The organism is Streptomyces puniciscabiei (assembly GCF_006715785.1).
Lineage (GTDB): Bacteria > Actinomycetota > Actinomycetes > Streptomycetales > Streptomycetaceae > Streptomyces > Streptomyces puniciscabiei.
The window spans coordinates 115344-173014 of sequence record NZ_VFNX01000001.1; the positions used below are offsets into that span (position 1 = coordinate 115344).

Below are 57671 nucleotides of genomic sequence, written 5' to 3' on the forward strand. Positions count from 1 at the left end.
CGGGGTGAGGGGTGGTTCGGCCCAGATCGTCTTGCCGGCGCGGGTGTGACGGCTGCCCCACCGCTGTGCGAGCTGAGCGACGACGAGGAGGCCCCGACCGCCTTCGTCGAAGAGGCGGGGCGTATCCCGGCGAGGGTGCGCAGCGTGCTCAACGGGGAGAGCGGCTACAACGACGGCATCGTGTCGCGTCCGTTACCGGCCCGGGCTGCCGTACATCCACCAGCGGGTGGACTTCGCGGTGCCGGGCGGTGGGACGACGGCCTTCGTCGGCCCCTCGGGCGCGGGCGCCGGAACAACGCCGTTGTTGCATAAGGGGTTTCAGGACCTGTCCAGTGGTCGCGGCGCAGCTGTACGGAGCGGACGGGTGCCGACCCCGGAGGATCCAGGTGGCTGGTGAGGCGGAGATGCAGGGCCGGTCTTTCGCTTCGCCACCGACGAGGTGCGAGAGGTCGGCGTCCACCTGTGGGGGCGACGGCTGTACGAGACCGTCCGATGCCTCGTCAGGCGGTGACACGTCGACCGTGCGCGAGTAGGCGACGGGACCGCGTGCATCAAATATTCACAACCGTAGGCACGCACGCCGGTCTGTGATTGGATGCGCGGGTTGTGGCCCGTGTGGCGCAGGCTCCCGCGATCGCGGAGGCCGCCGTGGCGCGCGGGGAGGGCGTGGGGGCCTTCAGGGATGGGGACTCAGGGGGGTTTCCTTGGCGATGTCACTAAGCGATGCGGTGGTGGGTGCCACCAGACATGCACACGGACGCAGACACACCCGGTGGTGCGGCCTGGCGCTCGCCCTGACCGCCGCGGTGACCGCAGGCCTGGTCGGGCTGGGCATCTCTCAGGCGCAGGCGAGTGAGACGACCGGCTCGGTGGACACCCTCCGGACCGGCTGGGACAGGAGTGAACCGGATCTCGGGCCGTCCGACGTGCGCTCCTCTTCCTTCGGGCAACTCTGGAAGGCTCCCACGCAGCTCGACGGGCAGATATACGCTCAGCCGATCGTCGTCGGCGGCACCGTGGTGGCGGTCACTGAGAACAACGAGGCCTACGGCCTCGACCGCGCCACGGGAGCCGTGCTGTGGCAGCGCAGCTTCGGGCCCGCATGGCCCGCGTCCACCCTCAACTGCGGCGATCTGGTGCCGACCATCGGCAGCACCGCCACCCCGGTGTACGACCCCGCCAGCGGCGCGGTCTATCTGACCACCAAGGTCGACGACGGTCCCACCCACCTGAGCCCGCACTGGTACATGCACGCGCTCGACCCGGTCACCGGGGCGGAGAAGTCCGGCTTCCCCGTGACGATCCAGGGCACCCCGTCCAACGACCCCACGCAGTCCTTCCTGCCCGCGTACCAGATGCAGCGTCCGGGCCTGCTGCTGCTCGACGGGGTGGTGTACGCGGCGTTCGGCGGACACTGCGACGCCAAGCCCTATCGCGGCTATGTGGTCGGTGTCAGCACCACCAGCCCCTCTGTGACCTCGATGTGGGCGACGGAGACCGGCGCCAGCAACAGCGGGGCCGGCATCTGGCAGTCCGGTGGGGGACTCGTCTCGGACGGTCCCGGCAGGATCTTCCTCGCCACCGGCAACGGCGTCAGCCCTGCACCCGGCCCCGGCAGCGCCCCGCCCGGCACTCTCGCGGAGTCCGTGGTCCGGCTGCAGGTGCAGGCCGACCGGAACCTGAAGGCCGCCGACTTCTTCAGCCCGTCCAACGCGCCGACCCTGGACCAGCAGGACAAGGACCTGGCCTCGGGCGGGCCCGTCGGCCTGCCGGACAGCTTCGGCACCGCCTCCCACCCGCACCTGATGGTGCAGCAGGGCAAGGACGGCCGGGTCTTCCTGCTGGACCGCGACAACCTCGGCGGAAGTTCGCAGGGCACCGGCGGGACCGACGACGTGGTGGGGATCACCGGGCCGCTCAAGGGCCAGTGGGGCCACCCCGGGGTCTGGGGCGGTGACGGTGGTTATGTCTACGTCGTCGGCAACGGTGGCTCACTGACGGCGCTGCACCGCGGCGTGACGGGCTCGGGCGACCCCGCGCTGACCGTCGCCGGGTCCAGCCAGGACTCCTTCCCCTACACCAGCGGATCGCCCGTGGTGACCTCCGACGGAACGCGCTCGGGCAGCGCCCTGGTGTGGGTGGTCTGGTCGGGCGGGTCCAGCGGCGCCAACGCCCAGCTGCGCGCGTACAACCCGGTTCCCGACGCGAACGGCGTCCTGTCGCTGGTCTGGTCCGCGCCGATCGGCACCGCGTCGAAGTTCGCCACCCCGGCCACCGACGGCGGGCAGGTCTTCGTCGGCACTCGGGAGGGGAAGATCTACGCCTTCGGCAATCCGGTGGGCAGCCCGCTCAAGGGCGGACCGGTCGAGTTCGGGCTCGTGCCGGTGGGCGGCTCCGCGAGCACCGACGTCGTCCTGACGGAGAACCAGAGCCCGTCCCAGTCCCTCGGCATCAGGGGCGTCACGGTCGACGGTCCGTTCACCGCGGACACCTCGTCGCTGCCGCCGACGATCCCGGCGGGCGGGCAGCTGTCGATACCCGTCTCCTTCACACCGACCGCGGTGCTGGGCGCGAGCGGAACGCTCACCGTGGCCACCGACGCCGGCAGTTTCGCACTGAGCCTGCACGGCGTCGGTACCAAGCCCGGTCTGGCCGCGTTTCCGGGCACGGTGTCCTTCGACAACCAGCCGACGGGGACCACGGCCACCGCGAACGTCCAGCTGACGAACACGGGCACCGACCCTGAGACCATCACCTCCGTCACCCCGCCCGACGGACCGTTCACGGCCGCCGACCTGCCGAGCGCGGACCCGGCGAACCCGACGGTGATACCGGCCCAGAGCTCGATCGTCATGCAGGTGGGGTACGCGCCCACGGCCACCGGCCAGAACTCGTCGTCGATCACGCTGAACAGCACCAGTGGTGCGCTCACCATCCCGGTCGAGGGCGACGCGATCAGCGGCCAGGGTCACCTTATGTTCAATCCGACGACTCTCTCGTTCGGGGCGGTGGTCCGCGGCACGTCGAGCACACGGACCTTCACGATCACGAACACGGGGAACATCCCGGTCACCGTCACCAAGGCGAAGGCCCCGGCGGGCGCGTTCAGCAGCACCGACCAGCTTGCCGAGGGCCTGGTCATCGGTCCCGAGCAGAGTGTCCGCCAGACGGTCACCTTCGCCCCGACCGTGAACGGCAGCCAGTCGGCCACGTACGAGGTCACCGGTGACGCCGGGCAGGGAGCGCAACTGGAGCCGCTCACCGGCATCGGTGTGCCCCCGGCGTCGCATCTGGGCACCGTGCTCGCACGGGACAACTCCGGCACTCTGTGGCAGTACCGCGGTACCGGTGTGCCCTCCGGGGCACTGACCGCCCGGGCCGCCATCGGAACCGGCTGGAACACCTACAACATCGTCACGAGTGTCAGCGGTGAGATGGCGGACGGCACCGGAAACGCCGTCGGCCGTGACAGCAAGGGCACGCTGTGGTTCTACCAGGGCACCGGCAACCCGAAGGCACCCTTCGCGCCCCGGAAGCAGGTCGGCCCCGGCTGGAACATCTACAACTCCATCGTCGGCGCCCGTGACGTGACCCGGGACGGCAAGGCAGACCTCGTCGCCCGCGACAGCAAGGGCGGCCTGTGGCTGTACCGGGGCACCGGCAACGCCACAGCACCCTTCCTGGCCCGCACCTCCATCGGCTCCGGCTGGAACACCTACAACTCCATCGTCGGCACCGCCGACCTGACCGGGGACGGCAAGGCAGACCTCGTCGCCCGCGACAGCAAGGGCGGCCTGTGGCTGTACCGGGGCACCGGCAACGCCACAGCACCCTTCCTGGCCCGCACCTCCATCGGCTCCGGCTGGAACACCTACAACTCCATCGTCGGCACCGCCGACCTGACCGGGGACGGCAAGGCAGACCTCGTCGCCCGCGACAGCAAGGGCGGCCTGTGGCTGTACCGGGGCACCGGCAACGCCTCAGCGCCCTTCCTGGCCCGCACCTCCATCGGCTCCGGCTGGAACATCTACAACTGGCTCGTCTGACCGAGGACGGAGGCACGGCCCCGCGTGAGGGACTGCGCCTCTTATGGTGGCGACAGCTGGTAGGACTCCGTTAGGTCTGTGTGTCGACCTTGTTCAGGGGCGCGGTGAGTGTGTGGATGCACATGAAGTGAGCTGTGCCCGGGCGAAGTCGGCGTCACTCGTGGCGGACGTGTTCGCCTCGGTGCCGTGCAAGGACCAGCGGGCCGAGGGCGACTGCTACCTGCGGGGACTGATGATGGACGGTGTCAACTTCTTCGTCGGCGCCGACCGCCAGCACTTCGCAGGGCGTACAACGTCGCACAGGACACCACGGCCCACGTGGGACCGCCGTTGCTGGAGGACCCGGTGCCCGGCGCCCTCGGCAGGACAGTCAACTGGTACTGGCCACATTGCGGTTGAGGCCCGTCGGCCGGAGGCCCTGGTCAGCGGGTGAGGAGATCTCCGGGTATTTCCTGTCGCGGCCGTCGAGCAGGGTGCTGTGCCGGTGGCGCAGTTCCTTGTCGAAGAAGGCGGCGAGGTAGACGCGCTGGATCTCGATCGCGCGGTCGGGGTCGATGGTGCCGTACACCTGCTGGAGCTGGGCCGGCGTGAGTCTGAGCAGGCTCGCCTCCTGCGGCGCCAACGCCTCGTCGTCGACGAACGACACGTGCGCCGCGCCGTGGAGCTGGATGTCGACCCGGTATCCCTTCAGATGGGACCACAGTGTGCGCCACGAACCGTCGTCGTTGCGGTTGTGGGTGCCGGAGCTGAACAGCATGAAGGGGCGGTCCAGGTTCTTGCTCGGTGCCGGGCCGAAGAACTGGCCGTCCAGATTGGCGCCGGCGGCGATGCGGTGGTCGAGCTGCATGGCGGTGCGACCGCCGCGCCGCCCAGCGAAGCGCCGAGCATCCCGATGCGGGACATGTCCACAGCGTGCGACAGCCCGGTGGGGAGCCTGGCGTGGTCGACGTCTGGGTTGTGGCCCTTGCTGATCGCGCCGAGCCGGTTGATGACGAAGCGGATGTCGGCCGCACGCACGTTGAGCGTGTCGGAGGAGTGCGCGCCGGCCGACATGGTGTTGACCTCGACCCGTCCGTCGGGGAACTCCACCTCGTTGGCGTCGTGGGGGTGTGGTCGACGGTGACGACGAGGTAGCCGCGGCTGGCGAGGTCCTCGGCAAGCACGGTGCCCCTCGCGGGGTCCGAGTGCAGCCCGCTGGAGTACAGCAGACGGGCAGCTTGCCGAGCTCGGCGTCGACCGGAGCGAGCACATGGCCCGCGGTCTTCGGCAGCGTCACCTGCCCGTTCGCGTCTTCTTCCCCCGTGTGACGACCACCGCCTGACCTGAGTACCTGTCATCGCTCGCGCACCCGTCGCCCTGTCGCGTCTGATCCTGCGTCTCACGCGGAAGCACCCGCTGTGAGGACACCGCCACGTGCCGGCACGCAGTGATCTCCGAGGCGGGCCTCGCCGGATACACGAAGTTAACTTCTCGGACTCGGGTGTGAGACCGGTCCGGCCGACGATCGCAATACCTATCAAGCGACAGGTATCTGTCGACCGATCGGAGGTGCGGCGATGAGCCGGCCCGAACTCCCCCTTGCGCAGGACCCTGGCGACGGTGCCACGACCGGCCACCCCCTCTTCGGCTACCAGCAGGAACTCCACCGCGGCGTAGGCAGCTTCGCGTCGTTCGCCGCGGGGTTCTCCTTCGTGTCGATCCTCACCACCGTCTTCCAGCTGTTCGGGCTGGGCTTCGGTCTCGGCGGCGCGGCGTTCTTCTGGACCTGGCCGCTGGTCTTCGCGGGCCAACTGCTCGTCGCACTCTGTTTCGCCGAACTGGCCGCGCGTTGGCCCATATCCGGGGCGATCTACCAGTGGTCGAGCCGGCTGGCCGGCACCACGACGGGCTGGTTCGTCGGCTGGATCATGATCATCGGGCAGATACTCACGGTCGCGGCGGCCGCGATCGCGGCACAGGCGGTGCTGCCGGGCATGTGGTCCGGGTTCCAGATCGTCGGCGGTCCGGGCGCCGATCCGTCGGTGGGCTCCCCGACCGGCGCGCAGAACGCGGTCCTGCTGGGATGCGTCCTGCTGGTCATCACCACGGTGGTGAACATCCTGGGCATCCGCCAGATGGCCGCCGCCACCAGCTTCGGCGTCACGGTCGAGATCATGGGCGTGCTCGCGCTGGTGCTGATCCTGTTCTTCCTGCCCGAGCGGGGTCCGCGGGTGGTGGCCCACCCCACCGGCTGGGCCGGTCACGGCGGCTACTTCGGGGCCTTCCTCGCGTCCTCGCTGATGGCGGCGTACGTGATGGTCGGCTTCGACTCGGCGGGCGAGCTGGCGGAGGAGACCCACAGCCCGCGCCGGACCACTCCCCGGACCATCCTGCGGGCCCTGATCACCTCGGGTGTCGGCGGCGCGCTGCTGATCCTTTCGGGGCTGATGGCGGCGCGCAGCCTGACCGACGGAAAACTGGCGGCCGGTGGTCTGTCCTGGGTGCTCACCGACCGGCTCGGCGGGGTTCTGGGCCGCCTGCTGCTGTGCTGCGTGGCGGTCGCGGTGTTCGCCTGCACCCTGGCCGTGCAGACCTCCGGGGCGCGGATGATGTACTCCATGGCGCGCGAAGGCGCCCTGCCCTTCCACCGGCGCCTCGGCAAGGTCTCGGCCCGCACCGGTACGCCGATCACCACGTCGGTGGTGGTGGGCGTCGGCGCGGCGCTCGCGCTCGTCGTCAACATCCGCCAGTCGGCGGTCTTCACCGCCCTGTCCAGCCTCTGCATCGCCCTGCTGTACCTGGCCTACCTGGGCGTGACGGTGCCCCTGCTGGTCACCCGGATCCGGCGAAGGGGCAGCGGCGGGCTGCCGGCGGGCGTCGACGAGACCGGCCGGCCCCTGTTCTCGCTGGGCCGGTGGGGAGTGACGGTCAACACGCTCGCCGTGCTCTACCAGGCCGGCATGACGGTCAATCTGATCTGGCCCCGTGCGGAGATCTACGACCTCACCGGCGGCACATGGTGGCTGCGGTGGAGCGCCCCGCTGTTCATCGGGCTCAGCCTCGCCGCCGGTGCCGGTTACTTCCTCGCCCGCCGGCTGCACCGCCGTATCGAGCTGAGGCACGTACCGCACACGCACACCGAGCCGCCCCTGGACGCGCAGGCCGTCGCCGAGCCCGCCTGAGGGCCCGTGTGACGCGAGGGGACGCATCGATGACGTACCGACGAAGGGACGACGGGACATCCATGACCACCGAGAGCTCGACGGCCGTACCGCAACACGGCCGCTACCCGACCGGGCAGGCTCCCGCCCGCGCCCGTGATCTGCACCTGACCGACAGCGTCCGAAGCGCCCGCGACGACGCCCGCGCCCAGGGCGGGCAGGCCGGCGCGTGGATGCCGTACCTTCCGGCGTCGGACAGCCCGTACTGCCCGCCGGGTGTGGACGCGGCCGCCCTGGTGTGGGCGGAGACGGTGGCGCCGGGCGGCTACACGCACAAGGTCCTCGCCCGCGGTACGCGGCTGCGCTTCGACGACCCGAGCGGTGACGCCTGCGCCCACCTGCTGCTCTTCAACGCCCTGGAGCCGGTGGAGCGGCTGAACGTCGCCGACACCCAGAAGGTGCCGTGGCAGGCGTATCCGGGCCTGGACCATCCGCTGCTCTCCGGCGACGGCCGGGTCCTGGCCGTGGTCAGCGGTGACTCCTCCGGGCGGCACGACGCCTTCTGCGGCACCACCACCGACGCCTGGAACGAGCGCAAGTACGGTGACGCCCGCCCCGAGGGGCCGTCGCCGTCCGGCCGCGGGCTCTTCCTCAGGGCGGCCGCCAAGCACGGTCTGAGCCGCCGCGACCTGCCACCCAGTCTCTCCTTCTTCCAGGGCGTGCGCGTCGAGGCGGACGGCACCCTGGCCTGGCAGGGAAGCGCGGGGGCGGGCACGCATGTCGAACTCGTCGCGGAGATGCCCCTGCTGGTGCTGGTCGCGAATGCCGCCCATCCGCTGGACCCTCGTCCCGGCTATGTGGTCGGCCCACTGCGGGTCCACGCCTGGCGCGGTGCCCCGACCGGCCCTGGCGAGCCACGGTTCACCGCCACTCCGGAACTGCACCGGGCCTACCTCAACACCGTCGACTACTGCGAAGCCCGGGGGGTGTGACATGGCGACCACACGGACCGAGACCAGGCCCGTCAACTACCCGACCGCCGCCGGCGGCACAGTCGCCTCCAGCGTCCCCGTGGGCGCCGTGTACGCGGAGGGCTCCCCCCTGGACTGGGGTGCGAGCCTGGTCGAAGGCGAAGTCGTCCTGGACGAGACGGTGGCCCCCAACGCGCCCTGGTCGGCGGTGGTGCGGACGGGGCACGTCCTGACGATCGTCGACGTCGGCGGCAACCAGTCGGCCGACTGTCTGCTCTACAACGCCGACGACCCCGAGGAGCGCTACAGCGTCCCCGACACCCTGGCCTGGCAGGGCAACGCCTATGTGCGCACCGGCACCGTGCTGCGCAGCAGCGAGGGCCGCCCGTTGATGACCGTCGTCGCCAACGAGGTCGACCGCCAGGACACCATCGGCGGCGCGTGCGGCAAGGAGTCCAACACCCTGCGCTACGGCCATCATGTGATGTTCCAGCACGGCTGCCGTGAGAACTTCCTCGCCGAGGCCGGGCGGCGGGGCCTCGGGGTGCGGGACATCGTCTCCAACCTCAACTGGTTCATGAACGTGCCCGTCGAGGCGGACGGCGCGCTGGGCATCGTGGACGGCATGTCGGCGCCGGGCCGTCGGGTCGCGGTGCGCGCCGAGACGGACGTGCTGGTGATGGTGTCCAACTGCCCGCAGATGAACAACCCGTGCAACGACTTCAACCCCACTCCGCTGCGGATGATCGTCGTGGAGCCGGCACCGGCCGACGTCGACGCCGGGTCCGCGCACGCCGCCCGCACCTCGAAGGAGGGCGCGTGATCCGCCCCACCGCCGTTCTCGTCGCCAACCGCGGTGAGATAGCCCGCCGTGTGATCCGCACCGCCAGGAGGATGGGCCTGGGCACCGTCGCCGTCTTCTCCGACGCCGACCGGGCCGCCCCGCACGTCCGCGAGGCCGATCACGCGGTCCGCATCGGTCCGGCGCCCGCCCGCGCGTCGTATCTGCGCGGGGAGGCGATCATCGAGGCCGCGCTCGCCCATGGCGCGGGCATCGTCCATCCCGGCTACGGCTTCCTCTCCGAGAACACCGTCTTCGCCCGTGCCGTGGAGGAGGCCGGTCTGCGTTTCGCGGGACCGACCGCCGACCAGATCACGGCCTTCGGTGAGAAGCACAGCGCGCGCGCCCTGGCCAAGGCCGCCGGAGTGCCGCTGCTGGCCGGGACGGAGTTGCTCGCAAGCGCCGAGGAGGCCGTCGCCGCGGCCTCCTCGATCGGGCTGCCCGTGATGGTCAAGGCCACCGGCGGTGGCGGCGGCATCGGCATGCAGGCCTGCGCCACCGCCGACGAGGTGCGCGGGGCCTTCGCCCGCGTCGCGGCACTCGCGGAGTCCAACTTCGGATCCGCAGGGGTGTTCCTGGAGCGCCTCGTGCGCCCCGCCCGCCATGTCGAGGTGCAGGTCTTCGGCGACGGCACCGGCCGGATCGCCGTCCTCGGTGACCGGGACTGCTCCTTGCAGCGCCGCAACCAGAAGGTGATCGAGGAGGCCCCGGCCCCTGCCCTGCCTCCTCATGTGCGGGCGCTGCTGCACGACTCCTCCCGCCGGCTGCTCGCCTCGGTCGGCTACCGGAGCGCGGGGACCGTGGAGTTCGTCTACGACCCCGCGCGCGAGGAGGCCGCCTTCCTGGAGGTCAACACCCGCCTCCAGGTCGAACACCCGGTGACCGAGGAGGCGTACGGCGTCGACCTCGTCGAACTCATGCTCGTCCTGGCCCGCGACGGGAGGGTCGAGCACGCGGTGTTCGAGCGGGAGTGGACGGCCGCCGGGCATGCCGTGGAGGCCCGCGTCTACGCCGAGGACCCCGGCAAGGACTCGCTGCCGTCCTCGGGCCTGATCACCCGGGCGCTCTTCCCCGGCCAGGGCGCCGACAACATGCCCGGCGTGCGCGTCGACGGCTTTGCCGAAACCGGTCTGGAGGTCTCCCCCTACTACGACCCCATGCTCGCCAAGGTGATCGCGAAGGGCCCCACCCGGGAGGCCGCGTTCGACGTGCTCGGCCAGGCCCTGACCGCGAGCCGGGTCGACGGCATCGTCACCAACCTGGGCCTGCTGCGCGAGCTGACCTCGCGGGGCGAGGTGCGCGAGGCCGTGCACAGTACCAGCACGCTCGCCACCACGGCCGACCCCGATCCGCGCATCGACGTCCTGGTGCCGGGCGCGATGACCACCGTCCAGGACCTCCCGGGCCGGCTCGGCTACTGGCATGTGGGCGTGCCGCCGAGCGGCCCCTTCGACGCCGTCTCCTTCGCCGAGGCCAACCTGGCCGTCGGCAACCCGGCCCAGGCCCCTGGCCTGGAGGTCACCGCGGGCGGGCTGAGCCTGCGCTTCTCGGCCGCCACCGTCGCCGCCGTCACCGGCGCTCCCGTCCCGGTCACGGTGGAGGGCAGCGCGGCAGCCCTGTGGGAGCCGGTCACGGTCCCGGCCGGCGGCACCCTGGTGCTGGGCGCCTGCCAGGGGCCGGGTCTGCGCACCTACGTGGCCGTCCGGGGCGGCATCGACGTACCCGAATACCTGGGCAGCGCCTCCACGTTCACCCTCGGCGGCTTCGGCGGGCACTCCGGGCGGGCGCTGCGCGCCGGAGACGTACTGCGGCCCGGAGCTTCGCCGACCGACGGCGGCGGCCCCACCCCGCCCGAGCGCCGGCCGGCGATCACCTCGCACTGGCAGATCGGTGTCACCGAAGGGCCGCACGCGGCGCCCGAGTTCTTCACCCGCGAGGACATCGACACCCTCTACGCCACGGACTACAAGGTCCACCACAACTCGGCCCGCACCGGCGTCCGCCTGATCGGGCCCAAGCCGCGGTGGGCCCGCCAGGACGGCGGTGAGGCCGGGCTGCACCCCTCCAACATCCACGACACGCCGTACGCGGTGGGTGCCCTCGACTTCACCGGCGACACACCGATCATCCTGGGCCCCGACGGGCCGTCCCTCGGCGGGTTCGTCTGCCCCGCGGTGGTCGCCAGCGGCGAACTGTGGAAGCTCGGCCAGCTCCGCCCCGGCGACACCGTCCGCTTCGTACCGGTCAGGGAAGCCGAGGCGGCCGCCCTCGACGCCCGCCGCTCCTCCCCCACGCTGATCAGCACCGGCGGAGACGGCGACGACGGCGTTCTCGGCCGCCTGGAGGCCACCGATGCCCGCCCCGCCGTCACCTACCGCCGGGACGGCGACGACAACGTCCTGGTCGAGTACGGCCCCATGGTCCTCGACCTCGGCCTGAGGATGCGGGTCCACGCCCTGCAGGAGACCCTCGCCGCGCACGCGCCCGACGGCGTCCTCGACGTCACCCCGGGCATCCGCTCCCTCCAGATCCACACCGACGCCCGCCGGCTCAAGGCCCGTGACCTCACCGCCCTGCTGCGCGAACTGGAGGACGAAGTCCCGCCCAGCGACGAACTGGTGGTCCCCTCCCGCACGGTGCGGCTGCCGCTCAGCTGGGACGACCCGGCCACCCGGCTCGCCATCGAGCGGTACATGGCCGGGGTGCGCGACGACGCCCCGTGGTGCCCGTGGAACATCGAGTTCATCCGCCGGGTCAACGGCCTTCGGACCGCAGACGACGTCTACCGCACCGTTTTCGACGCCTCATACCTGGTGCTCGGCCTCGGCGATGTCTATCTCGGCGCCCCCGTCGCCACCCCGCTCGACCCCCGGCACCGCCTGGTGACCACCAAGTACAACCCGGCCCGCACCTGGACCGCGGAGAACTCCGTCGGCATCGGCGGCGCCTACCTGTGCATCTACGGCATGGAAGGCCCCGGCGGCTACCAGTTCGTCGGCCGCACCGTGCAGATCTGGAACCGGTTCCGCACGGGCGGCCTGTTCCAGGACTCGCCGTGGGCGCTGCGCTTCTTCGACCGCATCGAGTGGTATCCCGTCACGCCGGATGAACTGCTCGAACTGCGGGCCGAGACCGACGCCGGGCGCGGTGACTTCCCGACCGAGGAGGGCACCTTCTCGATCGCCGAGTACAACGCCTTCCTGGCCGCGGAGGCCGACTCGATCGCCGCGTTCCGCCGGCGGCAGAGCACCGCCTTCGAGGCCGAGAAGCAACGCTGGCGAGCCGCGGGAGAGTTCGACCGCACCGACGATCCCGAACCCGTGACCGCCACTGCTGCCGTCACCCTGCCGGACGGGGCGGTCCCGGTCACCGCGCCGTACACCGCCACCGTCTGGCAGATCGCCGCCGAGCCGGGCGCCACCATCGCGAGCGGCGAGGCGATCCTCTCCCTGGAGGCGATGAAAATGGAGTCCGAGGTGAACGCCCCCACCGCCGGGACACTGCTGGAGATCTACGTCAAGCCCGGTGAGCAGGTCGCCCCCGGCCAGATCCTCGCGGCGGTGCGGGCATGAACGCCATGACACCGGCCGCCCGCGTCCAGGCCGCCTACGACCGGATCGAGGGCGTCGGCCGGCCCGAGATCTGGATCCACCTCAGGCCACGCGAAGAGGTGCTCGCCGAGGCGGCCGGCATCGACCCGGCGCTGCCGCTGGCCGGCCTGGTGGTGGCCGTCAAGGACAACATCGACGTCGCCGGGCTCCCCACCACCGCGGGCGCCCCGTCGTACGCCTACGCACCGCGGGCCGACGCGTCCGCGGTGGCGCGGCTGCGCGCGGCCGGCGCGGTGGTGCTCGGCAAGACCAACCTGGACCAGTTCGCCACCGGCCTGGTCGGCACCCGCAGCCCCTACGGCGCGGTGCGCAACGCCTGGGACGCGGACCGCATCTCCGGCGGGTCGTCCTCCGGATCCGCCGTCGCGGTGGCACTGGGCATCGCCGACATCGCGCTCGGCACCGACACGGCCGGCTCCGGGCGGGTGCCCGCCGCCCTCAACGGCATCGTCGGCGTCAAGCCCACGAAGGGCCTGGTGCCCGTGACCGGGGTGGTCCCCGCCTGCTACACCCTCGACTGCGTCACCGTCTTCGCCCGCGACGTGCAACTCGCCCGCGCCGCCGCGGAGTTCGCCGAAGGCCCCGATCCGGCCGACCCGCTCTCCCGCACCGGTACCCAGCTTCCGCCGCCCCCCGCGCGCCCGCGGATCGCCGTACCGGCCGGGGAGCATCTGAACGGCATGGCCGACGGCTGGCGCGCAGCCTTCGACGCCGCCGTCGCCCGCATGGCGAGCACCGGAGCGGAGATCGTCGAAACCGACATCACCCCGCTGCTTCAGGCAGCGGACCTGCTGTACGGCGGCGCGTTCGTCGCCGAGCGGTACGCCGCCGTTGGCGCGCATCTGGAGAAGCACCGCGATCTGATCGGGGCGGACCTCGATCCGACCGTCGCCTCCATCGTGCTGGCAGGCCGGGAGAAGACCGCCGCCGACTGGGCCGCCGACGCCGCCAGACTCGCCGCGCTCGGCGCCGCCGGACGCGCGGTGCTCGACGGCTGTACGGCTCTCCTGACGCCGACCACCACATGGCATCCCACCCTCGACGAGGTGGCGGCCGACCCGGTCGGCGCCAATGCCCGGTTGGGACGGTTCACCAACTTCGCCAACCTGCTGGACTGCGCCTCGCTCGCCGTTCCCGCCGGGTTCGTGGACGGCCTGCCGTTCGGCGTGATGTTCACCGGACCGGCCTTCTCCGACCGCGCCCTGGCCGTGCTGGCCGAGCGGTTCGCCAACCCCGGGGTCGACCTGTTCGTGGTCGGCGCCCACCTCACCGGTCAGCCGCTCAATGCCCAGTTGGTGCAGGCAGGCGGCACCCTGACCGGCGGGGCCCGCACCGCCGGCGGCTACCGGCTGTACGCCCTGGCCACCGAGCCGCCCAAGCCCGGCCTGCTCCGGGTCACCGAGGGCGGGCGGGACGCCGGAGCCGGGGCGGGTCACGCCACGGCGTCAGGAGGCGACGTGGGCATGGGAATCGAAGGCGAGATCTGGCGGCTGCCGGCTTCCGGGTTCGGGGCGTTGACCGCCGACCTGCCCGCGCCGATGACCATCGGCACCGTCGAACTGGCCGAGGGGCGGCAGGTCTGCGGCTTCCTCGTCGAGCCGTACGCCGTCGAGGGCGCGCCCGACATCACCCGCTTCGGTGGCTGGCGGGCGTACAGGGCGTCCGCGTGACCAGAGGCCGCAGGGCGGACACCTGGTGGCAGGATGGGACCATGACGACGACGCGTCCCCGTCAAGGCAGGCCCCGGCACACGCCGCCGTCCGACCCCGGCACCTCCGCCCGCGAACAGATCCTCGACGCCGCCGGGGCGCTCTTCGTCGACCATGGGATCACCAGTACCAGCACCCGGATGATCGCCGAGCGGGTCGGCATCAGGCAGGCCTCGCTCTACTACCATTTCGCCACCAAGGAGGAGATCCTCGCCGAGCTGCTGGCGACGTCCGTCCGGCCCAGTCTGCAGATGGTGGACCGGATCCGGGCCCTGGTGCCCGAGCGGGCGAATCCGGCCGCCGCGCTGTACGCCGTTGCCGCGATGGACGTACGCACCCTCTCCCGCACTCCGTACAACATCGGCACGCTCTATCTGCTGCCGGAGGTGCGGGCCGAGCGGTTCGACGCCTTCCGGGCCGAGCGGGGCCGTCTGCAGTCGAGCTACGGCACGCTGGGCGCCCTGGCGGCGACCGAGGACGTCGCGCGCGGCCTGCCCGCCGAGCGGCTCGGTGAACTGCTGATCCAGCTGGTGGAGGTCGTCATCCAGATACGGCGCTCCCGTGAGCCGGATGCGGCGGACACCGAGGCCATCGCGTCGTCGTGCCTGCGCCTGTGCGGGCTCGGAGAGCCGGCGGTTGCCGCCGCCCGGGAGGAAGGCCGAACGCTGCTGAGCAGCCTGGACTGACCGCCGGCCCACCGCACGCCCTCCAGTGCCGCTATGCAGCAGTTCAGCCTTCACCAGGCCCTCGGTGGACGCCCAGTGCCTCGTCCCGCTCGAGCGGCTGCCGAAAGAGCGTTCCCGGGGCGGCACATGTTGCCCGGTCCTGCCCCGTGTGGAGTGCCGGTGGGGTCAGCCGCCCTTCTTGCTCGCCTACGACCCCGCGACCAGGACCCCGACCGCGGACACCCCAGACAGAGAGGACCACCATCTGCTGACCGAACCGACCGAACCGCCGATCGAAGGGAGAAGCCAGGCCGAGACACCGAAACAACGAACACCCGCCCCGGCCGGGAGCCGGAAGCGGGTGCCAATGTTCCCTGCCCAGAAAAGGGGACGCCGTGGGGCAACTCTGTGTCCGAGGGGGGAGTCGACCGCTGACGATACGGTCGTGGTGGCTCAAGGGCGGTTCCCACTGTGAATTTGTAATTGACGCACGATCCGTTCCATAGTCCAACTGGTCCAAGGGTCGACGTACGGCTCCCGCCGAGGAGCCTGGGCACGAGGGGGGCGACCGCCAACGCAGTCCTCGATCGCGGAGGCGACCTCCTTGTGGCGTCCAGGAGCCCAGGCTTGCCTCCTTCGAGGGGCCACCTGGCGGCGGAGCCACTGCTGGATCGCCGACGCCATAGGCTCGCGAACCACGCCCAAGACGGCTTGTGCTCCGGCCCTGAACAGCTGTGACGGTCAGCGCGACGGCGGTCACATGCTCGAGCCCGCACGCTGCGGCATGACCGATTTTCAACGCCTCTCCGTCGCCCCTGCCCCTTCCAGGAACTAACGTTCACCCGTTCGCGTCTTTGTTCGCGTTGTACTGAACGAACTACTATTGTGTTGACGGGGGTTGCACGGGGATGGGTTATACGATCCCGGGCTGGCTGGACCAGGTCCTGGACTACATCGGCATCCACTTCCCGAACGTCGACGAGGACGACTACCGCCACATGGCGGACGCCATGCGGGAGTTCGCCGACAAGTTCGAGGGCCATGGGGCCGACGCCCACAAGGCGGTGGAACAGATCCTCGCCTCGTCCAAGGGCTGGGCCGTCCACTCGATGCAGACCCACTGGAACCAGGTCAAGGCCGGCCACCTGGACAAGATCCCGGAACTGGCCCGTCTGTTCGCCGACGCCTGTGACGTGGTCGCGGACATCATCTTCGGGATGAAGACGAAGGCCGAGGCAGAACTCGCCGTCATGGCGGGCTCGGTGGGCCTCTCGCTCGGCGCGGCCTTCATCACCGGTGGCCTGTCCGCAGTCCTGGGCGCGGCCGAGATCACTGCCATGCGCCAGCTGGTGAAACGCATCATCGACGAGGCCGCCGAGCAGATCGTGAACGAGCTGCTCGCCAAGGTCACCGAGCCGGTCAACGCCAAGCTGGAGGCAATGGTCGAGGACACGGTCCTGAACCTGGCGAACGACGCGTTCTCGCTGCCCCCCGACCCGGCCGGTGCGGGCGCGCACGGTGGCGGCCATGATATCGGCGGGCACGGTCACGGACACGGCGGCATGCATCTGGCCTCGGCCGGCGGCGCGGGCGGCGGCTTCGCGCTCGCCTCCGCGGGCGGCGGTGGCACAGGCGGCGCTGACCTCCACATCGATCACGAGGAGTTCGAGAGCGGCGCCGGCAAGGTCTCCTTCCACGGCAGCGAACTGCACCTGAACAGCGCGGCCCCGCTCGGCCGGGCCAAGGGCTTCTTCGGCCGCACCAAGGGCAAGGACCCCTTCACCCGAGCCTTCGACTCGGTCCTGGAAGGCGCCCTGCACGGCTCCGAGAAGGCCCTTGGCAAGATCGCCAAACACGTCACGGAAACGCTGCCGGACCGCGTGAGGGCCGCGTCCCGGCTGCACAAGCACAACGACCTCGACATCCGCAGCAAGATCGACGGGATCCGCCTGGGCGGACACGGCCACGGCAAGGGCGGCGGTGACCATCTCCCCGGCTCCAGTTCCCACCTCAAGATCGACGCCCATGACAAGCACGATCCGGACCTGCTGCAGCGCTCCAAGGACGCCCGCGCCCTGGCGAACAAGGAGACCTGCGGCGACCCGATCGACATGGCCACCGGCCAGATGATTCTGGCCCAGACCGACGTCGACCTGCCCGGCATCCTCCCGCTGACCGTCCGCCGTACCCACCTGACCGGCTACACACACGGCATCGGCTTCGGCCCCTCCTGGGCCTCCACCCTGGACGAACGCCTGGAGGAGGATCCGGAGGCGGACGGTGTGTGGTGGCACCGCGAGGACGGCTCCAGTCTCTACTACCCGCGCACTCCGGACATTGTCGGTGACCGCGTCGACCCGGTCGCGGGCGAGCGTCTGCCGTTGACCTACGTGTCTCAAGGCACGTCGTATGCGCTGGTGGTGCAGGACCCGTACACGGGACTGACCCGGCACTTCGAACCCTCCGAGGCCCGTGCGGGCGTGTGGTGGCTGGCGCAGGTCGAAGACCGCAACCACAACCTCATCACCGTCGAGCGCGCCGAGGACGACACCCTGCTGGAAGTCGCACACTCCGGCGGCTACCGCCTCACGATCACCACGGACCCGGACAGTCACCGCGTCACCGGGCTGCACGCCATCACCGAGGACGAGCCGCTCCGGCTGCGCGGCTACGGGTACGACGAGAGCGGCAACCTCACCGAGGTGATCAACGCGGTCGACGCGCCCACCCGCTTCACCTACGACGACGAGCACCGCATCACCGGCTGGCGCGACTCCAACGACACGACGTTCCGTTACGTCTACGACGCGTCGGGCAGAGTCGTCGAGACGCACGGCATCGACGGGATCCTCAACTCCCGTATCACGTACGGCGGTCCGGACGAGGACGGCAGCACCACTGCCACCTACACCGACTCCCTGGGCCACGCCAGCACCTACCGCGCCAATCCGCACGGCCAGATCGTCGCGATCACCGACCCGCTCGGACACACCACCCACCAGCAGTGGGACGTGCGCGACCATCTGCTCAGCCGGACGGACCCCTCGGGGCACACCACACGCTGGCAGTGGACCGACGAGGGCGACCTCGCCGCAGTAACCGCCGCCGACGGTGCCGTAACCCGTTTCTCCTACAACGCTCTGCACCTGCCGGTGAAAATGGAGGGCCCGGACGGCATCGTCACCCGCCAGGACTTCGACCAGCGCGGCAACCGCATCGCCGTCCATACCCCCGACGGCACGACGACCGCCTTCACGCACCACCCCACTGGTGCCCTCGCCGGCGTCACCGATCCCCGCGGCACGGCGCTGTCCATCGACGCGGACGCAGCCGGCCTCCCGGTCTCGGTCACCGACGCCCGAGGCGGGACCACCACGTGCACCCGCGACGCTTTCGGCCGCCCGCTCACCCTCACCGATCCCCTCGGCGGAGCAACGGCCATGGCCTGGGATGCGGAAGGCCGGCTGGTAACGCTCACCGCCCCGGACGGCAGCCGCGAGTCGTGGACGTATGACGGCGAAGGTAACTGCACCCGTCACACCGACCCACTCGGCGGCGCGACCATCCTCACATACGGCCCCTTTGACCTGCTCGCCTCCCGCACCACCCCCGACGGCGCCACCTACACCTTCACCCACGACACCGAGCGCCGCCTCACCGACGTGACCGACCCCCAGGGCAACACCTGGACGTACACCTTCAACGGGCGTGGGGAGGTGGTGGCCGAGACCGACTTCGACGGACGTCGCACCACGTTCCTCCATGACGCGACCGGCTTCCTCGTCTCCAGCACGACTCCGGCCGGTGACGTGTTCACCTTCGTCCGGGACGCCGTCGGCCGCCTCACCGCCAAGGAGGTCTCCGGCAAGCGCACCGACTACACGTACGACGCCGCCGGCCGACTGACCGCTGTGGCCTCACCCGACTCGGTCCTCACCCGCTCCTACGACAGTCTCGGCCGACTGCTCGCCGAGACCGTCGACGGGCACACCACGCACTACCGCTACGACGACGCCGGGCAGCGCACCGGCCGCACCACCCCGACCGGCGCGCAGACCACCCTCGCCTGGGACGCTCTCGGCAACCGCACCCACCTGTCGCTGGACGCCCGGCACACTCTGGCCTTCACCCACGACCTCCTCGGCCAGGAAACCGAACGCACGCTCGGGGAGCGGGTGTTGTTCTCCTCGGTCCGCGACGGCCTCGGCCGGCTCACCCGGCAGACGCTCAGTGCTCAGGCCGGCCCCGGCACCGGCCCGCAGCTCCTGCGTGACCGCCGCTACACCTACCGCCCGGACGGCCACCTGACCGAACTCGTCGAGCAGGTCACCGGCCGCACCCTCGCCTACACCCTCGACCCGGTCGGCCGTCCGCTCAGCACCACCGCGGGCCGCGGCGGCTGGCGCGAGGAGTACTCCTACGACAGCGCGGGAAACCAGGCCAGCGCCCACTGGCCCGACCGCCCGGCCGACCCCGACGCACGAGGGCAGCGCACCTACGCAGGCACCCGCCTGCTGCGCGCGGGCAACACCACGTACCGCTACGACGAGGCCGGACGCCTCGTGTCTCGCACCAAGAAGCGTCTGTCTGTCAAGTCCGAGACATGGCAGTACACATGGGACGCTGAGAACCGGCTGACCTCTTGCACCACCCCCGATGGCCGGACCTGGCACTACCGCTACGACCCCCTCGGCCGCCGCACCGCCAAGTACCGGCTGGCGGGCGACGGTGTCACAAGGCTCGACGAGACCCGCTTCGCCTGGGACGGCACCCGCCTCGCCGAGGAGATCCATACCTCAACCGGTGTCACTGTCACCTGGGAGTACGACGGCCACCGCCCCATCGCCCAGTACGAGCGCAAGCCGCTGTCGGACACCGAGGTCGACTCCCGCTTCTTCGCGATCGTCACCGACCTGATCGGAACCCCCACCGAACTCGTCACCGAAGACGGCGAGATCGCCTGGCACACCCGCACCACCACCTGGGGCACCACCGCCCCGAACGCCGACGCCCTCGCCGACATCCCGCTGCGCTTCCCCGGCCAGTACGTCGACCCCGAGACCGGTGGCCTGCACTACAACTACTTCCGCCACTACGACCCCGAGACCGCCCGCTACGTCTCCCCCGACCCCCTCGGCCTGGAACCTGCCCCCAACCCCTGCGCGTACGTCCCGAATCCGGCGACGTGGTTCGACCTGCTGGGACTGCTCACCTGCAAGCAGAACGCGGCGCGCCTGCGGGCCAACATGGAGGCGAACGGGGTCAGCTTCAAGCCCGGCCAGGCCGCCGCGCACATCGTCCCGTCCGGCGGCGCGAAGGGCCACTGGGCCCCCGGCGCCCGCGCGCGCCAGCTGCTCCAACAGTACGGGGTGGACATCAACGACGCCTCCAACGGCATCCCACTCGACCACCCAACGCCGCACAACTACACGCACCGCGGTAAATTCCTGACCCGCATCGACGATCATCTCCAGAACGAGGTGAGGCAGCTCACGGCACGTGGAGCGAGCACCACTAAAATCGGCAACCACCTCAAATCGGAGCTGAGTCGTATCGGTTCCGAAATCCTGCACGAGCTCCGGAACGGCGCTCCTGATTCAACGGCAGTTTGGACAGCACCATGACTGAGCATGCGACCACCCCCGTCGAGGTGTTCCGCGTCGTACCGCGCTATCACGACTCCTTCAAGGGCATCCTCCTTGAGGACGACCAGATCCTGCGGTGGGAGCTGGACGAGCAGACCGTACCCCTGCCTGCCGAGATCCCGGGATCGCTGCACGGCGAGCTCGGGGGAACACCCGCCGACTATCCCACCTCGGACCCCGCATCCCCGGTCCTGAGTGCTGCCCTGCTGGAGGCCGTCCGGGACCGCTTCTCCGGCACCGGACACTTCATCCCGGTCAACGTCCCCGGCCTCGCCGCCGGCACCTACACGGCCTACGTGCCCGCCACCGTCGCCGACTGCCTGGACCAGCTCAACTCCTCCACCCCGGAGGCGACCGGAAGGATCAGGAAGGCCGCCTTCCACCAAGACCGGGTGCCTGTGCAGTTCCCCGCGTTCCGCCTGCCGCAGAACAGGACCTACGTGTACTGGAACGCCTGGGCCGCCCGCCTGATCGAGTCCTCGGCCGCGCCCGGCAGCGTGGAACTGCGCCTGGTGTGGTCGAGCAACCCGACGGCAACTCCTCACCGGGATCCGATGGGGTTCTAGTACTCCAGCAGCACTTTGACGTATTCCCTGATCAGGGGCGGTTTGGTTGAGTGTGGTGGGCTGATTGCCGACCCGTGTTCTCTTTCCCGGACCGCCCTTCGATCGTGTGCAGCCGCCGCTGATAGTGGCAGCGGTCCAGGGACGACTGCATGGAGTCGCCCGGCCACGCAATCCAGCCACGCAGGCGGACTCCTGCACCCAGTGATCTACGCTCCTCACGTGGCGCTGGTCCTGGCCCTTCACCGCACAGCGGTCTTCATTCGCTCGGGTCAACATTTTGTATTTCTGTGCAGCCGGCCCGCTCTGTCCGGACAGGTCCATGGTGAGGCAACACACGGCGAGCAAGGGGAGGCGCCGATCATGAAAGCGCCGCACCGTCCGGCCGGACAGCCCTGCCCTTGCCGGAAACCTCATCCGCCCAGGTCACGCGGCATGTTCGTACTCGTGAAGAATGCCACCCAGGCGTTCACGCCTTCGTATGTCGAGGTGGGCGATCTGCCCTGGATCGCTAATCGCCTGAGGCAAGGGGTGGAATGGTCAGGCGTTCGCGATTCCCTGATGGGGCCGATGAGAGCTGTAAAACCGCTAGAACTCCCGCGCAGCGTGACAGAGGTGGCGCTGGTTCCAGATCAACGTGCGGTCCAGCAGTTCACGCCGGCACGTCTGCACCCACCGCTCCATAGTCGAGTTCATTCGGGGCATCTGGACGCCGCTGAGAACGACCTCGATGGCCGCGTCCTGCAAGATGGTGTCGAACAGCTCGGGGAACTCCCCGTCCCTGTCCCTGATCATGAACCGCGCTCTCAGCCCGTGTACTCCAGGTCCATGACGAGATACTTCGCAGCCTGGACTACCCAGGCCGCCGACGGGTGAGCCGTGGCGGAAAACGCAACGAGGACCGCGATCGTAAGATCGAGGCCCTCATCACCGTATCGTCAAGCGTTGTGGGACGTTCACGAGATCCTTTGAGCAGCCACAACAGGGCTAATTGATGTTGGGGTTCCCGCGAGTCGCAAGATCATCCCCCAAGAATATGCACACGCAATCTTTTTTGATGGGATGCGCATGTGTCCCTGTGGTGGCTCGTCCGTCGCAGCTTCCATGCAGGCACTCTCTGCGTCTCACAGCTCGCACAGGCAGTATGAGCTGGAGAGTCCCGTGCACGATTGCACCTTGGACCAAGCTAGGCCGGTCGCAAAGGCCAGCATCACCCTCAGTTATGACGACCGCGTGGCCGTAGGCCAGCATCGCGTTCGAGGTTTCGGGCAACCCCGCACCACGCACCACTTGAGTGCGAGCGCGCCTACGCCTACGCGGACAGCGCAGGGAACACGACCACCGAGCCGTCCTTGTTGCGGGCAATCTCAATCGCCACGTCTGTCGTGCGGCTACTGACCATGACGCCGTCGCCCAGCTTGCGAATCCGGTTTGCCGCGCGCATCAGGTGATCGACTTCACCGGTCGTGAAGAGGGGCCGCAGACCGTGCGGACCTGCCAGCTCCAGCGCCGACAGGCGTTCCAGGACCATGCCAGGCCCTCGATGCGCCGAAGCAACATTAAGTTCGTGAGAGTGAACGGGATGCTATTTCATGTGGTTGCTTCGGCAGCAAGCGAGTTGCCACGCCAGACGGGATGGTTAGATGCAGGGCGCAAACTGTCCCTCTGCGTAGATAGGCCCATGAGGGTGGTGCCCCGCGGCCACGCCGATGACCGCCCACGAGTACGTCTGGCACTCCTACCGCGATTCCGGACTACAAGCGCGAGGTCCAGCCGAACAACGCGATCCTCCATCGCCCCACTGCTACACCGACGTACCAGCACGCTTCGGCCCAGCACCAACGGCTGTCCCCTGCCTTCGTGCCAAGACCGTCATGTAGGAGTTGCTGTGCCCGGTCACGGCTATCAATGTGGGCTGCGGTCCGGACAGCTGTGTTGGCTCTCAGCTCAGTAGCACCGAAGGCGTCGAGCGGGCCACGTACGCCAATCCGTCGTACTCACGCATGAGCACCGTCTGAGTCATCGAGAAGCGGTACGTCACGCGTGGCACGCCGGCGCCGAAGGACCTCATGAACTGCGGGCTCTCCAGCCACTCGGCAACGGCGGGCTCGGTCCGGCCGGCGCGGAGATCGATCAGGTGGTCCTCGGAGGTGGCCGAGGCCAGCTGGGCCTCGACGGAGCGCGGACCCGCCGCACTGATGGTGTGTTTCTTGGGCGGTCGTGTCGCGGAGTTTCCGGGGCGGGCGCGGAAGGCGCCCTCGCCGAACAGCAGGCCCAGGGCGTAGTACCGCTCACCGTAGTGATCCCTGAGGTGATGCCCCATGGCGGGAATGTCTCGCGCGTAACGGTCGGTGCAGACGTGGCCGTTGTGGGCCCAGACGGCCACCTTGTCGGCAGTCCCCTCCTCCAGGGTGATCACTGCCTGGGCCATGTGGTGGTCCCGGGCGGCCAGCGCGCCCATCTCCTCGCCGTCTCCGCGCGGTGGCCGGGAGGCTACGTCGGCCGCGGCCACGATCAGGCGCGCATGCCTGAGCGCCTGATCGACGGCCGTGTCCCCGATGTGCGCAGTAAGCCGGGGGTGCTCCTCCTCGAGGAATCGCTCCAGATCACGCGCCTCGGCAAGGAGCTGGGGGCGCTGGTCCACGAGTGACCCGGTCCTGGCCTCCGCCAGTGTGCCGAGCAGGCCATCGGTGATGTCCGCACGTTCCGGTGCCAGCGTGCGCAGCACGGCGGCCAGCGCCGACAGGGAGGGGCCGCATCGCTGCGGATCGATGCCCACGAATCGTACGGCCCGGTCCTGGGGAACCGTTCGGTTGTGGTCACGCATCCACTCGACGACGTCGAGCATTTCCCGTGTCCGCCACGTCCAGAAGCCGAGGCCGGCCACTGCGTCGACGGCATCACCGGTTCCGTGCAGCACATAGTCGTCGACCGCCTGGGCAGCGGAGGCACTGGCCTCCATGGCCAGAGCGGTGAACCCCATCTCCTCGACGAGGAAGCGCAGTAACAGGTGTTTGAGCCGGAAGAACTCAGCGGTCCCGTGCGTCGCTTCCCCCATCCCCAGAACGCGTACGTCGCGCAGAACCTCGCGCAGTGGCTCCAGGTCACCGTAGCCCGGGTCTGATGCCTCGGAGTGCAGGCCTTTCAAGGGCAAGGCGTTCTCTTTCAGCCATCGTTGCACTTCCTCGGTCATCGCCATTTCCTTTCGCGTCACCTCTCGACACGGTGAGCCTAACCTTTATGTGATCACGCACGAACGGACCGCACGCATTTCGGCCGAGAGTTCCGCCAGGTCCTCCAGGGCCGCATTCCAGCCATGCGCGAGACCTACACCTGCGCAGTTGAGGACCACTTCGTCCACGCCCACTCGCGCGTATTCGGCCAGTGCGCCGGCCACTTCCCGCGGGGTGCCGTACACGAAGGTTCCCGAGTCGACCAAGGCACGTGCGTTGAGATAGGGCTGCGACTGGTGCACCCGCAGCCCCGCGCGCCTGAGCATGTCCGTGTAGTGCGGGGCGCCCAGGTGGGTGTGGGCAGCTGCGTAGGCGAGCTGGCGGGGATCGCGCCCGTGGCGGGCGACGGCGACATGTACGACGGTGACCAGGCGCGGGACTTGGCGGCCCGCCGCCTGGGCGCCGCGCCGGAGAGCCGGCACCACATCACGCGCCAGGTACCCTGGCGGCGTCATCCAGGTGATCGCCACATCGGCCGTCTCGCCCGCAAGACGGGCGAGTACGGGGCGGAGGACTCCGAGGCCGATATCCACACCGGCATGACCGAGATCCGGCAGGTCCGATGCCGGCCAACCGGCCTCGGGCGCTTCGTGCCGCTGCTCGGTAAGAAAGCCGCGCACCTGTCGGAGATAGTCGGCGCACGCGGCTTTCGGGCTGTCGTAAGGCTTTCCGCGCAGACTCGCCACGAAGTCGGGGGATCCCGGGCCCAGTCCCAGCGTCACCCGCCTGCCGGTCAGACGGGCCAGGGACCGGGCGTGTGCCGCTGCTTCCATGGGGTGACGCAAAGGCATCAGGGTGACGGCAGTGCCGAACGGGATGCGGAATCCCATGCCCGCGAGGTAGGCGAACATCTGATGGGTTTCGATCGTGACGGACTGGCCCTGCCACAGCCGCGGCATGTCCTCGCTTCTGACGAGTTCCGCGAAGGGAACCGCCTCGGAGGGGGCCGTGGGCATGACCGGAAAGATGACCGAAGTTTGCATGAAGTGGCCTTCACTGAGAGGCGGGTTCGCCGAGATATCCCGCTGCCTGCAGGTTGAACAGATGGGCGTACGTTCCGTCGGCGCTCAGCAGTTCCTCGTGGGTTCCTTCCTCGACCACCCTGCCCCGGTCCAGGACCACGATCCGGTCGGCGATGCGCACCGTGGCGAACCGGTGGGCGATGATGAGGGAGGTGGCGTCCCTCGCGATGTCACGAAGCCGGCCGAAGATCTCGGACTCGGCCTCGGCGTCGATGGCCGAGGTGGGTTCGTCGAGCACGACCACCGGAGCCCTCCTCATGAAGGCCCGGCTCAGAGCCACCTTCTGCCATTGACCGCCCGACAGTTGCCGGCCCTCCTCGAAGTGCCGGCCGAGCATGGTGTCGTACCGGTCCGGAAGGTCGGACACCACGGTGTCGACTCCTCCGGCCACGGCTGCGGCCCGGATGCGCTCGTCGTCGTCCATCGCCTCGATGCGGCCGAAGCCGATGTTGTCGCGGACGGACATCTCGTAGCGGATAAAGTCCTGGAAGATGACGCCGATATGCCGCTGGAGGTCGTCGACGTCGTATTCCTCGATCGGTACGTCGTCGATCAGGATCCGCCCGCCCGTCGGCTCGTAGAGCCGGGTCAGCAGCTTGACGATGCTCGTCTTCCCGGCGCCGTTCTGCCCCACGAGCGCCACGCACTCCCCGGCCGGCAGGAGCAGGTCGACACCATCGAGCACGAGCCGGTCGGTGCCCGGGTACACGAAGCTGACGTCCCGGAACTCGATCCCCTTGCGCAGCTTCGCCGGGAACCGCCTGTTCCCACCGGTGATCCGGCGCTCGGGCAGGTCCAAGAACGCGAAGAGGTTGCCGAGGAAGAGCGTGTCCTTGTAGAGCGAGGCGATCCCCAGGAGCAGTCCGTGGGCCGATACCTGGATGGCGCCCATGGACTGGAGGTATCCCGCGAGGCGGCCCACCTGTCCGCCGTCCGCAGCCGACCCGATCGCCCACAGCAGAGCCCCGGAGGAGGCGATGACGCTCAGCAGGCCCAGCAGGCCCACGATGCCCGACTGGCGGCGGGCCAGCTGCCGGTCGACGCGGAAGAACTCGTGGACAAGTGTGCGGTACCGCTCGACGAGGTACGGTCCGAGCTGGAACAGGCGCACTTCCTTGAAGGAGTGATCCGTCGTGGTCAGGTACTGGTAGTAGTACATCCGCCGGCGGTCTGCTGCGCGCGCGTACTCGATGGCGTACGCCTTGTTCGTGTAGATCATGTGCGCGGCCACGGACGGGACTGGTGACACCAGGATGAACAGGGCCACCCACGGTGACCAGGTGAACAGCACTGCGCCGACCGAGATGACGGTGACCAGCTCGCGGGTGACGGTCAGCATTTCGGAGAACAGCTGGTAAATGCGTCCCCCGTTGCTTTCCTGGAAGGCGCGTTGCAGCTTGTCGTAGGACTCGGCGTTCTCGTACTGCTCCAGGTCGAGTCGGGTGCCCTTGACCATCACCTGTTCACCGATCTTGGTGGTGAGTTCCAGGCGGAGCAGGGAGTCGAGGTACTGGCCCCAGACGTCCAGCAGGTGCCCGGCCACGGCGATCAGCAGCAGGACGACGCCCGCCTGGAGGGCGTGCCGTCCGGCCCCCTCGTTGCCGCTGGCAGCCTGCGCCACGGACTGCACCGCGCTCGCCGTGAGCCCGACCTGCACGCCGGGTATCGCAGCCGACAGCACTGAGGCGACGGCGAAGGCGGTGACCTTCCGGGCGCTCATCTTCCAGAAGAGCCGCAGCACGCGGAGCCAGATCACCTTGCCTCCTCGGCAGCGAGGCGGCCCCGGAGGGCGCGCAGGGTGTGCCGCAGCAGCCCGTAGCAGCGTTCCTCACGGGCCAGATCGACCGGCAGGAGGCGGTTGATCTGCATGTGGGCGAGGCTGCCGAGGAGATGGGCGAGCTGCACCGCGAGTCGGCCGCGTTCGGCGGCCTTGCGGACCGCTGCGGATGCCGCACGGACCGCAGGCTCCTGGGGCGCGAGGGCCGCCGCGATCCCCATGCGGTGTGCACGGCCCTCCTCATGGGTGGACCGGTCCCAGGGCAGCAGCAGTTCGCACAGGTAGGCACGAGCCTTCCTGAATTCATCCCGCGTGGCGTGGTCGTCCTGGTGGCCGGGGAGGAGGTCCATGCGCTCGGCGAGCGGGACGCCCCAGTGGCGGTGGAGGGTGTCCACCGCGGCCACGGCCAGATGCTCGTCCGTCAGTTGCGGCAGGTCCGCGCGGGCCGCTATCAGTCGGGCGGTGGCGTCGCTGTTGGCCTCAAACAGAAGCTCGACCGAGTCGAACGTGCCGGGGCCGCCGTAGCGCATGGTCTCGGGGCAATAGCTGTCCATGGTGACGTCCTGGGCGAGGCCGGCGTCCACCAGGCTCCTGCCCCAGGTGGCGAGTCGCCCGAGGACCGACGGCCGTTCGCTGCGCACCCTGATGCGAAGGTGCGGGCGCGGATCGGCGTACCGGATGTAGAACCAGCGATCCACCGCGTCCTCTGCGCGCAGCTCCGCAATAAGTTCCCGCAGCGGACCAGCGATGATCTCGTCATGGCGTTCGAAGGCGGCGTACAGTTTGACGTACGACCATTCGCTGCCCGGCGGGTACCGCCGTGAGGGGATCTCCACCGGCGGCCCGGCCGGGTGCCGGGCGATGGTCTCGGCCCGGGTGGCCATGACGGGGACGACGATCTCTTCGGTGTATCGCCGCCCGAGGTCGTCGGTCAGCCAGTGATGCTCGAAGTCGGGCAGCATCTCGTGGAGCAGCACCGTTCCACCGCCCGCGCGGCCGACCTCTTCCCGCAGTTCCGCGACGCAGCGGGGGTGGTCGAGGTCGAGCAGCAGCCGGTTGTCGAGGTTCACGAAATGCACGTACCGCGGCACGCGCCACCGCTCGCGCCAAGCCGCGAGATCCTCCAGGCCGTGTGCGTCCAGTCGCCATTCGGCCGGCCGGAGCACTACCTTGCCGCGGGTCACCCGGGGCAGGAAGGTCGCGTTCGACACTGGCCCCCAGTGGAATCCGCCGGGGAGCACGTACCCGTCCTGCGAGGCCTCCAGCAGGAAGCGGGCAACGTTCGGGGCGGCGAGGGGGCTGAGCATGTGGTGCTGCGTCACGACGATCTCGCGGTCCAGGCGCCGCGACCACAGGTGGAACCGCCGGTCGTCGGCGCCCACCAGGATGTCGTCCAACGGCAGTACGCGGTCGACCGACACGGAGGGACTGGTGTTGACGGGTATTTCGTACGTTCCGAGGTCTGGGTGCTCGGCGACGTTCCCGGCCCGGCCGTACGTGGGGAGGTAGGCCACCTCGGCGTATGCCACGTGCGGCTGAAGTTTCTGCTCCCACCGGGCGAGGTCGCGCAGTTGGTCCGCCAGCCGGTCGCCAAGCAGGTCGAAGAAGCGCCCGAAGGTGCGTCCGCCGTGGGCGAGGCAGTCGGCGCGGAGGACGGCCCGCCACTCCCCCCGGTCGACGGCCTGCCGGTCGGTGGCCTCGATCTGCAGGTAGAGGTCCACCGTGGGAAGCAACGGTCCCACGGTCGCCGCCGGGGCAAGGCGGTCCAGCCAGGCGTCGGTGAGTTCCGCTTCCAGCATCCCCTCGCGCCAGGCCTGGTACGCGAATTCGACGACGGCCCTGTCGTAGGAGGAGGTGTCCTCGGGGTCGGTGGCACTGTTGAGCCCACCAGCCGTGCGGGTTGGCTCCGTGTAGGACTCGGGTGCGTCCAGACCCTGGTCCGGTCCGAGTAGTTCCAGAACTGGCACGCGCACGCCGTGGCCGTACCGTTCGAGGAACTCCTCCCGGTATCGCCTCAGATGTGCGTTGGTGGCACCCGTGGCCGCGCTCAGACGCATGAGGACGTCCACCGCGTCGGCCGCCGCCTCGCCCACGGACCGGTTGAGCTCGTCCGAGCGCAGGCCGATGGCGGAGTCCAGTTGGTACGTCTGTCCCGTGTAACCCGGTACGAGCTTCTCCTGGGCCACTCGCAAGCGGGCGAGCGAGGCAGGGTCGTCTGCGTGCCGGACCATCTCGACGACCTCGCGCAGTCGTTCGGCCACCTCTGCCGCCTGCGGGATTCCGGCAAGCCCGTCGAGCAGGTACTGCTCCGGCTGGGCGGTCGTCTGGGGCGGGCGAAGGTCGCTGGTGAGGAAGTTCAGATCCCACAACCGCTGGAGGAGGTTCTCCTTCTGCGGACCGGTCGCCTCGGGGAAGGCGGCCGTTAGCGCGTCGATGAGCTCAGGGTAGGTCACGGGGGTGGCGGCCGCGTTCAGCACTGTGTGGACGGCGGGGGTTGCCCGGACGCGCACCGACGTGCGGTCGCTGTTCCCGTAGACGTCGGCGTGTGGCAGGACCACCCGGTCGCCGGAGACATGGACTGTCGCGTTACGGACGATTCTGAGGCTCCGCCAGATCTCATGGTCGTCCTCAAGCCGTTTGATGCAGGCGAGGATCCATGCCATGTCCGCGCGCACCCGGGTGCTGCTGATCACGGGGGTCTCCAACCGGGCGGTGGTACGTCCGGAGAAGGTCCCGGCGGCGACGCCCGAGAACGCCCCGAAGGGTGTGGGCCGGGTCGACATCCGGGTGACATAGCGCCACAGCCGTGAAAAGCGCGTCTACCGGTCCTGGTCCTCGATGACCCGGCGCCTCGACCCGGCACCACACGACCGCCGCAAGCGGCTGTCGCTCAGCGAGGCCAAGAAGATCCGACGGAAGTGGAATGCCCGCGACAACCAGGACACCGTGCGCAACCTGGAGGCCATCGCCCAGGATCTGATTCTCGCTCCGGCGATGGCTTCCTACCGGCGCGGCGACTTCGCTCGGTGGCCTGGCCACATCGCGGTCGACGACACTCCGGTTCCGGTCTGGGGCAAAGAGCCGGACTACCACCAGGACCGGGCCTCGCTCGAGATCACCGCCGGGATGTACGTGAAGGGAGGAACGCAGATGAAGTCGGGGCCCAGCAGCAAAGCTGGGGCCTCCATGAACACTGGCACCCGGCGCGGCACGGCAAACAAGCCAGTGCCTCGCAAGACCAAGGCGACACGGGAGAAGAAGGCCAAGGCGCCGGAGAAGAGAAAGTTCCGCTACGCCATGATGGCCGCGTTCCCAGGCCATGGCCATGGTGACCTCGCCGGCGCCTACCCCGCGGTCTGCCTCGGCATGGTCCTCCACACCCCGGGCACCGAACCCGGCCCGGCCGCCCTGCGCGCCATCCAGCCGGCCTTCGAACGAGGCCTGGTCAAAGACCTGTTCTGCGCCGACCGGGGCATCACCCAGGCCAAGCCTCACCACCTGCATCTGCAGCTGCTCAAACTCGGCCTCAACACAGTGAAGCACTACAACGACGACAAGGTCGACCGGCAGGGAGAGTTCCGCGGCATGCAGCTGGTCGGCGGCGAGTTCTACTGCCCGCTGATGCCCACCCCGCTCATCACCGCGGGCGCCACATACATCGACAGCCGCACGGACGAGGACCGCGCCCACGCACTCAACCTGATCCAGTCCCGGAAGGACTACCAGGCCAAGATCAAGGAGTACGGGCCCGCAGGGGACCAGCGTCGACAGTGCCCCGCCCTCGGGTCCCACGCCACGGTCACCTGCTACCGCCGGCCCCAGCCACGCCCGTCCACCGTCGTCGACCTCGACGCCCCCACTGTCCGTACCCCGGCAGCCCTGCCCACCGTCCCCAGGCCCAAGCGGGACACCCCCGTCTACCCCGACATCTGCACGGGGAAGAGCATCACCGTCCCGGGCACCGTGTTGGCCAAGTGGCGGCAGAAATACCCCCTGTTCACCCCTCTGTGGCAGAAAGCCTGGTCCGGACTGCGCAGCCAGAACGAGGGCGGCAACGGCAACCTCAAGAAGTCCGCCCTCGACAGCATCGACGATCCCCAGCTCCGCCTGCCGCACGGACGCGTCGCGCAGACCCTGCTCAATGCCGTCATCATCTTCGTGGCGAACCTCAGAGCCATCCGACGGTTCCTCCGCGACCAGGGCATCCAGCCCCGCAAAGCCAGCACGCAGAGCGCCGCAACCCAACCCGGTGAGCCCTCGGACCCGTCCCTGGCGCGACCGCTTACGACCGAGCAGGTCGAGCCTCCGCCACGCGAGTGACGCACCTCCGCCGCGCTCCGCCCCCTGAAAACCCCACATGCCTGCGCCACGGCTACCAGCCGTCGCGCAGGCATGTCCTGTTTCCGCAGGTGAGGGGCGCAGTACCTGGACCGCCACCGCCTCACCCCCTCACCGAGCCGATCACGAGGCCCGAAGGCCCCAGAAACGACGAAATACCGGTGAGTCACATGACTCGACCGGTAATTCGTGAACGCTTCGGGACGATCTCGTGAACGTCCCACTCTGTGTCCGAGGGGCGAGTTGACGACTGACGATACGGGCGTGGTGGCTCAAGGGGATCTCCGCCTCTGAGATGGCTGCCGGCACAGGCGGTGGGCCATCTGACTGAAGAACGCCCGCGCCGGCGCCCGGAAGGCTGCCTGGATCGAGCAGCGGCGTACCGAGGGCCTGCCCGTGAAGTCGGCGGCCGGGGCGCTGCCAGTCACCAGCCTGTGTGGCCCGCGTTCGACGCGACCATGGGGAGCCGATCCGGTGCTTGAACCTCGAACGCTCATAACCAGTACGGTCCTCGGCCGCACCGGTGGTTGCGCGAAGGGGTCGCGCGCCGGAGCGGTGACGGCCTCACCGGCTGTGGCAGCCGGGGTGGCGTGCGCGGCAGTCGTCGGGACCGGGGCGCTGCGAGGGCAGCGGCAGCGTACGGACGGGTGGCGCGGGACCGGGATCCTTCGAGGAGCGCAGACAGGCCGTGATCCTCGTAGCGGCTTTCTCCAGCCACCCGTCCGGCACCCGAGGACTGCGCCGTCCGATCGGGCGGAGGCCGCCGCCCCCAAGAACGGGAGCGGCCGATCTGCTACGGCTTGTTCATCGCGCACCTGTCCTGCGAAGTACCGCCTGGTTGCGCATTTGCGCAATGCGGCAAGCTAAGCTTGTGCCGCGGACTCAAGCCGCGCGCCTGTCGGATGAGCGCCGCAGGGAGCCGAGGCGGGCTGCAGGCTCCCGAATCGGCGGCAGAAGTATCCCGCCGCCCTGCCTGGCCGGGGGGCGCAGGAACGCAGGAACACTGAAGACATGAGCAGAGGGCGGGGCATGATCGGGCCGAACGCGGCCAGGAATCCCGACGTGATGCGGCTGGTCGTCACCGAAGGGCACCGGCTGTGCGGCCACAGCGTCCACCACGACACGGCGATGGACCGCAAACCGGCCTCCTACCAGCACAGCGGGGTCGTCGGCGCGGAGCGGATCATCGAATGCCCGGGGTACGGACGATCGTCGACAACCCGTTCGACTTCCCGGTGCGGTGAGATGGTCTACCGGCGGCAGGGCACGGCGGGGTGAATTTTGGTATTTGATTCACCAATTTCCTCCCATGGGCAGGTTGTGAATCAATTGCACCGAGTTGGTGAACGCGTCCTGTGACGAAGGGCGTCTGACAGGCCGTAAAGGGCCTACCGGCCCGTCGAACATGGAAATCCAAAGGCGCGACCTTGACCTCGACCGCACTCGATGCCTCACACCCTTTCTCGGAAGTCCCGACGAACCGGGCCCTGTTCCGCTCCGGGGCAGCCGCGCCACCCCGCACCCTCGTCGACGTCCTGGAGGCGACCGCCGCGCTGCACCCGCACGCACCCGCGCTGGACGCAGGCGCCGAGGTGCTGTCCTACCGGGAGCTGTGCACCGAGGCCCGCGCCCGCGCGCGGCGGCTCACCGAGCGGGGCATCGGCCCCGGCGACCGGGTGGGCGTACGAGTGCCATCGGGCACCGCGGAGTTGTACCTGTCGATCCTCGCGGTCCTGCACTGCGGTGCGGCCTACGTCCCGGTCGACGCCGACGACCCCGAGGAGCGCGCCGCGACCGTGTTCAGCGAGGCCGGCGTGTGTCACGTCCTCGGGCCGCACCCGCAACCCGCCGAGCTGGTACCGCCGTCCGGAGCGGCCATGGGCTCCACACCGGCACCCGCGGACGACGCCTGGATCATCTTCACGTCCGGCTCGACCGGCGCGCCCAAGGGCGTGGCCGTCACCCACCGCTCCGCCGCGGCCTTCGTCGACGCGGAGGCCGGGCTGTTCCTGCGCGACCGGCCCCTCGGCCCGGGCGACCGCGTCCTGGCCGGCCTTTCGGTCGCATTCGACGCCTCCTGCGAGGAGATGTGGCTCGCTTGGTGCTCCGGCGCCTGCCTGGTGCCGGCCGAACGGTCCCTGGTGCGCGCCGGGCTCGAACTCGGCCCCTGGTTGGACGCCCGCGGCATCACCGCCGTCTCCACCGTGCCCACGCTCTTGGCGATGTGGCCGGAGGAGGCGCTGCGCCGGGTCCGGTTGCTGATCCTGGGCGGCGAGGCCTGCCCGCCCGGACTCGTCGAACGGTTCGCCCGCCCCGAGCGGGAAATGTGGAACACCTACGGCCCCACGGAGACCACCGTCGTGGCCTGCGCCGCCCGGCTGGAGCCCGGGCAGCCGGTGCGCATCGGGCTGCCGCTCGCCGGCTGGGAGTTGGCAGTGGTGGACGAGGCCGGGAATCCCGTCGCCTTCGGCGAGCAGGGCGAACTGGTCATCGCCGGCGTCGGAACCGCCCGCTACCTCGACCCGGTCAAGGACGCGGAACGCTTCCGGCCGAGCCCGGCGCTGGGCCCGCCGCGCGCCTATCGCTCGGGCGACCTGGTGCGCGCCGACGCCGAGGGACTGGTGTTCCTCGGTCGCGCCGACGACCAGGTCAAGCTCGGCGGACGCCGTGTCGAACTCGGCGAGATCGACACGGCCCTGCTCGCCCTGCCCGGGGTGCGCGGCGCGGCGGCGGCCGTACAGGCCACCGCGGCCGGCGCCCAGGTGCTGGTCGGCTACATCGTCGCGCAGGAGACCGCCGACGGCCGCTCGGCCTTCGACGCCGACAAGGCCAGGGCGCTGCTGGGCGAGCGGCTCCCCGCACCGCTGGTGCCTGTGCTGGCCGAGGTGGCGGACCTGCCCACGCGGGCGTCCGGAAAGGTGGACCGCAAGGCGCTGCCCTGGCCGGTGCAGCTGGCCGGTGCCGGGCACGGTGGCGAGGCGGCCCACCGGTTGCACGGGACCGCCGCCCGGCTGGCGGACGTATGGGAGGAGTTGCTGGGCCTGCGGCCCGGCCCGGGCAGCGACTTCGTCGAGCTGGGCGGCACCAGCCTGACCGCCGCCCGGATGGCCTCGATGCTGCGCCGGGACTACCCGGGCCTTTCGGTCGCCGACCTCTACCGGCATCCGGTCCTGCAGAGCATGGCCGACCATCTCGACTCCCTGACCGGCACCGCAGCGGAGGTGCGCCCCGCCCGGCCCGTGCCCCGACGGACCGCCGTGGTGCAGTTCCTCGTCTCCCTGGCCGGTTACGGCGTCACCGGATTGCGGGGCCTGGTCGGGCTGGCCGCGGCGGACGACGTCATCGGCTGGATCGCGCCGCACCGGTGGGCGCCGCACACCTCGTGGTGGCTGGTCGTGGCCGGGTGGGTGCTGCTGTTCAGCGCGCCCGCGCGCTGCCTGCTCGGGGCGGCCCTCGCCCGCGCACTGGCCGGCTCGATCACTCCGGGCGCCCATCCGCGCGGCGGCGCCGTCCACCTGCGCCTGTGGAGCGCGGAGCGTGCGGTCGTGGCGTTCGGCGTACCGTCCCTGCTCGGCACCCCCTGGGCAGCGCTGTACGCCCGGACCCTCGGCTGCCGCACCGGGCGGGACATATGGCTGCACGCCATGCCCCCGGTGACGGGCCTGGCCGAGCTGGGCGACGGGTGCAGTGTCGAACCGGAGGCGGACATCGCAGGCTGGTGGCTCGACGGCGACAGGCTGCACGTCGGCAGGGTCGTCGTCGGCGCGGACGCCCGGGTGGGCCACCGCAGCACCCTGCTGCCGGGCGCTGTCCTCGGCCATGGTGCGGAACTCGCTGCCGGCGGCTGCCTGGGCGGCCGTATCCCCGACGGCCAGGTATGGACCGGCTCCCCCGCCCGGCCGGCTGCACCCACCGAATGCCTCGCCGAGCCGAACTGGCCCGCCCCGCCGACGGACCGCCGGCGCCGCTGGCACCTCGCCTACGCGCTGTCGCTCGCCCTGCTGCCACTGCTGTCGTTGCTGGCCGCCGCCCCGGCGCTCGCCGTCACCTGGCTGCTGGTGCGCGGTACGGCCACGCTGTCCGGGGCGACCTGGCGGCTGCTCGCGGCGGCACCCCTGTTCGCCGTGCTGACCACCGTGTGCGGCATGCTCATCACCGCGCTCACCGTGCGCCTGCTGAGCCGCGGGATCGCGCCCGGCCTGCACCGCGCCGACGGGGGCGTGGCCTGGCGGGCGTGGCTGGTGACTCTGCTGCTCGACGGCGCTCGGAGCAGCCTGTTCCCGCTCTACGCGAGCCTCGCCACACCCGCCTGGCTGCGCCTCCTCGGCGCCCGGGTCGGCCGCGGCGCCGAGATCTCGACCGTGCTGCCGCTGCCGTCGCTGCTCCGGGTCGAGGACGGGGCGTTCCTCGCCGACGACACGCTCGTGGCCCCCTTCGAACTGCGTGGCGGATGGATGCGGTTGGGGGCCGTGCGGATCGGCAGGCGGGCCTTCGTCGGCAACTCCGGCATTGTTGGCCCCGGCCGTGAGGTGGCCGACCACGCCCTGGTTGGCGTGCTGTCCGACGCACCGGCGCACGCCGAGCCGCACTCGTCGTGGATCGGCCGGCCCGCGATGCCGCTGCCCCGCGTGGCCGGGATCGCCGACGCGGCGCGGACGTTCGCCCCGCCCAGGCGGCTGGTGGCGGCCCGCGCGGCCGTCGAGGCGTGCCGCGTGCTGCCGGTGATCCTCGGCACGCTGCTGGCCGAGGGCCTGCTACTGGCCCAGCAGAGGGCCCTGGACGTGGGCGGCTTGTCCCTGGCGGCACTCGCGGGCGTCCCGCTGCTGCTGGCCGCGTCCCTGGTGGCCTGCCTGACCACGACCGCCGCCAAGTGGCTGCTCGTGGGCCGGTTCCGTCCGGTGGAGCGGCCCCTGTGGTCGTCGTTCGTGTGGCGCAACGAGTTGTTCGACACGTTCGTGGAGGTGCTGGCCGTGCCGTGGGGCATCGCCGCGCACCTGGGCACGCCTGTGGTGAACTGGTGGCTGCGCAGCCTCGGCGCGCGCATCGGACGCGGGGTGTGGTGCGACACGTACTGGCTGCCGGAGTCAGATCTGGTGAGCATCGGGGACGGCGCCACCGTCAACCGTGGCTGTGTGCTGCAGACCCACCTCTTCCACGACCGGATCATGCGGATGGACAGCGTGCGCCTGGCTGCCGGCGCCTCCTTGGGCCCGCACAGCATCGCCCTGCCCGGCACCGCGATCGGCGCCGGTACGTCCATCGCCTCGGCGTCCCTGGTGATGCGCGGGGAGACGGTGCCCGACGGCACCCGTTGGGCCGGCAACCCCATCGCCGGCATCCCCGCGGCCCGCCCCGCCGCCCGGCTCACCGAAGGGGAAACGGCATGACCTGGTGCAGCCGCCGCGCCCTGGTCCGGGGCGCGGCGCTCGCCCCGCTGGCGGCGATGGCCGCGGACCGCCTGCCGAAAACGGCGCCGCGCTACTTCGCCGGCCACGGCAGCTACGATCACCGCACGCTCGCCTACGACCTCCACCTGGCCTACGACCCGGCCGCCGGCAGGCTGGAGGGCCGGGCGCACATCCGCGCGGTGGCCGAGCGGACGCTGCGTCAGATCCGCCTCGACCTGGCGAAGCTCTCCGTGCACGAGGCGCTGGTCGACGGGGCCGCCGTACGGCCCGGCCGGAAGGGGCACAAACTGCTGCTGTCCGTGCCACGCCCGATCCCGGCGGACACCCCCTTCTCCCTGGAGATCGGCTACGGCGGCCGGCCCGGCCCGGTCCGCACACCGTTCGGGCAGATCGGCTGGGACCGCACGGGCGACGCACACGGCGGCACCATGGTGGCCGCCCAGCCGCTGGGCGCCCCGTCGTGGTTCCCGTGCAACGACCGGCCGGACGACAAGGCCGAGTTCACCTTCCGGGTGACCGTGCCCCGCGGCCACCAGGCGCTCGCCAACGGAGCCCTGCTGGAGCGGCGCACCTCGGACACCACCGAGTGCTGGACGTACCACCATGGGGGTCCCATGGCCCCCTACCTCGCCGCGCTGTACACCGGCCGCTTCGCGCACGAGACCTGGCAGGCCACGGACAGCGCGACCGGCCGCCCGGTCACCGGCCGCAACGCCTACCCCGTCCAGCTGTCCGGCCAGGCCCGGCACGATCTGGGCCGCCAGCCGGAGATGTTCGAGACGTTCACGCGGTGGTTCGGGCCGTATCCCTTCGAGACGTACGGCGCCGTCGTCGTGGACACCGACCTGGACCAGCCGGTGGAGAACCAGACCGCGTCCGTCTTCGGCCGCAACCACATCGACGGCGAGCGCACCTGGGAGACGCTGGTGGCCCACGAACTCGTCCACCAGTGGTACGGCAACAGCGTCAGCCTGCGCGACTGGCGGGACATCTGGCTCAACGAGGGCTTCGCCACCTATGGGGAATGGCTCTGGTCGGAGCACATCGGCGAGGACTCCGCCGACACCATCGCCCGGGCGGCCTGGCACACCCTCGCCCGGCAGGGCACGGGGCTGCGGATCGCCGACCCCGGCCCCGACCGCATCTTCGACGACCGGGTGTACAACCGGGGCGCGTGCACGCTGCACGCGCTGCGCCTGACGATGGGCGACGACCGCTTCTTCGCGATGCTGCGCGGCTGGCACCACGCCCATCGCGGTGAAAGCGTCGACACCGCCGCCTTCATCGCTCATGCCGACCGGGCGATGCCGAGGGCGGTGGAACCCCTGCTGCGCGCCTGGCTCTACGACACCTGCCTGCCGCCCCTGCCTCCGCCGGAACCGGGAAACGCGCGGAGCTGAAACCTGCCGCATGTCCGGTGCGCCCGCTTCATCACCCCGGCGGGCGTGCCACTTCGACATGCCGCTCGGCCACGCTCGGGGCAGCCTGGATTCGCGAGCCGCCCCGAGTGACCGACTCGTCCCAAGGGGACTCCGGCGAAAACAGAAGACTCTCGATCGGGCTTCGCCCGAAGCCGCCGCGTCCGTGCGCTCGCCGCCGGTGCCCTGTCCGCCGCCATGCTGTCGACCGGTACGGCAGGAGCCGTCACCGCGACCGGGACGCCGGCCCCCGGGCCCTCCATGACCCCCACGGGTATGCCGAGCACGAAGCCGTCACGGACACCGACCGCCACGGGCTCGATCACCCTCTCGGCCGACCACAAGGCGGTCAAGGCGGCAAGTGGACCACGCTGAGGACCACGACGGCCGTCAACGAGAACTGCACCTGCACGATCAAGCGGACGTTCACCGAAAAGGGCACCGAGCAGGCGGTGAGCTGATGATGACGTCACGGCCTCGTCTGCTGCACCCGGATCGACTGCAGCAGGCCGACCGCCACCCACACTGCGAACATCGAGGAACCGCCGTAGGAGACGAACGGCAGGGGAATTCCCGCCACCGGCATGATGCCGAGCGCCATGCCGATGTTCTCGAAGGACTGGAAGGAGAACCAGGCGACGATGCCGGCGGCGATGATCGTGCCGTACAACTCGGTCGTCTCCCGGGCGATGCGACAGGCGCGCCACAGGATCACTCCGATCAGGGAGATGATCAGGATCCCGCCCACGAAGCCCAGTTCCTCCCCGGCGACGGTGAACACGAAGTCGGTCTGCTGCTCCGGGACGAACTGACCGGTGGTCTGCGCGCCGTGGAAGAGGCCCTCGCCCGTCAGACCGCCGGAACCGATGGCGATGCGGGCCTGGTTGGTGTTGTAACCGACTCCGGACGGGTCCAGGCTCGGGTCGGCGAAGGCGGCGAAGCGGTTGATCTGGTACTGGTCCAGGAGATGCAGCTGCCACACGGCGACGGCGCCGAGGACACCGATGCCGAGCAGACCGAAGACCCAGCGGTTGGAGGCGCCGGATGCGAGCAGCACGCCCAGGATCGTGACGGTCATGACCATCGTCGAGCCGAGGTCCGGCATCATCATCACGACCATGATCGGCACGGCGGCCAGCCCCAGCGCCTGGATCACTGTGCGGCCGTCGGGGTACTTCCTGTCACCCGCGTCGACCCGGGCCGCGAGGAGCAGCGCCATGCCCAGGATGATGGTGACCTTCACGAATTCCGAGGGCTGCAGTGAGAATCCGCCGCCCAGCACGATCCAGTTGCGGTTGCCGTTGATGGTGGCACCGAGCGGGGTGAGCACCAGCAGCACCCCGAGCACTGAAATCCCGTAGAGGATGGGCACCGCGTTGCGCAGGGCGCGGTGCCCCAGCCACATCGTGCCGATCATCAGGACGCACCCGATGCCGAGGTTCATCAGGTGCCGGACGAGGAAGTAGTGCGGGTCGCCCTGGTTGATCGCGGTGCGGTTGCGAGTCGCGGAGTACACCAGCAGCGAGCCGATGAACGACAGGGCGAGGGCGGCCAGCAGTATCGGCCAGTCCAGCCGACGGATGCTGGAGTCGCGCGCGAAAAGCCGCGTCCAGGCGGGGCGCTCGGGGCCATAGCCCGAGACGGTGAAGCTGCTCCCGGTCATGACAGCGTCCTCCGGCTTTCGCGCTCACAGGCGGTCGCCCGCGGGTCGTACGGTCGGCTGTGGTCACCGAGCTTCCACACCCTCTCGTGGACCGGCCGCATGCGGCCAAGAGGCAGGTGACCCATGGAGGACTCCGTTCGCTCCAGAGACGAAGCAGGCTGCCGCGCCCATCATATCTGCTTGATTGCGCAAAGCTGCAATAGAAACCCGGCCGCGTACGATGCCGGCCGCCGGTCAGGCGTCCCTACCTTGTTGATCGGGATGAGCGAGCCATTCGTAGGGTTGGCTCACCCAGGGGTGCCGGGTGTGGCTTTCAGGCGTCTGCCGTGGTTGTGGCTTAGTCCGATTCGCCGCCCGGCGCCTCACGACGACTCGGCTGCTCATTAGGAATTGCGGCACTGATCGCTCAGTAGGGACTCGACAGCGAGGTCGTCTGTGGTACCTGCACGAACACGACCTGTGGAGAAGCGAGTGACAGCGATCTGGGCCGGTATCGACGCCGGGAAGACGCATCACCACTGCGTGGTGATCGACAACGCGGGCAAGCGGCTGCTGTCCCGGCGCGTCGCCAACGACGAGACCGAACTGCTCAAGCTCATCGCGGACGTTCTCGACTGGGTGACGAGGCAGTGTGGGGCATCGACCTGGCCGACGGCGGGGCCGCCCTGGTGATAGCGGTCCTGCTCAACCACGGTCAGCAGCTGCTCTACATTCCCGGACGGGCGGTCAACCGGGCCTCCGAGGGCTACCGGGGTGACGGCAAGACCGATGCCAAGGACGCAGCGGTCATCGCCGACCAGGCCCGCATCCGGCGCGACCTCACGCCCTTGCGTCCCGGCGACGAGCTGGTGTCCGAGTTGAAGGTCCTCACCCGGCACCGCCGCGACCTCAGCGACGACCGCACCCGGACCATCAACCGACTCCGCGGCCACCTCACCGAGATCTTCCCCGGCCTGGAGCGCGAACTCGATCTGGGCAACGTCGGCCCCCTGGTGCTGCTGACCGGCTACCAGACCCCGGCCGCCATCCGCCGCACCGGCCGGCGGCGTCTGGCCACCTGGCTGCGCAACCGCAAGGTCCGCAGCGCGGACGAGCTCGCCGCGAAGTCCGTCCAGGCCGCCGAAGGACAGCACACTGCTGTCCCCGGTGAGGACATGACCGCCCACGTGGTTCACTCCCTGGCCAGGGAGGTGATGGCCCTCAACGAGAAGATCGCAGAGACCGACAAGCTCATCGAGGGCCGGTTTCGCCGCCACCGCAACGCGGAGGTGATCACGAGCATGCCCGGCATCGGTGTCCTGCTGGGCGCAGAGTTCCTGGCCGCCACCGGCGGAGATATGGGCGCCTTCGCCAGCGCGGACCGGCTGGCCTCCTTCGCCGGTGTCTCCCCGGTGCCCCGTGACTCCGGGAAGGTGAGCGGCAACCTGCACCGTCCCACCCGCTACAGCCGGCGTCTTCAACGCGTCTTCTACACCTCCGCGTTGATCAACATCCGCTGCTGCAACGAGTCCCGCCGCTTCTACGATCGCAAGCGTGCCGAAGGCAAACGACACAGCCAGGCCGTCATGGCACTCGCGCGCCGCAGGGTCAACGTTCTGTGGGCCCTTCTTCGTGACGGACGGTGCTACGGCCCCATACCCGCCGTCACGTCGGCCGCTTGACATCTCCATTAGGAATCGGAGTCGGGTGTGCTGCGCGCCGCCGCGTACGCCTGGGGCGGTGTCATGGAGATGCCGTTGAGGCTGACCGTCTTGTAGGGGCTGACCTTGGCGCAGGTCTTGGCCTGGTCGGCGGTGGAGGCGTGGGCGCCTCCGACGGCGGCCTTGGTGTCGGCCGGCGCCGGGGAGGAGCTGCCGCCCGGGAAGCCGGTGCCGCTGGGCCAGTCGCTGCCGATGACCAGGGTCAGGCCGGTGCCGGTGCCCTGCTTCAGATGCGAGGAGGGCAGACCGAGCGCCTTGGCGACCGTCGTCGTCTCCTCCTTCTGGCCGGTGCCGTAGGTGAGGGTGGTGGTGGCCGCCGGGCTCGGCGCGTTGGCCGTGGTCGTCGCCGAGTTGAAGCCCTGGTCGGTCAGGGCGGTCGCGATGTCCGAGGCGCGGCCGGTGACCGCGGTGCCGTTCTCGACGGTGACGGCGATCTGCGACGCGGGGACCGCCGGGGCGGTGGGCTTCGCGGTCGGCGAGGCCGCCGCGGACTTGTCGCCGGAGCCGGTGGTCAGGGACTGGTCGTTGGCGATGGTGGAGAACAGGGACTTCGCGCCCGGGCCCACGACGAGCCGTTCCTTGTTGTTCGGGTCGGGGGCCGTCTGCATCGTCGTGAAGGTCATCCGCTTGGTCGGCACCTTGTTCACGTCCGCCGCGAGCGAGATCAGCTTGCTCACACTGCCCAGGCCGTCGTCCACGGTCAGCGCCTTGGTGGCGGCGTCGGCCAGGCCATAGACCGCGGTGGGGTCGGTGAGCGTCCCCGTGCTCTTGAACTTGCGGATCAGCGAGCTGAGGAAGAAGTGCTGGGTCGTCGTACGGCCGAGGTCGCTGCCGTCGCCGAAGCCGTGCCGGGAGCGGACGAACTCCAGCGCGGCCTGACCCTTGAGCGTGTGGTCGCCCTTGGACAGCTTCAGGTGCGAATAGGTGTCGTACACGTCGTCGGTGACACAGACGGAAACACCACCGACCGCGTCGGACATCTTCACGACGCCGGCGAAGTCGAGCTCGACGAAGTGGTCGACCGGGATGCCGGTGAGCTGATGGACCGTGGCCACCTGGCAGGCGGGACCGTACTGAAGCGCGCTGTTGATCTGGCCGTAGTAACCGTTCGTGGACTGATGGCTCTGGCTGTCCGCGCAGGCGGGCACCTGGGTCATGGTGTCGCGGGGGATGCTCATCACCGTCGCGTTGGAGCGGTCGGCGGCTATGTGCACCACCATCTCCACGTCCGCGTTGCTGCCGGTCTGCACACCGGTCCTGGCGCAGCCGCCGCCGAGCTTGCAGTCCTCGACGCTGGTTCGGCCGTCCGAGCCCATGACCAGGATGTTGATCGGGGTACGGCCGAAGGCGTCGGCCTTCTCGGTGCCGCCCTTGCCGTCGAGCGAGACGCTGTTGATGTTGCCGTTCAGGTGCTCGTAGAACCACCAGCCCGCACCGGCCGTGACCAGGATCAGTACGGACAGGGTGATAGCGACGATCTTGAGCGCCCGTCGGGCGCGCCCGGCCGGATGTGCACGACGCCGCGACCGGGCAGCGCCCCGTGACCGGGAGGTGGCCCGGGCCGCGGCACGGCCGCCCGGTGGGCGCCTGCCCTCCGCCTCGTACGTACGCTGACCGGGCACCCGGGTAGTGGTGCGGCCGCGCGTGGCCTGGCCGTTCGGGCCGTCCCACGGGTCGCTCATCTTCACTCCCATGAACGGTCGGGCTCGTCAGGCCGGGCCATCAAGGGTACGGCCAGGCATGCGCGGCTGGTTCGTGACAGGCGAGGGGTGAGCCCCCACCTGGATTGCATGGTTGCGCAATCTAGCAAACCCGTGGCCTGGGCTGTGCAGACCTCCAGGACGTCGGGGTCGTTCCGGCCGTCCGGGCCGAGGCCGCGGCCGACGACGGGCTGGCCCTGGGTGAGCGTGCCGGTCTTGTCCAGGCACAGCACATCAGCGGCGCCGATGTCGTACAGGGCGGGCAGCCGTCTGACGATCACCCCGCGGGTCCGGGCCAGCAGTGAGGCTCCGCGGGACAGGCAGGTGGTGACGAGGACCGGCAGCATCTCCGGGGTCAGCCCCACCGCCACCGCCACCGCGAACGGCAGGGTCTCCAGACCGCGTCCGCGCAGCGCCGCGTTGGCCATCAGCACCAGCGGGGGCGTCAGCAGCATGAACCGGATCAGGATCCAGGAGACGCCGTGGACGGAACGGTCGAAGGCGCTCGGCTCCGGCCGGCCCGCCCTACGGCCGTGCGCGGCACCGAACCGAGTGCTCGCACCGGTTACGGCGACGACCGCGGTGCCGCTGCCGGAGGCGATGCCGCTGCCCTGGAAACACCACTGCGGCTGATCGAACAGTCCGCTGCCGGTGCCCGAAGGCGCGTCGTCGGTGTGCTTCGCGACGGGCGCCGACTCTCCCGTGAGCGCGGACTGGTGCACGGTCAGACCGCTCGCGCGCAGCAGGCGTACGTCCGCCGGTACGAGGTCACCCGGCCCGAGGCGGATCACGTCGCCGACAAGAGTTCGTCCACGGGGATCTCGCGAGAGGTGGGTACCGCGTCCTCGTCGGCGCGCCGCAGAACGGTCACCGTGGTGGCGACCAGCCGGCGCAACGCGGCCGAGGACCGGTCGGCCCGGTGCTCGCCCGTCGCGCGCAGCCCGCAGCTGACCCAGACGAGGGAGAGGATCACCGCGGCGGTGCCCCAGGCGAAGACGGCCGCCGAGACCAACCCGAGGCAGAGCAGGACCGCGGTGAAGGGATCACGCAGGCTGCGCACGAACAGTCGAAGCCAGGAAGCCTCGCCGCGAGCCGGAACCGTGTTGCCGCCGAACCGGGCCGGAGCAGGCAGGTCCACTTCCTGGTCCGAAGCCGCTGTGCTCTCAGTCACTGGTCCCGTGCAGAAGTCGTACGGGCGCGGAACCCTGGCGGGAACGTGCCGTCAGCTGCCCGATCATCACTCGCACGAGCGTCACGACGTCCGGGTCGTCGATGTAGTAGACCTGCCGCCGGCCCTCACGGCGAGAGCACACCAGTCCGGCGAGCTTCAGCTTCGCCAGGTGCTGGCTCACGGCGGGCAGGGCACCACCCACCCGGTCGGCGAGGTGCGTGACATCGCACTCCCCCTGCGACAGCGCCCACATCAGGTGAAGCCTGACGGACGAGGCGAGCAGCCCGAAGGCGCCGGCAGCAGCCGCCAGCACGTCGGCCGACGGATCCTTGAAGCCACCGACGTTCCCAGCCACGGTCCTCTGCCCTCCCGCCCGCACTTCACAGCCGACACTCATACGCCCACCCAGTGTAGGCGCCGGGCGCAAGCAGTCCTGTGGAGCAGGACGTCGGCTCCGCGACCGGGGGTGTGGCTGCCTCCAGTCGTAACTACCGCTTCCTCGCTACCGGTTCCTCGCGGGGTTCACGGCCTTACGGCCCCTCGCCCCAGCGCACCGAACAACACTCCCCCATCAGCGTGCCGGCCCTGCCGACAGCAGCCCCGCTGCGATCACTGCGCAATGACGCTGCTCCATTCCAGTGACAAAAGAATGAGAAGACGAGGAGGGGAAACATTTGTTCAACCTGCTGCTCTACCACGAAAAGTAGACGATTCAACGGCCGGCGCACCCACTTCGGCGTGCCGCTCAGCCGCGCTCGGGCCAGCCTGGATGTGCGAGCCGCCCCGAGTGACCGACTCGCACCCAGGGGGACGTCGAAGAAAGCAGGAGATCCACCATGAGTTTCTCCCGAAGCCGCCGCGCCCGTGCGCTCGCTGCCGGTGCCCTGTCCGCCGCCATGCTGTCGACCGGTACGGCAGGAGCCGTCGCCGCGACCGGGACGCCCGCCCCCAAGCCTTCCATGACCCGCACGGGCATGCCGAGCGTGAGGCCGTCGCGGACGCCGACCGCCATGGGCTCGATCACCGTCTCGGCCAACCACAAGGCCGTCAAGGCGGGCAACGCCGTGGTGTTCACCGGCCGGGTCAGGGGCATCAAGGCCGGTTCGACGCTGGTGCTCCAGCACCTGCACAACGGCAAGTGGACCACGCTGAAGACCACGGCGACCGTCAACAAGAACGGCACCTACACGATCAAGCGGACGTTCACCAAGAAGGGCACCGAACAGGTGCGGGTGGCGACCAAGTCCGGCACGTTCCGCTCCTCGCCGGTCACCGTAAAGGTCAGCTGACGGTGAGCTGACGCAGGTCAGTGACCTGACTGGTTGGCCGCCCGGGGAAGATGCGGGCGACCAACCAGATGGTCCGGCATTGCCCGGCTGGTGCTGTGACCGCGAAGGTTCGCCGGGTTGGATGATCAAGGCCATGGTGCTGAGTGATCGGCCTCCCCGTCGGATGCCTGGCCCGCTACGGACCTTGGCGCGTTCGCGTCGCCAGCACGGCAGTACGGTGAAGCGGTGACGCCCTTACCGGAAGACTCGTCGCCGCTGATCAGCGAAGACGACCGCGGCATGGCCGTGCAGCGCCTGCAGGAGTCGTACGCCGAAGGGCTTGTCTCGCACGAGGAGTTGGACGAACTCTGGTCGGACACGACCTTCCCTGACGCGTCGCACAGCGCGGAGGCGTCCAGATCGTAGTCGGCACCCGTGGTGGTGCGTACAGCCCAGCCGGGACCGACGGTTACGGCGGTCAGTCCCGGCGGCTCCTTGTCAGTGAGACATTGCCGCCCCTGGCCAGGGCCACGCCCATGAGATGCCCTCTCGCGATGATGGTGGCGGGATGCCGCCTCTGCGGCGTTCCATGCCTGTGTGCTACCGCATGTGCGGACGTGTGGGGCCGGTGAAGCCCGGACTGCCGAAGTCGGGGCTTGAGCAATCCGGGGCGATGGCGCCGGGGCGACGGGCGGACAGCGAGTCGTCATCCGGATCGTCACTGTCGGCGCCTGCCCCGCCGGCGGCTGCCTCGCGAGCGGAACGGACGGCTTCCTCTGCCATGTGCGCCCGCTCCAGGAGGCCGAGGAGGAACGGCACCATGCCGCGTTCCAGCAGCGCAGCCTGCCACACATCCCACGCCTGACGCACGCGCGGATCTCTGTCCCCGTGGTCCGCGTGACCCGCCGACGACCGGTTGCGCGCCGCGGCGACCAACAGCCATATGAGATCGACGGCCCCGGATCCGACGGCCACGACGGCGGCGACCGCACCTGTGGTGACCAGGTCATCGCCGATCTGCCGGGCCTGGTCCAGGGCACGCAGGCCGTACCCGAGCGCCAGGAACACGGCTCCTGCCACGGCCGAAAGGCTCGGCACGAACACGGCCAGCACCGGCAGGATCCCACCTGCCGCACGTGAGGCAGCGCCTTCGTCGCGCCTGGCGGACGCTTCCTTCAGCTCAAGGTAGTCCCGGTACTCGGCTCCCGCTGTGGCCGTGATCGCTTTTCGTGCCGCCACCGCACGGGCACGTAGATCTTCGCGGGTGGGCCTTCCCGCATGCCGGCGCAACGCCTGGCTCAATTCCGGGGAGCGCAGGGCTTGGTCCAGGAGCCGCTCGAAGACGGCATCGCCGTTTGCCGGCAAACGGTCGGGCGTGGACATGTATGGCTCCCGCTGCAAGTAAGGGTCCCGGAGATGGCAGGCGCACCCGAAGGGAGGTGCCGCACCGTCTCGCGGTGGACATCGTCATGGTTCTCTAATTGCGCAATCGTGAAACCTTAGTCAAGCACGGAGAACGGCTTGCCGAAGAAGGACCACCGGAGCGGAGGCGTCCGGACGGGCCGCCGCCGGAGCGACCCGCCGAAGCCGCCGCTCGGAAAGCCGCCGACCGGCCCGCGCGGCCCGGCGCCCTGTTCGACGAGGCTCACCTCGGCGAGCTCCAGCGCGCCTTCGGCCGCGTCCCCCCGAACACGCCGAGGAACCGCCCGGGTTCAAGGCCCCGGCTGCTGACACTGCCGGCCGTCGTCGGGCCCGGCATCGTCGTGATGGTCGGTGACAACGACGCGGGCGGCGTGGCCACCTACGCGCAGCCAGGCCAGAACGACGGCTACTCCCTGCTGTGGGTCCTGCTCCTGCTCATCCTCGTACTGATCGTCGCCCAGGAGATGGTCGTACGACTGGCGCGGTCACCGGCGTCGGCCAAGCCCGCCTGATCACCGAGCGGTTCGGCCGGTTCTGGGGCTGGTTCAGCGCCGGTGACCTCTTCCTGCTGAACTTCCTCACCATCGTGACCGAGTTCATCGGCGTCTCCCTGGCTGCGGAACATCTCGGCGGCCCGCCGTGTGTCGTCGTCCCGGTGGCCGCCGTCGTTCTGGTCGCCATGACTGCCGGCGGTTCCTTCCGCCGCTGGGAACGCGCCATGTTCGCCTTCATCGGCGCCGGCCTGCTTCTGATCCCGCTGACCTTGATGTCCCGGCCGCGGTGGGGCGACGCGGACCACGCCGTCGTGGTGCCCGGCGTCCAGGGCGGCGTCAGCAGCGAGGCCATCCTGCTGATCACCGCGATCGTCGCCACGACCGCCGCACCGTGGCAACGGCTCTTCCAGCAGTCCAACGTCGTCGACAAACGCATCCCCCGTTATGTTCTGGGGCGGCCGTCGTCACGCTGGCCACCAGCTACGTCTTCGGAGACGTCTTCAACCTGCGCCACTCCCTGCACCACAGCTTCGGCGAGGCCAAGCGGTTCTACGGCTCCTACAGCCTGCTGGTCCTGCTCCTGGTGTGCAACGACACCGAAGTGCTCGGCCCCTGGGTCAACCCGCGCAGCCGAACGTGCTCGCCACCGTCATCATCGCCGTTCTGCTGATGCTCTCCGGCACGCTGACGGCGACCAGTCTCTTCCCGACGGTGGACGTCACCCGGCTCACGATCTGGCTGGCCATCGCACTGGTCACGAGCCTGATCGCGGCCGGTGTCGCGCTTCCGCGCCGCCCGGCGCCGCGCGCCGGCACGGCCGAGGCCCGTGCTGTCGCGGGTCGAGAGTCCTGTCAGGAGCCGCCGAGCCGGATCGCCTTGATGAGCAGGAGCAGGGCGCTGAGGATCAGATAGCCGCGCAGCGCCGTCATGCCCGGGCGCACCAAGGATCCCGGTCGATCAGTGACGCTGCCGGGCGGCATCGACCAGGAGGCGGGTGACGTCGGCGGGGAGGTTCGGATGGCGCTGGATCCAGTGGGCGTCCTGGCCGTGGATGGCGAAGACCCAGGCCGTATACAGGGAGTTGAGACTGGGCGCGTTCTTGCCGAGCAGATACGGACGCACGGCCTCCATGGGGAAGCCCTCCAGCGTATGGGCGGTGAACCACAACTCGTCGACCGTCTCCGTCAGGCTCCGGCGGCGTTGGCGGGTGGCGCCGCGGTGGCCGTGCCACAGGGCCACCACGACGAACGTGGCGGTGCCCGCGCCGATGAGGGCCCCACTGACGAGCGGCCGGTCCCGGGCGGGCGCGGTGGCCAGCGCGGTCACCTCCAGCACCATCAGCACGATCACCCCGAGCATGGCGGTGACTTCGCCGGTGTGCGGCAGGGTCCTCATGACACGTTCTCCCTCGGGTTTCCATCCTGGCCCGTCACCGGACCGTTGTCCTGGGGCCGTACTGTCCCTGTCCGGCCCGGGCGGCCCGAGGGCGCTGCCCTGGTGCGTCAGGCCAGCACCCGCGGGCGTTCCCGTTCGGACTCCTCGTCGTCCACGTGCCAGTGCAGGTCGCTCACGCCCGGCTCCAGGGACAACCGGGAGATGACCTGCTCCAGTGCGGCGGCGACATCGCCGTTGATCATGACCGCGGCACGCAGGCCGGCCGTCTCGCCCTCCCGGCGCGCACGCAGCCCGGTAGGGGCGAGTCCGGAGGCGGTCAGGGTCTGCAGCAGCAGGGCGCGCAGGTGGGGCTCGGCGCTGCGCTCGCACACCAGGTGGACTGTGGCGCGGACAGTGGCATCAGGGTCCGTACCGGAAGCCGGCGCTCGGTCCAGCAGCCGCCCGGCCGGCCGCAGCACAAGGTGGACGGCCAGGACCACCACGGTGCCGAGGACGGCCAGGCTCAGCTTGCCGGAGGCGGCCAGGACCCCGACGGCCGCCGAGCACCACAGGGTGGCGGCGGTGTTCAGGCCGCGCACTCCGGCCCCGTCGCGCAGGATCACGCCACCGCCCAGAAATCCGATGCCGGACACCACGTAGGAGGCGACCCGGGTGGGGCTGCCCATATCGCCGACGGCCTCGCTGTACAGCACGAACAGGGTGGCGCCGGTGGCGACCAGGGCGTTGGTGCGCAGCCCGGCCATCCGGGCCCGCCACTGCCGCTCGACGCCGATCAGCGCGCCGCAGGCCACCCCGGTGCCGAGTCGGGTCAGGAATTCGACGGTGGTCAGTGCGTGCACGAGGCACCTCCTTTAAGGAGCGGGGCCGCGAGCGGCCGGATCAGATGCGTGACAGCGACGCCCCAGGCGGTAGCCGCACGGCGTCCGGCGCCGGACGTCAGGCGAGCGGCTGGAGGAATTCCAGGCGGTTGCCGACGGGGTCGGTACTGTAGAAGCGGCGGTGGCCGGGCAGGTTGTCGTCCCACACGACCGGCGCGCCGTGTGCGGCGAGGCGGTCGGAGAGGGCGTCGATGTCGGTCACCCGCAGCCCGGGGTGGGCCTTTTGCGCGGGCCGGAAGGGGTCTTCGATGCCCAGGTGGAGCTGCACGCTGCCGCCAGGGGTGGCGAACCAGCAGCCACCGCGGGCGGCGAGCACCGGTGGCTTGGGGATCTCGGTCATCCCGAGGGCGCCGGTGTAGAAGGCGCGCAGCGTCTCCTCACTGGCGGGCGGGGCGGCGAGCTGGACGTGGTCGAGAGCGGCGAGCATAGCGAAGGCCTTTCTGTCTTCAGCCTGGCCGACAGCCCGGTGCGGGGTGCGGTGTCGTCGAGCCTGATGGTGCCGAGCGCACCCTGGATGTCGCCGACGTGCGCGTCGTCCAGGACCCCAAAAGGAGGAGATAGGGGGCACGCGAAAGCCATCCTCCCCGCGCGAGCGCGCAGGACGGCAGCCCGTCACGGCGCACGGCCGTGCGGGGGCAGCAGACGCGGACGGGAATCCGCGCAGGGAAGGTGGTTACCGCGTGCCGGAAGAATGCGAGGACAAGCGGGTAAGGGGCCGACTGTGGCCCGGACTACTGCTACTGCAGTCCATGTCTCTCGCCTCCTTCCGGCCGGGGACACGCACGGCGCGCGTCGACGTCGACTCGGCAGGGAGCGGACCGGCCCACGCGACGGTGGCCGGCACACCCCAACTCGTCAGAGCTTTGGCACTCCACGGCGTAATCCCCTTGCCGGGGAAGCCACTTGGCCTCACCCCTTGGGCCGGGGAGAGGTGTCCTGACCCTGGGCGTCTCTCGACGTCGTGGGGTCAGTGGCCTGTGTCCGTGAAGACGCCTCACCGAACGAGGTGCCCTTTTCAAACCTCAAAGAGTGTAGCCCAACGCTTGCATGCTTGCGCAAGTCATTTGCGATCTCTTCACGCGGTCACGGACCGTGGCGTACGTCACCCGAACCGATCCAGTCATCGATCACGGCGACGTTTACCCCAGCGTCCAAGGCCAGGACCTCGGGCGCGACACCGGCGCTCCAAGCAGCGACCACCGCACGCCGAAGGTCCTCCGCACGCGTCGCCAGCCCGGCCTCGGCGGCCTCCGCGGAGGCCGCCATCAAGGCCCCCGCGTCCTCGGTCAGCCGTTGCGCCGCCTGGCTCACCGCGAGGCGTTCCTTTGCCCACCGCTGATCGTTCACCGCCTGCCTCCCTGGGACCGAGCCGGATCAGTCCTGCGTGGCCGACCGGGCGAGCTTGACACCGAGTCCCAGAAGGCGCACCGGCATCCCGACACCGCAGGCATCGGCTACGGCGAGAACCGCCGGCTCGGCGACGGGGAGCAGAATCCGCAGGCCACGCTCGGCCACGGCGGGCAGCGTGAAACGGGGCAGTGTGATCGTGATCGTCATGACGCACCTCCGCCTGATCGGCACCCGCTGGCGGACCGGAGGCAGGCGTAATGACTGCCTGGCACATTCCGGAGAGCCAGGCCGTCAGACAGCGGTGCGGTGCCCGCCGAACGCCCGGGGTGCCACGGAATGGGAGCTGGGACTACTGCTGCAGGAACTCATCCCGTTCACCTCCTCGCGCTCGCGGCGGTCGGATCGGGCAACGACACATCGCGCCCTCGGCCAGAATACGCCCACCCATGCCGCGACCACATGCCGAAGCCCACCGAGCCGGTTCTCGCACCCGCACCGCTGGACGGGACGCGGCGACCCGGATCGCGGACGGCCACGAGTCGAGGTGCACCGGCCACCACCGTGTGGGCCGGCCTGCACGTTGCCGAGTCGTACGGCGCCACTCCGGAGGGAGGCGGGAGTCAGATGAACCGCACTTGCAGTAGTCCGGGCCACAGTCGGCCCCGCGCCCGCCCTCGGCACTCGGCACTCGGCAACGCCACTCGTCCACCTGCGCTTTGGCTGACCTGACACCCGTGCGGCCCTGCGCCGCCGCGGGCGGCCGGGCTGCCTCGGTCCGCCCATGCGGCGAACCATGTCTCTCGCCTTCTTCCGGCCGGGGACGCAGGCGTCGACGTCGCCTCGGCAAGAAGCCACCCGGTCCTGGATCACCGCTCACGCGAGCCACGGCATCGAGGGTGGGTCAGTTGACGCACGGCACACCGCCTGCCTCCACAGGCGGGCCGTAGTCGTCCGCTGTTGCCGTGCTCGACGCGGAAGCGGTCGGCGTCCGGGTCGGAGCTGCCTGACTGGGATGCGTGTAGTCCTCGCCGAGGGTGACGACGACGTGGCCCGCGGACACGGCGGGACTGGAAGCGGCGGTGCCGGCGTGGAGCCGGCCGGCGATCTGCTGAGCCGCCTGCTGTGCCCCTGCGCCGTAGCGGACGGTGGTCGCAGGCTGCGTGGTGGTGTTGCCCGTCGTACCGGCCGTGTAGCCGAGTTCGACCAGAGTGGAGAGCGCCTTCGAGGCGAGGCCCCGACCGCCGTTGCCGTTGATGACATCCACGGTGGCGGGTGCGGCCGCAGTGGTGTCGGAAGCCGCGGGAGACGGGGCACCGGCCGCTCCGAAGGCTTGCTGCACGATCGACTTGATCTTCTCCGGATCCACGAGGTTGACGTCCTCGCGGTTGCGGATCCCGAAGCCCTCGATGGGCAGGGTGCGGAACACGACGTTGCCGCCGGTGAGGTCCGGGGCCTGCTGTGCGAAATCGAGCACGTTCCAGCTGCTGTCCAGGACGACATCCTTCTTCACGACGTCGAACAGTCCTTGAAGCTTGGACGGGCTGCCCCAGACACCCTCGGTCTTGAGCTGATGCGTGACTGTGGAGATGAAGGCCTGCTGCCGGCGCGTACGGTCCAGGTCACCGGCGTCCAGCCCGTGCCGCTGTCGTACGAAGGCCAGTGCCTGACGGGCGTTCAGCTGCTGCAGGCCGGCCGGGAAGTCGGCACCCGAATAACGGTCCTTGACCGGGTGCTTGAGGCACACCGTGACGGGCTGCAGAACCTTGGCGATGTCGTAGAAGCCGAGGAGGTTGACCTCGGCGAAGTGGTCGATGGGCACGCCGGTGAACTGCTGCACTGTCGCCAGCGTCGCCTCCCGGCCGGCCTCACGGCTCTTCGCTTCCAGATCCGCGCCCTTGACGCCCTGGGCGGCGTACTTGTCGTGGGCGGTGGTGTACGCGTTGGCGTACGCCTCCTTGATCTTGAAGTGGCCCTGTATCGAGCCGTCTCCGTTCAGCGTCTGCACGTAGTCGTCGCGCGGGATGGAGAACGCCTGCACCTTGCCGCCGTTCGCGGGGATGTGCATGAGGATCAGGGTGTTGGTGTTGTAGTAACCGATGTCGCTCGACCCGGCGTGCAACTCGGTCTGCACGAACTGCCGTGGCAGGTCGTTGCCGTTCATGTCCTTGCGCGAGTCGAGACCTATCAGCAGCAAGTTGACCGCGTTGTCCAGGTGTCGGGCCGCCTTGCCGCGGATCGCGTCGAGCGCATCAGAGGTGGTGAGGCCGTGCGTCAGGGACCGGTAGGCGTACCAGGTCGCACCGCAGCCGAGCAGCACAGCCGCCGAAACCGTCCATGTCGCAACACGCAACACGACAAGCCAGGGCGCCCTGCGTCCGCGTGTGACGGCGGCCGAGTACGGACGGTGTCGCATGCTCTCAGGCACGATCCCTCCTGTTCATTCCGTACCGGAGCACGGCTACCGCCAGCGCCACGACGACCACCGCGCACTCCGCCGCGGCCATCGCCGGGAACACCGCCACGGCCCACCGCACCAGCCGCGTGGCCAGCGGACCGTGCGACGTCAGCACCGTCCCCGCCGTGACAACGGCCACAGCCAGGGCCGGCAGCGGTGCCACGAATCCCAGAGCGCGGCGACGAACCGCCGCCAGGGCCGCGAGCAGGGCTCCCGCCGCCGCTCCCACCACCACACCCCAGCCGGGCTCCCGGCCGACCAGGGCGTCCACCCCGTCTCCCAGAAGCAACGGTCCCAGCAGCATCGCTGCGATGCCCCCTGCCCGGGGCCGGCGCACAGGAGACGCGCCGCCCTCGCCCCGCTGCGAGCGTGGCGCACGGGGTGTGCCTTCGGACGGCGTCCGCTCTCCGGCCCGGCCCTGAGGGACCACCCGACTGTGCGTCACGGAGCTGTGCTGCCCCTGCGCGCCGATGGCACTGTTGACGCGTTCCCGTTGATGGCGCATGCGCTCGCTCTCGCTCATCTCGACGCGGGCAACACGGCTGAATCCGGAGTGTTGCCCCGACTGCCACCAGTGAGACGAAAAAGGAGCTCTGATGGTTGCACAGTCGCGCAAGTAGGCAAGTATTCGAGCTGGGTGTCCTCGGGTTCACGCCCCTCCACCGTCTGGCCGGCGTGCGGCTATGGTCGCCGTTCCTCCCGCAGCGACCCCCAGGGTCCGGCACATGCGGGCACGACAGGCCCTGGCGCCCATACCGAGCCGGTCGGCGATCCCGCGATCACGGATGTAGGCCACGCGATGATGGATCAGTGCCGCTCGAGGCGTGCTGTGATCCCTTCTGTCCGGGGTTACTGCAGGGCCCCGACGGCGCGCGAGATGATCAGCGCCAGGGTCAGCAGCGAGATCGTGGACTGTACGGACATCAGCAGCTTCGCCCAGCGGGACAGCGGCATGGTGTCGGTGGGGCTGAAGGCCGTGGCGTTGGTGAGGGCCACATACAGGTAGGTAGTCCATGTACCCCGGCTCCCAGTCGTCGGGCGCGATGCCCTCCTGCTGCATCCGGGGAAAGAGGAAGTCCGGGCGCGGGTGCGTGCCCAGGGCATGGGCTACCGGGCCGCCCCGGCCTCCTGGTTGGCGGAGCCGTTCCTCGACAGCTCCACTCCACAACCGGAGGCCTTCACCCGTCACCCGATTCAGACGATGTCAGAGCACAAACTCGACCAGCATGCCTGGGCAGTACAGCTAACCCAGCTCCACCGCCAGCACCCCGGCCTGCCGGGAATCGGGTGTGCTGTGCGTCCAGCCTCGGTCCGAGGCGGCGCTGCTCCAGCGCCGGCCGTCGAATGTCACGGATGTGGCGTGCAGTGCGGTGGCGTGGCAGAGCAGCCACAGGGCGAGGGACCAGCCTGTGGAAGCCTGCTCGGTCGCAATCGGGAAGCTGACGCTGTCGCCGCCGGTCGCGGGCCCGGCGACCGGCGCGTCGCCGAACTCCCGCCGCACGGCTGCCGCGACACCGCTGCCGTCACCGGCCTCGCTCACGGCGCCCGCCGCGCTGCTCGCTGTATCGGAGGGAGCCGGGTCGGCCCCACTCACCGTGCAGTTCAGCGCCGGCCCCTCCCGCCCCGTCAGCACGTCGGCCAGCGTCGCCGCCATGGCCTCATGTGATGCGTAGGCCTCCGGGTAGCCGCTGTGCTGGACTCGCTGCGCGGCGACGGTGACCGGAAGGCCGAGGTAGTCGGGCACCTTGACCAGCGCGTCGAAGAACTTGCCCGACGCGTAGACGGGGTCGCGGATCTGGGCGGGACTGCCCCAGCCCTGGGACGGGCGCTGCTGGAACAGGCCGAGGGAGTCGCGGTCCCCGTACGTCAAGTTGTGGAGTTTGGACTCCTGGATCGCGGTCGCCAGGGCGATGGTGACAGCGCGTTCCGGCAGGCCGTGCGCGTGGGCCACGGCCGCGATGGTCGCGGCGTGGGACGCCTGGTCCAGATCGAGTGTGACCGTCGTACCGTCCGTGCCCTGCGCCGTGCACTCGTCGGGAGTCGCCGAGCGGATGAACCGGACGGCGAGATAGCTCACGAGCGCCAGAACCACGCTCACCCCGATCAGCACCGCCCACGCCTTGCGGCGCCCCGTCCTGCGTGCCGCCACGCCGACCCTCCTCTTACCTGGCCTCGACTACAGTTCAGTTGCGTTGTTGCGCAACCATATAACCCTGTTGACCGAGTCCTGGAGCGGGAGTCGAGGGGGTGGACCCGATCGAGGGGGAAAGCATGACTGGTCGGCGTGGACCGGCGAAACTGGCCGTGCGGCCGGGCCGGTCAGGACGCATGAGTGACCGGAACCTGGAGCTTCTCCTGCTCCTCGGCGCCATCCTCATCTGCTGCTACGGCTATGCGGAGACGGCCCTCGTCGTCAGCGGGAAGCTGCCGCCGAGTATGGCACTGACATGCCTGACGGCGGCCGTGATGCCCGTGGTGTGCCATGTCACCGTACGCCGGTTCGCGCCGCACGCCGATCCGCTGATCCTGCCCCTGGCCACCCTGCTCAGCGGTCTGGGTCTCGTCCTGATCCACCGCCTCGACCTCGCCTACGCGTCGCACTACCACCACTCGACGGCCGCGGCATCGGGTCAGCTGATGTGGTGCGGCATCGCGGTGGCGGTGTTCGCCGCGGCGGTCGCGCTGCTGATGGACCACCGCAGGCTTCAGCGCTACCCGTACGTCACCATCGCCATGGGGCTGGTCCTGCTGATGGCACCGGCGTTCTATCCCGGCGACGTCTACGGCGCCAAGCGGTGGATCTTCATCGGCCCGCTGTCCTTCCAGCCCGGAGAGTTCGTGAAGATCGTCATCGTGGTCTTCTTCGCGGGATACCTGACGCTGCGCAGGGACGCCCTCGCGCTCGCCGGACGGCGGCTCATGGGCATGTATCTCCCGCGCGGGCGGCAGTTCGGCCCCGTCGCGGCCGTGTGGATCCTCAGCCTGCTCGTCCTGGTCTTCGAACGGGACCTCGGCACCTCGCTGATCTTCTTCGGCATCTTCGTGATCATGCTGTACGTCGCCACCGAGCGCACCAGCTGGGTCGTGTTCGGCGTCGCCATGTTCGCCGTCGGCGCCTTCGTCGTCGGTTCCTTCGAACCGCACGTCCACGGCCGCGTCGTGGCCTGGCTGCACCCGATGGACATCTTCCTCCCGCCCGACAAGCGCCCGCCGGGGCTCATCTCGGACCAGGCCGCCCAGGCCCTGTTCAGCTTCGGCTCCGGCGGCATCCTCGGCTCCGGCCTCGGCGAGGGCCATCCCGAGCTCATCGGCTTCGCCGGACGCAGCGACTTCATCCTGACCACGGTCGGCGAGGAACTCGGCCTGACCGGCGTCACGATCGTCATCCTGCTCTACGCCCTGCTCGCCGAACGGGGCCTGCGTACGGCCCTCACCGTCACCGACCCGTTCGGCAAACTGCTCGCCGGCGGCCTGGCCTCGGCGCTCGTCCTCCAGGTCTTCGTCGTCGTGGGTGGCGTCACCGGACTCATCCCACTCACCGGCAAGGCATTGCCCTTCCTCGCCCAGGGCGGCTCGTCCATGGTGGCCAACTGGCTGCTGGTCGCCGTCCTGATCAAGATCAGCGACACCGCCCGCCGCCCACCACCAATACCGGCAGCGGACGTCAGCGCCGCCGAGACCCAGTTCGTACGGCCGTGAGCCCGGCGTCCCCTTCGGCGACAGAGCGGAGGCACCGATGTTGTTCGACCTGAGCCCCCTGGACCTGCTCGTCCTGGCAATCATGATCA

Annotated in this window: 36 protein-coding genes, 9 pseudogenes and 1 riboswitch (1 of these 46 only partly in view); of the genes and pseudogenes, 21 read left to right on the plus strand and 24 right to left on the minus strand. The window is 70.0% G+C overall.

Translation table 11 applies throughout. The annotated features are described in order from the left end of the window. Nucleotides 1-6: 6 nt before the first annotated feature. Nucleotides 7-144, minus strand: a pseudogene (locus tag FB563_RS45375) (ATP-binding protein); the annotation flags it as partial. Nucleotides 145-415: 271 nt separating this feature from the next. On the opposite strand from FB563_RS45375, the pseudogene FB563_RS45085 reads away from it, so the two are divergent. From FB563_RS45085 to FB563_RS00480, 3 genes and pseudogenes are all read left to right on the plus strand, one after another. Then, nucleotides 416-490 (plus strand): annotated as a pseudogene (locus FB563_RS45085) (dihydrofolate reductase family protein); the annotation flags it as partial. Between the two features lie 241 nt (nucleotides 491-731). Beyond that, complete coding sequence (locus FB563_RS00475; protein WP_167528458.1) at nucleotides 732-4046, plus strand: choice-of-anchor D domain-containing protein; 3315 nt, start codon at nucleotides 732-734, stop codon at nucleotides 4044-4046. A gap of 112 nt (nucleotides 4047-4158) precedes the next feature. Beyond that, nucleotides 4159-4290: pseudogene (locus FB563_RS00480) on the plus strand (IS701 family transposase); the annotation flags it as partial. Nucleotides 4291-4416: 126 nt separating this feature from the next. Here FB563_RS00480 and FB563_RS43715 read toward each other — a convergent pair. Next, complete coding sequence (locus tag FB563_RS43715) at nucleotides 4417-4893, minus strand: hypothetical protein (protein ID WP_234357791.1); 477 nt, start codon at nucleotides 4891-4893, stop codon at nucleotides 4417-4419. Nucleotides 4894-5602: 709 nt separating this feature from the next. Here FB563_RS43715 and FB563_RS00490 point away from each other — a divergent pair. The 8 genes from FB563_RS00490 to FB563_RS00525 all read left to right on the plus strand — a co-directional run bounded on the left by FB563_RS00490 (nucleotide 5603) and on the right by FB563_RS00525 (nucleotide 21194). After that, nucleotides 5603-7207, plus strand: a complete 1605-nt coding sequence (locus tag FB563_RS00490; protein WP_055706830.1) for an amino acid permease — start codon at nucleotides 5603-5605, stop codon at nucleotides 7205-7207. 62 nt (nucleotides 7208-7269) lie between these two features. Continuing rightward, entirely contained in the window at nucleotides 7270-8178 is a 909-nt protein-coding gene (locus FB563_RS00495) for an urea amidolyase associated protein UAAP1 (RefSeq protein ID WP_055706831.1), read from the plus strand. 1 nt (nucleotide 8179) lies between these two features. Continuing rightward, nucleotides 8180-8980 carry an urea amidolyase associated protein UAAP2 gene (locus FB563_RS00500; RefSeq protein WP_055706832.1) on the plus strand — a complete coding sequence of 267 codons (801 nt, stop codon included), beginning with the start codon at nucleotides 8180-8182 and terminating at the stop codon, nucleotides 8978-8980. Further along, nucleotides 8977-12570, plus strand: coding sequence for an urea carboxylase (gene uca, locus FB563_RS00505; protein WP_055706833.1), 3594 nt, complete (start codon nucleotides 8977-8979; stop codon nucleotides 12568-12570). The genes FB563_RS00500 and uca overlap by 4 nt, the downstream gene beginning before the upstream one ends. Nucleotides 12571-12575: 5 nt before the next feature. After that, nucleotides 12576-14279, plus strand: a complete 1704-nt coding sequence (locus FB563_RS00510) for an allophanate hydrolase (protein ID WP_055706834.1) — start codon at nucleotides 12576-12578, stop codon at nucleotides 14277-14279. Nucleotides 14280-14320: 41 nt separating this feature from the next. Next, nucleotides 14321-15004: a TetR/AcrR family transcriptional regulator gene (locus FB563_RS00515; RefSeq protein WP_055706835.1), complete on the plus strand. Its 684-nt coding sequence runs from the start codon at nucleotides 14321-14323 to the stop codon at nucleotides 15002-15004. A gap of 887 nt (nucleotides 15005-15891) precedes the next feature. Continuing rightward, complete coding sequence (locus tag FB563_RS00520; RefSeq protein ID WP_142218389.1) at nucleotides 15892-20607, plus strand: DUF6531 domain-containing protein; 4716 nt, start codon at nucleotides 15892-15894, stop codon at nucleotides 20605-20607. After that, nucleotides 20604-21194, plus strand: a complete 591-nt coding sequence (locus tag FB563_RS00525; RefSeq protein ID WP_079048587.1) for a hypothetical protein — start codon at nucleotides 20604-20606, stop codon at nucleotides 21192-21194. Before FB563_RS00520 ends, FB563_RS00525 begins: the two co-directional genes overlap by 4 nt. Nucleotides 21195-21617: 423 nt before the next feature. Here FB563_RS00525 and FB563_RS00530 read toward each other — a convergent pair. The 6 genes and pseudogenes from FB563_RS00530 to FB563_RS00555 all read right to left on the minus strand — a co-directional run. After that, nucleotides 21618-22075, minus strand: a pseudogene (locus FB563_RS00530) (integrase core domain-containing protein); the annotation flags it as partial. 428 nt (nucleotides 22076-22503) lie between these two features. Then, nucleotides 22504-22719 (minus strand): annotated as a pseudogene (locus FB563_RS00535) (hypothetical protein); the annotation flags it as partial. Between the two features lie 414 nt (nucleotides 22720-23133). Further along, on the minus strand, nucleotides 23134-24384 hold the full coding sequence (locus FB563_RS00540) for an erythromycin esterase family protein (protein ID WP_055704698.1): 1251 nt from the start codon (nucleotides 24382-24384) through the stop codon (nucleotides 23134-23136). A 45-nt stretch (nucleotides 24385-24429) separates the two neighbouring features. Continuing rightward, nucleotides 24430-25380 carry an LLM class flavin-dependent oxidoreductase gene (locus FB563_RS00545; RefSeq protein WP_234357610.1) on the minus strand — a complete coding sequence of 317 codons (951 nt, stop codon included), beginning with the start codon at nucleotides 25378-25380 and terminating at the stop codon, nucleotides 24430-24432. 37 nt (nucleotides 25381-25417) lie between these two features. Continuing rightward, on the minus strand, nucleotides 25418-27202 hold the full coding sequence (locus tag FB563_RS00550; protein WP_055704690.1) for an ABC transporter ATP-binding protein: 1785 nt from the start codon (nucleotides 27200-27202) through the stop codon (nucleotides 25418-25420). Further along, nucleotides 27199-30006, minus strand: a complete 2808-nt coding sequence (locus tag FB563_RS00555; protein WP_079048586.1) for a lantibiotic dehydratase — start codon at nucleotides 30004-30006, stop codon at nucleotides 27199-27201. The genes FB563_RS00550 and FB563_RS00555 overlap by 4 nt, the downstream gene beginning before the upstream one ends. A gap of 55 nt (nucleotides 30007-30061) precedes the next feature. On the opposite strand from FB563_RS00555, the gene FB563_RS00560 reads away from it, so the two are divergent. The 4 genes from FB563_RS00560 (at nucleotide 30062) to FB563_RS00575 (ending at nucleotide 38369) form a co-directional block, all read left to right on the plus strand. Beyond that, entirely contained in the window at nucleotides 30062-31543 is a 1482-nt protein-coding gene (locus FB563_RS00560) for a hypothetical protein (RefSeq protein ID WP_055704688.1), read from the plus strand. A gap of 1029 nt (nucleotides 31544-32572) precedes the next feature. After that, nucleotides 32573-32839, plus strand: a complete 267-nt coding sequence (locus FB563_RS00565; RefSeq protein WP_142218390.1) for a polysaccharide deacetylase family protein — start codon at nucleotides 32573-32575, stop codon at nucleotides 32837-32839. Between the two features lie 149 nt (nucleotides 32840-32988). Continuing rightward, nucleotides 32989-36948, plus strand: coding sequence for a Pls/PosA family non-ribosomal peptide synthetase (locus FB563_RS00570; protein WP_079048585.1), 3960 nt, complete (start codon nucleotides 32989-32991; stop codon nucleotides 36946-36948). Beyond that, complete coding sequence (locus FB563_RS00575) at nucleotides 36945-38369, plus strand: M1 family metallopeptidase (RefSeq protein WP_079048584.1); 1425 nt, start codon at nucleotides 36945-36947, stop codon at nucleotides 38367-38369. The genes FB563_RS00570 and FB563_RS00575 overlap by 4 nt, the downstream gene beginning before the upstream one ends. A 487-nt stretch (nucleotides 38370-38856) precedes the next feature. Here FB563_RS00575 and rodA read toward each other — a convergent pair whose 3' ends face one another. Beyond that, on the minus strand, nucleotides 38857-40050 hold the full coding sequence (gene rodA, locus FB563_RS00580) for a rod shape-determining protein RodA (RefSeq protein ID WP_055704686.1): 1194 nt from the start codon (nucleotides 40048-40050) through the stop codon (nucleotides 38857-38859). A 471-nt stretch (nucleotides 40051-40521) separates the two neighbouring features. Here rodA and FB563_RS00585 point away from each other — a divergent pair. Next, nucleotides 40522-41711 (plus strand): annotated as a pseudogene (locus FB563_RS00585) (IS110 family RNA-guided transposase). Nucleotides 41712-41719: 8 nt separating this feature from the next. Here FB563_RS00585 and FB563_RS00590 read toward each other — a convergent pair. The 3 genes and pseudogenes from FB563_RS00590 to FB563_RS00600 form a co-directional block, all read right to left on the minus strand. Next, nucleotides 41720-43432: an LCP family protein gene (locus tag FB563_RS00590; RefSeq protein ID WP_199832736.1), complete on the minus strand. Its 1713-nt coding sequence runs from the start codon at nucleotides 43430-43432 to the stop codon at nucleotides 41720-41722. 107 nt (nucleotides 43433-43539) lie between these two features. After that, nucleotides 43540-44621: pseudogene (locus FB563_RS00595) on the minus strand (P-type ATPase actuator domain-containing protein); the annotation flags it as partial. Then, nucleotides 44614-44976, minus strand: a complete 363-nt coding sequence (locus FB563_RS00600; protein WP_055704685.1) for an ArsR/SmtB family transcription factor — start codon at nucleotides 44974-44976, stop codon at nucleotides 44614-44616. The pseudogene FB563_RS00595 and the gene FB563_RS00600, both read right to left, overlap by 8 nt. Nucleotides 44977-45457: 481 nt before the next feature. On the opposite strand from FB563_RS00600, the gene FB563_RS00605 reads away from it, so the two are divergent. Further along, complete coding sequence (locus FB563_RS00605; protein WP_055704684.1) at nucleotides 45458-45910, plus strand: hypothetical protein; 453 nt, start codon at nucleotides 45458-45460, stop codon at nucleotides 45908-45910. Nucleotides 45911-46135: 225 nt separating this feature from the next. Further along, entirely contained in the window at nucleotides 46136-46315 is a 180-nt protein-coding gene (locus FB563_RS42680) for a DUF1707 domain-containing protein (RefSeq protein WP_055704683.1), read from the plus strand. Here FB563_RS42680 and FB563_RS00610 read toward each other — a convergent pair. Both FB563_RS00610 and FB563_RS00615 read right to left on the minus strand, forming a co-directional pair. Continuing rightward, nucleotides 46258-46427: pseudogene (locus tag FB563_RS00610) on the minus strand (TerD family protein); the annotation flags it as partial. The gene FB563_RS42680 and the pseudogene FB563_RS00610 sit on opposite strands and share 58 nt — an antisense overlap. Nucleotides 46428-46489: 62 nt before the next feature. Next, nucleotides 46490-47272, minus strand: coding sequence for a hypothetical protein (locus FB563_RS00615; RefSeq protein ID WP_055704682.1), 783 nt, complete (start codon nucleotides 47270-47272; stop codon nucleotides 46490-46492). Between the two features lie 383 nt (nucleotides 47273-47655). Between FB563_RS00615 and FB563_RS43720 the strand changes: the two are divergent. Further along, a pseudogene (locus FB563_RS43720) lies at nucleotides 47656-48182 on the plus strand (divalent metal cation transporter); the annotation flags it as partial. 240 nt (nucleotides 48183-48422) lie between these two features. Here FB563_RS43720 and FB563_RS43725 read toward each other — a convergent pair. The 10 genes from FB563_RS43725 to FB563_RS00665 all read right to left on the minus strand — a co-directional run bounded on the left by FB563_RS43725 (nucleotide 48423) and on the right by FB563_RS00665 (nucleotide 56032). Then, the gene (locus FB563_RS43725; protein ID WP_234357612.1) at nucleotides 48423-48563 is read right to left on the minus strand and encodes a hypothetical protein; all 141 of its coding nucleotides are present in this window, start codon (nucleotides 48561-48563) and stop codon (nucleotides 48423-48425) included. Nucleotides 48564-48762: 199 nt separating this feature from the next. Continuing rightward, complete coding sequence (locus FB563_RS00625) at nucleotides 48763-49200, minus strand: hypothetical protein (protein WP_055704680.1); 438 nt, start codon at nucleotides 49198-49200, stop codon at nucleotides 48763-48765. Between the two features lie 107 nt (nucleotides 49201-49307). Continuing rightward, nucleotides 49308-50039, minus strand: a complete 732-nt coding sequence (locus FB563_RS00630) for an MgtC/SapB family protein (RefSeq protein WP_055704679.1) — start codon at nucleotides 50037-50039, stop codon at nucleotides 49308-49310. Between the two features lie 97 nt (nucleotides 50040-50136). Then, nucleotides 50137-50505, minus strand: a complete 369-nt coding sequence (locus tag FB563_RS00635) for a VOC family protein (RefSeq protein WP_055704678.1) — start codon at nucleotides 50503-50505, stop codon at nucleotides 50137-50139. 412 nt (nucleotides 50506-50917) lie between these two features. Beyond that, nucleotides 50918-51091, minus strand: a riboswitch (M-box (ykoK) riboswitch). A 70-nt stretch (nucleotides 51092-51161) separates the two neighbouring features. After that, nucleotides 51162-51425, minus strand: a complete 264-nt coding sequence (locus tag FB563_RS00645) for a hypothetical protein (protein WP_055704677.1) — start codon at nucleotides 51423-51425, stop codon at nucleotides 51162-51164. Between the two features lie 27 nt (nucleotides 51426-51452). Further along, entirely contained in the window at nucleotides 51453-51635 is a 183-nt protein-coding gene (locus tag FB563_RS00650) for a hypothetical protein (protein WP_055704676.1), read from the minus strand. 694 nt (nucleotides 51636-52329) lie between these two features. Then, entirely contained in the window at nucleotides 52330-53781 is a 1452-nt protein-coding gene (locus tag FB563_RS00655) for an LCP family protein (protein WP_055704694.1), read from the minus strand. Between the two features lie 64 nt (nucleotides 53782-53845). Further along, nucleotides 53846-54187, minus strand: a complete 342-nt coding sequence (locus FB563_RS00660) for a hypothetical protein (protein ID WP_055704675.1) — start codon at nucleotides 54185-54187, stop codon at nucleotides 53846-53848. Between the two features lie 545 nt (nucleotides 54188-54732). Further along, entirely contained in the window at nucleotides 54733-54879 is a 147-nt protein-coding gene (locus tag FB563_RS42685; protein WP_159045449.1) for a hypothetical protein, read from the minus strand. Nucleotides 54880-55126: 247 nt separating this feature from the next. Next, on the minus strand, nucleotides 55127-56032 hold the full coding sequence (locus FB563_RS00665) for a hypothetical protein (protein ID WP_055704674.1): 906 nt from the start codon (nucleotides 56030-56032) through the stop codon (nucleotides 55127-55129). A gap of 179 nt (nucleotides 56033-56211) precedes the next feature. Here FB563_RS00665 and FB563_RS00670 point away from each other — a divergent pair, with 179 nt between their 5' ends. Together FB563_RS00670 and FB563_RS00675 are read left to right on the plus strand one after the other, a co-directional pair. Beyond that, complete coding sequence (locus FB563_RS00670) at nucleotides 56212-57582, plus strand: FtsW/RodA/SpoVE family cell cycle protein (RefSeq protein ID WP_055704673.1); 1371 nt, start codon at nucleotides 56212-56214, stop codon at nucleotides 57580-57582. 37 nt (nucleotides 57583-57619) lie between these two features. Beyond that, nucleotides 57620-57671 carry the 5' end (the start) of a sec-independent translocase gene (locus FB563_RS00675; RefSeq protein WP_055704672.1) on the plus strand. 401 nt of this gene lie beyond the right edge of the window, so the window shows 52 of its 453 coding nt (coding positions 1-52); the start codon lies at nucleotides 57620-57622; the stop codon falls past the right edge of the window.

Bases quoted from the DNA above. Each gene is read 5' to 3' on its own strand.
- FB563_RS43715 (WP_234357791.1), bottom strand. From the start codon at position 4,893: ATGCAGCTCGACCACCGCATCGCCGCCGGCGCCAATCTGGACGGCCAG.
- FB563_RS00490 (WP_055706830.1), top strand. From the start codon at position 5,603: ATGAGCCGGCCCGAACTCCCCCTTGCGCAGGACCCTGGCGACGGTGCC.
- FB563_RS00495 (WP_055706831.1), top strand. From the start codon at position 7,270: ATGACCACCGAGAGCTCGACGGCCGTACCGCAACACGGCCGCTACCCG.
- FB563_RS00500 (WP_055706832.1), top strand. From the start codon at position 8,180: ATGGCGACCACACGGACCGAGACCAGGCCCGTCAACTACCCGACCGCC.
- FB563_RS00510 (WP_055706834.1), top strand. From the start codon at position 12,576: ATGACACCGGCCGCCCGCGTCCAGGCCGCCTACGACCGGATCGAGGGC.
- FB563_RS00515 (WP_055706835.1), top strand. From the start codon at position 14,321: ATGACGACGACGCGTCCCCGTCAAGGCAGGCCCCGGCACACGCCGCCG.
- FB563_RS00520 (WP_142218389.1), top strand. From the start codon at position 15,892: ATGGGTTATACGATCCCGGGCTGGCTGGACCAGGTCCTGGACTACATC.
- FB563_RS00525 (WP_079048587.1), top strand. From the start codon at position 20,604: ATGACTGAGCATGCGACCACCCCCGTCGAGGTGTTCCGCGTCGTACCG.
- FB563_RS00540 (WP_055704698.1), bottom strand. From the start codon at position 24,384: ATGACCGAGGAAGTGCAACGATGGCTGAAAGAGAACGCCTTGCCCTTG.
- FB563_RS00545 (WP_234357610.1), bottom strand. From the start codon at position 25,380: ATGCCCACGGCCCCCTCCGAGGCGGTTCCCTTCGCGGAACTCGTCAGA.
- FB563_RS00555 (WP_079048586.1), bottom strand. From the start codon at position 30,006: ATGTCGACCCGGCCCACACCCTTCGGGGCGTTCTCGGGCGTCGCCGCC.
- FB563_RS00560 (WP_055704688.1), top strand. From the start codon at position 30,062: ATGACCCGGCGCCTCGACCCGGCACCACACGACCGCCGCAAGCGGCTG.
- FB563_RS00565 (WP_142218390.1), top strand. From the start codon at position 32,573: ATGAGCAGAGGGCGGGGCATGATCGGGCCGAACGCGGCCAGGAATCCC.
- FB563_RS00575 (WP_079048584.1), top strand. From the start codon at position 36,945: ATGACCTGGTGCAGCCGCCGCGCCCTGGTCCGGGGCGCGGCGCTCGCC.
- rodA (WP_055704686.1), bottom strand. From the start codon at position 40,050: ATGACCGGGAGCAGCTTCACCGTCTCGGGCTATGGCCCCGAGCGCCCC.
- FB563_RS00590 (WP_199832736.1), bottom strand. From the start codon at position 43,432: ATGAGCGACCCGTGGGACGGCCCGAACGGCCAGGCCACGCGCGGCCGC.
- FB563_RS00605 (WP_055704684.1), top strand. From the start codon at position 45,458: ATGAGTTTCTCCCGAAGCCGCCGCGCCCGTGCGCTCGCTGCCGGTGCC.
- FB563_RS00615 (WP_055704682.1), bottom strand. From the start codon at position 47,272: ATGTCCACGCCCGACCGTTTGCCGGCAAACGGCGATGCCGTCTTCGAG.
- FB563_RS00625 (WP_055704680.1), bottom strand. From the start codon at position 49,200: ATGAGGACCCTGCCGCACACCGGCGAAGTCACCGCCATGCTCGGGGTG.
- FB563_RS00635 (WP_055704678.1), bottom strand. From the start codon at position 50,505: ATGCTCGCCGCTCTCGACCACGTCCAGCTCGCCGCCCCGCCCGCCAGT.
- FB563_RS00650 (WP_055704676.1), bottom strand. From the start codon at position 51,635: ATGACGATCACGATCACACTGCCCCGTTTCACGCTGCCCGCCGTGGCC.
- FB563_RS00660 (WP_055704675.1), bottom strand. From the start codon at position 54,187: ATGCTGCTGGGACCGTTGCTTCTGGGAGACGGGGTGGACGCCCTGGTC.
- FB563_RS00670 (WP_055704673.1), top strand. From the start codon at position 56,212: ATGAGTGACCGGAACCTGGAGCTTCTCCTGCTCCTCGGCGCCATCCTC.